This window comes from Sphingomonas sp. TX0543, assembly GCF_048565505.1.
GTDB lineage: Bacteria > Pseudomonadota > Alphaproteobacteria > Sphingomonadales > Sphingomonadaceae > Sphingomonas.
In genome coordinates this window covers 55,354-111,935 of sequence record NZ_JBLZUS010000003.1, presented here as the reverse complement: position 1 = coordinate 111,935, position 56,582 = coordinate 55,354, and the positions used below count along the sequence as shown (strand labels likewise).

The window sequence follows — 56,582 nt, the reverse complement described above, 5'->3', positions numbered from 1 at the left end:
CATTCTGCTGTGATCCGGTCTGGAGGGGAGAGCGGTTTGCCTAAGTCCAAGAAAGCACCGAGCCGAATAAAGAGCCCGGTTATCGCGGCGAAAGTTGACGCGCGCCGATCATCAGCCCGCTCTTCAAGCGGCGGCAAGTCGTTTCATGAAAAGCTGGGCAGTCTCGACTGGACAGAACTGGAATTATTCCTCGACGTGGTCGAAGCCGGGAGCCTGCGGTCCGGCGCCGTCAGGACCGGACATGCCGTCGGTACGATCCGAAGGCGGCTGCAGCGGATCGAAGACAAGCTCGGCGAGATCATCGCGCGGCGCGAACCGGCCGGATTGCAGCTTTCGCCGGTGGGCGAGAAGCTTCTGCGTATCGCGCGCGAAATGCGCCTCTCGCGGCAAAGCTCGCAATCCGGGGAGGTGCCGGCCGAGGCGCGGGAGCGCATTCGGATCGCCGTAACTGAGGGCCTTGGAACCTACTGGCTGATGCCGCGCCTGGTTGAATTCCAGCGCGCCAATCCAGGCTTGGATGTCGACCTGCACTGCGACATGCGGCGCAGCGATGTGGCCGGCGGCGAATCCGACATCGCGGTCCAACTCGAGCCGCCCGCGGACGGAACCGCGACCATCCGCACCATAGGCTGCCTCCATCTCATGCTGTTCGCCGCCGAAAGCTATCTGCAGTCCGCCGGCGTCCCGACGTCGGTCGATGAATGGCCGAACCATCGGCTCGTCTGGCAGGAAGCCGATCAGGTGGCGACCCATCTTCTGCCGTTCTTCATCGGAACGTCGGACGCGGCCGGCCTGATCGGTATCCGGACCAACAGCAGTTCCGCCCACTTCCGCGCGATCGCGACCGGCGGCGGTATCGGCATCCTGCCGACCTATGCACGGGCCATCAGTCGCCGCGTTCGTCCGCTCGACCTTCCGGTTCGCTTGCGCCGTGAGATTCTCTGCGTCGTCAATCCAGCCCGGGCCAGCTCGCCGGGCGTCCAGCTGGCCCTCACCTGGCTCGGGAGCTGTTTCGCCGGCGACATCTATCCCTGGTTCCGGGACGAATTCGTACACCCGAAAGATTTCGAGAGAGAGATCTCCATGCGCAGCGTAATGGGCCTGTTCGAGGGGTTCATCGACGGCATGGATGCCGAAGACGACGACTGAACGGCTTTGCCTACCCGGCCTCGGCGGCGCTGACCGCCGTATCCAGGTGAACGCCCTTGCAAAGCGCCACCAGTTCCTTCGCCGTTGCGGGCTCGCGCCGATCCATCGCCGCGCCGGCCGCATCCTTGAGGGCGCTCATCACCGCGCGCACCTGGTTGGCATTGATGGCGTCGGAGTGAAAGAGACCCCGAACAACCGCCCGGATGGCAAGCTCTGTGCCGCTGTCCATCTGCATTCTCCTTATGAAGCCTCAGCGCCTTGACCGGGTCTATAGCGCCGACCCGCGCTGCATTGCCGCTTTCCCGGCCCGCGCTGCCCTGATCAGGGTTTAGCGCGTGCCAAGAGTCGGTTCCAGCCGAGCTTTGCTCCGCCCGCGAAAGCCTCAATGGAAATCATGACTGCGGATTCGCACGATCTCATCTTCCTCCGCCGCCGTGCCGAAGGGCGCGGAGGCGAGGGTTCGGCCGCGCGGCGTCCATGCGGGATCGCGGGGGTCGGGGCCGCCGCCGTTCTTCGCGCCATCGCCGCGACCAGGCTGAACCGCGAAATCCACTCGGCCGATACTGCGCAACATGGCGTCGTGATCGATGATGCGATCGCAGATGATATGGATGATCTCGCCTTCCTTCTGCAGCCTGCCCCTCATGGCGATCATCGAAGCCGACATGACCTGCCGCCGGTAGATCTCGAACTTATTGGGCCAGAGAATGCCGTTCGCGATGCCGGTCTCGTCCTCGATCGTGACGAAGAGCACGCCCTTGGCGGAGCCCGGGCGCTGTCGGACCAGGATCACACCGGCCACCTCGACATTGCGCCCGTCGCGGATCGACGGGAGATCCGCGCAGCGCACAATCCGCATCGCATCCAGAGCGAGGCGCAGGAAGCTGATGGGGTGGCCCCGAAGCGAGAGCTGCGTGGTGCGATAATCCTCCACGACTTCCCGGCCCGCCGTCATCGGCTTTAAGGAAACCGCGGGCTCGAGGCCCTCCGGCGAGAAGGCCGCCTCGCGCGCGTCGGCAGCGGCGAACAGCGGCAGCGGCGCTTCGCCCAGGCCCCTCACCTTCCACAGACCCTGCCGCCGGTCCTCGGCGATCGAGAGGAAAGCATCGGCTTCCGCAAGACGCTCGATAGCCGCACGCGGTACGCCGGCGCGGCGCCAGACATCCTCGATGCTTTCGAAGGGCGCCGGCCCCCGGGCTCCGACGATCGCCGCTCCATGCACGTTGGCAAGGCCGCGCACCTGCCGAAAGCCCAGCCGCACTGCGAGGAAGCTGCCATGCGCCGGCTCCAGCGTGCAGTCCCAATGGCTGTGGTTGATCGAGACCGGCCGCACCTCGACCCCATGCTTGCGCGCGTCGGCGACGATCTGTGCCGGCGCGTAGAATCCCATGGGCTGCGCGTTGAGGAGCGCGGCGCAGAACACGTCGGGATGATGGTGTTTCATCCAGCAGCTCGCATAGGCGATCTTGGCGAAGCTCGCGGCATGGCTCTCCGGAAAGCCGTAGGAGCCGAATCCCTCGATCTGTTTGAACGTGCGTTCGGCAAAATCCTTCGGATAGCCCCGCGCGACCATCCCACCCACCAGCTTGTCGTAGAAATGGCTGACCCCGCCCGTGAGCTTGAACGTCGCCATGGCGCGGCGCAGCTGGTCGGCCTCCGCTGGCGTGAATCCCGCGCCCACGATTGCCACCTTCATGGCCTGTTCCTGGAATAATGGCACGCCCAGCGTCTTCTCGAGCACCGCGCGAAGCTCGGGCTTGGGATATTCGGGCTTCTCCTTGCCTTCACGGCGGCGGAGATAGGGATGCACCATGTCGCCCTGGATCGGGCCCGGCCGGACGATTGCGACCTCGATCACCAGATCGTAGAATTTGGCCGGCTTGATGCGAGGCAGCATCGACATCTGCGCCCGGCTCTCGATCTGGAAGACGCCCAAAGTGTCGGCCTTCTGGATCATGGCATAGACGGCGGGATCGTCCTTCTGCAGATCCGCCATGCCGATGGCGATGCCCTTGTGATCGGCCAGAAGGTTGAACGCCCGGTTCATGCAACCGAGCATGCCGAGCCCCAGGACGTCCACCTTCATGAACTTCAGGGCGTCGATATCATCTTTATCCCATTCGATGATCTGGCGGTTTTCCATCCGCGCCGGCTCGATCGGCACGAGATCGTCGAGCCGATCCTGCGTCAGCACGAAGCCGCCGGGATGCTGCGACAGATGCCGCGGCGTGCCGATGAGCTGCTGCGCCAAGTCCAGCGTCAGGCGAAGCCTGTGGTCCTTCGCGTTGAGGTTCAGGCTCGCTATCTGCTCATCGCTGATACCCTCGACCGACCAGCCCCAGACCAGGCCGGTCAGCATCTTCGTGAGATCGCGTGGCAGCCCCAGGGCCTTGCCGACCTCGGCGACCGCCCCGCGCGTGCGATAGCGTGTGACGACCGCGGTCAGAGCGGAGCGATGACGTCCATAGGTCGCGTAGATCCACTGGATGATTTCCTCACGGCGTTCATGCTCGAAATCGACGTCGATATCGGGCGGTTCCTTGCGCTCGCCGGAAACGAACCGCTCGAACAGAAGCTCGTGCTGCACAGGGTCGATCGAGGTGATGCCGAGCAGGAAACAGACGCAGCTGTTGGCGGCCGAGCCCCGCCCCTGACAGAGAATGCCCCGCCGGCGACTCTCCGCGACGATCGAATTTACCGTCAGAAAATAGGGGGCGTAACCAAGTTTATCGATCAGTGCGAGCTCATGATCGATCTGGCTCCGGTAAGCGTGCGGCACGCCACCGGGAAACATCCGCGCGGCGGCCTCTTCCGTCAGGCGCGCAAGCGCCTGCTGCGCGGTGCAGCCCGCCATCACCTCCTCATAGGGGTATTGATACTGTATCTCGCCAAGGTCGAACCGGCATTGATCGGCGATGTCCGCGCTGGCCTGGATAGCATCCGGGAAGGCCGCGAAGCGGCGTTCCATTTCTTCGGGCGGCTTCAGATTGCGATCCATGAACCGTTCCCGCCGGAAGCCGAGCGCGTCGATCGTGGCCTTCTCGCGGATCGCGGTCAGCACGTCCTGCAGCGGCCGGCGTTCGGCGGCATGATACAGGACATCTCCGGTCGCGACGCAGCGCACGCCGGCCGCGCGCGCTTGCCGATCGAGCACGTACAGGCGGCCACCGTCGCCCGGCCGGCGGCGAAACGACAATGCCAGATAGCCGCGCGCGCCGAAGGCCTGCCGCAACTCGGCGAGGTCGGCCGCGCCAACATGCTCGCCGGGCAGCAGAATGGCGATCAGGCCCTCGCCGTGCTCGACGACATCCGACCAGTCGAGAAGACAGCGACCCTTTCCGCCTCGCCCCTTGCCGATCGAGAGCAATCGCGTCAGCCGGCCCCAGGCTTGCCGATCCACCGGATAGAGCAGCAGCGCGCGCCCGTCCCTGAGGTCGGCCCGGGTGCCGGCGATCATGCGCACGCCCGTCGTCTTCTGGCCGTCCCAGCCCCGAACGACACCCGCAACGCTCCCCCAATCCGCAAGTCCAAGAGCACGATGCCCCTGGAGCGCGGCCGCGGCGAACAGCTCTTCCGGCGCGCTTGCCCCGCGCAGAAAGGAGAAGTGGCTCGTCACCTGAAGCTCGACATAGGTCGCCATCAGCCGAAAAGCCCGTGCAGGTACCAGCTGAGATCCCCCGTCGGCACATCCACGCCGTCGCCGCGGCGGAATAGCCAAAAGCGCTCGCCGCCTTCGGCTTCGACCTGGAAATAGTCTCGGACCGCCCACATCTCGCGGGCGGTCCGCCACCATTCTCCATGAATGCGTTCGGGACCGTCGCCGGCGACAACCTCATAGGCCTTGCCACGCCAGACGAAGCGGCGCGGTGGATGGTCGGGAAGCAGCGCCACCACGTGCGAGAGCATTTCGGGCCGTGCCAACAGTCGCGCCGGACGCGTCCACCGCGACCAGCCGGTCGGAATCTCGAGAGCGCCCATGCGGCGCACCGCACGCTCCGGCACGTCGCTTTCGCGCGGCGCCATGCGAAACAAGGCATCATCGCCGACGCGTCCGGCCAGTTGGTCGACCAGGGGCGCAAGGTCCGGCGTCCGCTCGCCGTCGATCAGCCCACATGGCATCGCTGCCGGCTGCAACGCCTCGACGCGCGGCGCGGCGAGCGTCATCGCCTCTATCCCCAAGCCGGGCGCGATCCGCTCGACGCGCAGGGCGAACATGCGTTTGAGGTGCTTCGCATCGCGCGTCGCGCGCGCGGTGCCGAGACCGATCCGCTGTTCGAGGCCATCGACGCACAGGCAGGTCAGCACCGCCGCGCGCAGGCCAAATCCGCGTGTCTCGAGAACGGCCGCCATATCATCGACGAGGTCGCCGATGATCTGAACAATAGCCTCTGCGGTGCCGATCGGCTCGAGCAGCCGACGCTCGACCCGAGGCATCTCGAAAGGCACGACGGGAACAAGGGGTTCTGCGACCAGACCCCGCGCCTGATCCAGCCTGGTCACGGCGGAAAGGCCGAGCCTTTTCGCCAGCGGCCCGCGCGGCATGGGATAGAGATCCACGATCCGCTCGAGACCGAACCTCGAAGCCGCGCTCAACGCGTCCGGTGTGAGACGGAGCGCGGCAAGCGGAAGTTGGGCAATGGCCGCGGTCTCCGACCCAGCAGGCACGATCGTGGTCGCCGCGTCGCTGAAGCGCGCCAACGCATGCGCCGCGCCCGGCGAGCCGGCGATCGCGATCGTCGCCGTATAGCCGAAACGCCGCAAAAAGCGCAGCAGCCGGCGGCAGAAGCGCTCCTCGCCGCCGAACAGGTGCGTGGTGCCGGTCAGGTCGAGCCAAAGGCCATCCGGGCCCGAGACACTGGCCGTCGGCGTCCAGCGCCCGACTGCATGCAGTGCCAGCCGGTCGAGCACGTCGCGATCGCGCTCCGGCTCGGCATCGCGCACGTCGAGATCAGCAGCCAGGGCCCGGGCATGGGCGGCGGCCATTCCAGGCACCAGTCCCAGTTCCAACGCCTGTAAACAGGCGGCGGTCACGACCTCCTTCTGGCCGACCCGTTCGATCAGAATGAGCGGACGGGTCCACTGACGCAGTGCGCGGGAAGAGTTTACCGCAGGACCCCGTTTCCGTTCATCCGGGGGTATCGCGCGAAATGGATGATGCGCGCCTTCGCTCCGGCGTCCGGTTTCGTGCTTGGCCGGGCGCCGGTGTCCGGGAAGAGCACTCGGCTCCTCCAGGGTTCGCCCCGAGGACCGCGCGTGACCTTGCGCCCAGCGCGCGCCGGGACGCCAGCCACCACCGCGCGGAACCGAACAGGCGCCGGGATTGTCGTCAACCACGCCGCGGAATGGCGGTTCGGCGAACGGAACGCCGCGGTCAGGCAGCTCGATGGACGGCTCCAGCCTGCCGACGCGCTCGCTCAGGCGTATCCGCTCGATCGCGAGATGAGGCAGGTAGAGCGAGGCGACCCTGTTCATCACACGCTTCAACTTCGAGAGAAAAGGGATGGCCGTTTCGCTGCCGGACCAGCTCGACTGACCAACGAGCGTGGCCTACTCCCGGATAGGGCAATCTCGCGGAAGGTGCGCAGCCGATACGCCACCGGGTCATCGCCGAGGATGGCTGATCGAAGGGACACCGGTCACGCGCCCGATGGCGCCGGTAGAGAAGCATCGGCGTTCCGCCGTCGGTAGCGGCAAGCTGAAGCCGCCGCGTCGCCGTCTGATCGGCCGCCTTTACCTCGGCCACCACACAGGCCAGCGCGCCGTCTCGCAAACCGTCCTCGGCAAGCGCCAGAACCTCGCTATCCTTGCGGCCCTGCGCATAAAGGACCTTGTCGGGTCCGAGCCCCACTTGTTCGAGGCCAGGTGCATAGAGGTCGAATTTCGACAGCGCCCATAGCACCGTGGAACCGGGCGCCCCGGCGAAGCGCGCGGCAATTCCGGCAGCGAAGAGCGTCGTGGCTGCGTCGTCGCTCAGCGCCGCGCTTGCTGCCGCGAACTCATGAAGCCCGCAGCTATCCAGGCCATGACCCGCGAGGCGCTCATCAAGCGACGTCACGCCGAATGCCAGCACAGGCCCACGCAGGCGTTCGGCCTGCGTGAGCTGCGCGCGAAGCGCAGCAAGCTGATCGGCACAAGGCCGCTGGTCGGGCGAAGCTAGGGCGGACATCAATCACTATCGACTCGTTCGTTCTCTTTATGTTCCCTTGAGTCGTCAGATTCGTCAAGGACGATCGATTTTCCCCGCTCGCATCTGGCCCCGCCACATATCTAAACCGCGCTTTTTCGGGCATGGTGCGCGCCATGCGAGCCTTCGTTCTCAAGAAATATGGCGGACCGGACGCGGCCGAAATCCGCGAAATGCCCCGTCCTTTGCCCCAGGCGCATGAAGTGCTCGTGCGCGTTCGGGCCGCGAGCCTCAACCCCGTCGACTACAAGATCCGCAAGGGCATGTTGAAGGCCGTCCAGAGGTACAAGCTGCCGGCCGTCATGGGCAACGATTTCGCCGGTGTCGTCGAGGCGCTGGGCGACGGCGTGACGCGCTTCGCGGTCGGCGACCGCGTCTTCGCCCGCGTGGCCAAGGATGCTCTAGGCGCCTTCGCCGACGATGCGGTCATTCCGGACGACCTCCTGGCTCCCATGCCCGCATCGCTCGATTTCGAGTCAGCGGCCAGCGTTCCGCTCGCGGGGCTGACCGCGCTGCAGGCTCTACGCGACGAACTTCACCTGAAGCCTGGCAGCCGCGTCTTCATTCCCGGCGGCGCGGGCGGGGTCGGGACCTTCGCCATCCAGATCGCCAAGTGGCTCGGCGCAGAAGTCATCACCACGGCCTCGCCGCGCGGCAAGGCGCTGGTCGAACGCCTCGGCGCCGACGTGGTGATCGACTATACGACGCAGGCTTTCGAAGATCATGTTCGCGGCATGGATGGCGTCTTCGACCTGCTCGGCGGGGAAACGCTCAAGAAAGTCTTCGGCGTCGTGAAGCCCGGCGGCAAAGTCGTGTCCATCGCGGGTTTGCCGGAGCCCGTGACCGCGCGCAAAGACCTCGGACGGGGCGCGCTGCTCGCCACGCTGTTCTGGTTCGCGAGCTATGGCTCGCGTGCGGAGGCCCGAAAACGCGGCGTCACCTATCGCTATCTCTTCATGCATCCCAGTGGCGCCGAACTCGCGGAGCTCGGACAGCTCATCGATGCCGGAAAGCTCGAACCCGTCATCGACCGCGTTTTTCCCTTTTCCGAGATCAAACGGGCGTTCGCCTATCTCGAAGGCGGCCACGCCAAGGGCAAGGTCGTGGTGCGCATGGATGAGCATTCCGCCTAAGCCGCTTGTCGATAAGCCGGCGCTAACCTATATGTGCAATATGCCGGGTAAGGTTCGGCATATTGTGAGGCGCAAGATGACGGCAATGACGCGTATCCAGGAATTGCTTGGAGGCGAGGCGATAACAGGGCCTCTCCACAACGAGAGGGACATCGTCCGTCTTGTCCGCCGCGGCGTGCCCACCCAGGCTGTCGATCATTTTCTCGAAGCCGCCCGGCTGTCGTTCAACCTGCTCGATCCCAAAGTCATCAACCTTCGCACCTTCAAGCGGCGCAAGCAGAACGCCCAGCCCCTGGAGCAGGATGAATCCGACAGACTCTTGCGGGTTGTGGGGATCGTTGCGGCTGCCGAGGAAGTCTTTGGCAACCGCGACAAGGCGCAGGCCTGGCTGAACCGCGAGAATCGCGCGCTCGATGGCGAAACGCCTCTGGCGATGGCCGACACCGATCGCGGCGCGCGCGCCGTGGAAGCTCTCCTCGGGCGGATCGAGCACGGCATCGCAGCGTGATTGCCTATCGGCTCTGCAAGGCCGCCCATTTTGCGCTCGACGGTGAAGGCGCACGCCTTTGGGGCGGAGGCTGGAACTCGGCCGGGCGGCCGATGGTCTATACCGCCGCGACGCCCAGCCTCGCGGTGCTGGAGGTGCTGGTGCATCTCGACCTCCCGGCCGAGCTGCTTCCGGACGACCTCCGGCTGCTGACCATCGAAATTCCCGACGACGCGCCGCTGCGCATCCTTGACGGCGATCCGGCCGACGATGACGCCTGCATCAGACAAGGTGATGCCTTTCTCGACGCGCGAGATGCACTGGCGCTGCGCGTGCGCAGCGTCGTGGTTCCGCAGGAGTGGAACATGCTGCTCAACGTCCACCATGCCGACATGGTCCGCGTGGCGGTGATTGCCAACGAGCCGTTCCGGCTAGACCCGAGGCTACTGGGCTGACCCTAGCAGGGCCAGCGTCGCAGCATCCCGCTGTCCATGAAACCAGCGATCGATCGCGGCGGCCAGGAGCGAGTTGGGCCGCACCGCCTCGAACAATGTGAGCGAGGATCGCAGCTTCACGGCGTCGAGGTCGCCGAACACGGCGACCGGATCGCTGGTGGGCAGGTCCTGCAGCGCGGCGACGCACTCGACATAACGGGGACCAAGCAGCGGATGGTCGAGATAGGCGCGCGCTTCGTCGGCGGACCGGATCGCAAAATGCCGGGCCGTCGAGCTTTGGCCCAGCCCCGCGATCTGCGGGAAAATATACCACATCCAGTGCGCCCGCTTGGCGCCCCGCTGGATCTCCGCGAGAGCCGTCTTGTAACTAAGCGTCTGGGCCTCGACGAAGCGGTCGAGCGAATTGTCATCGGGCATCAGAGCAGAGCCGCCCATGCCGGTCCGCACGCACGGATAGACTTGCCGCCGATCGCTACATTGCCCCCGGAATCGTCGAACTCATCCAAAATGGAGACAATATACAATCGAACATCATGACGCATGCCTGCTTCTTTTCCATCCTTGCCCCGCCGACTCAAGCCGGTTCTTATATTGCTCTAACGCCGGAATGAGACAGCACATGGTCGCCGGCCGAGGACAGCATGACTGTTGCGCTCGCCGCGCGCATCGTCCCGCCGCGATCGGGAGATTGGTCCATTTCCCCCGTCCTTGCGCATTTTACGCATAGTCGCCGGTTGTATTCATTAAGGCTTTCGGACTAGACTTGTCGCGCTCGCGGAGACGCGGCGGAGGCGTGGAAACCTTCTTCGAGTTAGGGCTGGTCAGGCTTCCTGGCCAAGCGCCTGCGTCCTGTCGCGGCGCCGAACGTGCCGCGCATCGCTATGCTCGTAGATTTCCCGCAGCCGGGCCGAGCCCGGGTACAAAGTCGATGCGCAGTTCGCAGGAAACACGGAGGCTGGCTTCGGATATGCCGAGAAAAGTGGTCGATGCGCATTGCAGCGATGGCAAAGTCCTGACCTACCGTATTTCTCTTCGGCCGACCAAGATGGCCTACACCGACGAGGACTATATCGGGATCGCCAAGCAATATCATGTCGAGGACGGCCTCAATCTCGAGACCGTCGAACGCTGGATCCTTCAGCCGGCCGCCGACAAGAACCCCCGACCGCCGGCACGCCAAGGTGACTGACCCGAGCTATTTGACCGCCATCAATTCGCGGCGACCGCCGCGCTGCATAATAACCTTTTGGCGACACCCATCGGCCAATGGCCCAGCAGCATATCGCAACTGGAATGAGGTCGATGGATCAAAGGCATACAATTCAACAGGCGTTCGAGACCCTATGCGCAGCTGTCGAGAAACTGGAACGGAGCGTGGCGCCTGCCGCCAATCCTCGGCTCCTCCGGGAATGCCGTCAACTGCGCCGACAGGCGAACGCCACAATGCGCGAAATCCTGCATCCGCGCGAGCGCGAGGGCATGGCCCGGCCTTCTGAATGAGACTGAGCAAAAACACGGTGACCGCCTGCAAAGTCCTAGCGTCGGTGGGCGGTGGGGGGGGCTGCCGGCAGCCGGGAAAGGTCGATGATTAGCACGCGGCTAAGGAATATTACCAATAGCGACTGCCGCGCACTTGCGCGATGGAGCGCCACAGGTGCCCGTGCGCCGGAATGGGTACCAGAGGGGTGATCAGCCGACCGTGACTTCCAACCGAGGCGTCATCCCGTCGCCCTCTCCCGTCGGCGACGACGACGCCCCGCGATCGCGTCTCGCGCGTTTCCTGCGCATACTCGGCCCCGGCCTCATCACTGGCGCGGCTGATGACGATCCCAGCGGCATCGGCACCTACAGCCAGATCGGCGCACAGTTCGGCTACGGCCTGTCCTGGACGATCGTTCTCAGCTTTCCGCTGATGGTGGCGATCCAGGAAGTCGCAGCTCAGATCGGCCGCGTCACCGGCGCCGGCATCGCGCGCAACCTGAGACGGCACTATCCCAGACCCCTGCTGCAAGGCGTCGTCGCGCTTCTGCTCATCGCCAACATCGTCAATCTCGGCGCCGATCTCAGCGCCATGGGCGCAGCCCTCGCGCTCATGGTCGGTGGCCAAGGCCCGATCTACACCCTTCTGTTCGGCATCGTCTGTATCGTGCTTGAAGTCGGGTTGAGCTATCGCCGCTACGCCGCGATCCTCAAATGGACGACAATCTCCCTCTTCACCTACGTCGCCGTCGTGGCCGTCGCGAGGGTACCATGGCCGCATGCCCTGCGCTCGCTGGTCATACCCGAGATTCAGTTCAACGCCGCCTATGCGACCGCCCTCGTCGCGGTGCTCGGCACGACCATCAGCCCCTATTTGTTCTTCTGGCAGGCCAGCCAGGAAATCGAGGAAGAGCACCGCCATCATGCCAAGCCTCTCTGCCTGACTCCGACCACCGCCGGACCAGAGCTCAAACGGATCCGCGTCGACACGTTGACCGGCATGGCTTTCAGCAACCTTATCGCGCTGGCGATCATCTTCGCGACCGCAGCCACGCTCGGGGCGAGCGGTATCCATGACATCGCGACCTCCTCGCAGGCAGCCGAAGCGCTGCGGCCGATCGCCGGGCAGTTCGCCTTCGCCATGTTCGCCCTGGGCATCATCGGCACTGGGCTGCTCGCCGTGCCGGTACTCGCCGGGTCGGCCGCGTACGCCGTCACCGAAATGGCGGGGATGGCTGGCAGCCTCGACGCCAAGCCCCTCTCGGCCCGTCTGTTCTACGGCACGATCGCTGCGACGACGCTTGCCGGCGCATCGCTCAGTCAGATCGGCATCGATCCCACCCGGGCGCTCTACTGGGCGGCCGTGGTCAACGGTGTGCTCGCCGGTCCCCTCATGGTCGTCATGATGCTGATCGTGGGCAACCCACGCGCCATGGGCCGGCTGGCGCTGACACGTGCCAAGACCTTCTGGGGCTGGGCCGCGACGATCGTGATGATCGCTGCGTCGCTGCTCTTTCTGGCCTTCGTCGCGACGGGACGCAGCTGAAGCGCCGTAGTCCGAACTGCGCGGTGACGCTTTACGGATAAAGCCAAGTCGATCTCCAGACACCGTCCTGAAATGCGAAGAGCTTGCGTTCGTGCAGGCGATGCGGCCGGTCGAGCCAGGCCTCGATCGCCGTCGCTTCAACGCGATAGCCCGACCAATGCGCGGGACGCGGCACGACCTCGCCTTCGAACCGATCCCGAGCCGCCGCGAACTCGTCGAAAAGCGTGGCACGCGACGATAGTTCATCCGACTGCCGCGAAACGACCGCGCCGATCTGGGAATCCCGCGGCCTGCTGTGAAAATACCTGTCGGCGGTCTCGCCCTCGACAGGATGTACGCTGCCTTCGATGCGGATCTGGCGCCGCAGCGACTTCCAGTGGAAGAGCAAGGCGACATTGCGGTTATCCGCCAGTTCGCGGCCCTTGCGGCTATGGCAATTGGTGTAGAACACGAAGCCGCTGCGATCATGGCCTTTCATCAGGACGGTGCGCAGCGACGGCCTCCCTTCCGCATCCACCGTTGCCAGCGCCATCGCATTGGGATCGCTTGGCTCGCGCTCACACGCCAGCGCGAACCAGTCCGCGAAGACTTCGAAGGGGTCTTCCTGGTCGATCAAGCGCGATGCGGCGTCGGCGAATATCCCGGCCGTCATAGTTCGAGATCGAGGATCGGACCGTCGAAATTCCCCCCGAGCTTGGTGGTAGCGCGCGCCAAGTCGCCCAGCGGCGCGCCGGCGATGTAGCCGTCGATGAGCCGCTGGTAATTGCTGATCAACCCCTCGCGGTCCTTGGAGAGACGGAGCACATCGAGCCCTTCAGAATGCAGGCCCTTCTGCTGGATCGGGATATTCGAATAATCCTGACGCGGGATCATCGGAAAATCCTGGCTGTCGAACGGCAGCACAGTCGGCTCACGCGGCGGCTCGGGAGCCTCGCCTTCCGGATAGTGTGTGAGCGACCAGAGCTCGAACAGGCAGGACTCCGGTCCGAGCGGGCGAATGCGGTAGCTCGACATCGAGCTGAAGTAGGTGAGCAGGAAATAATGGGGGAACAGGTACTCGACCGCCTCCAGCGGATGCTCCTGCATCGCCCTGGGCAGATCCGGTACATTTTCGCCCCGCGCTCGCAGCTTGTCGGTGATCGCCTGGGCGACCAGGCCGAACCACGTCATCATCGCGAGCTGCGGGTCTTCCGGCAGATCGACATCGGCGAGCTCGCGGGCGATCGCGACCTCCTTCTCGTGAACCAGCCCCGCCATGCCGGCGCTGAGCAGCTCCATCGAGTGGAGACATTCGGCGACGTTCTCGCGCACCGACAGGTTCGGATTGACCAGCGGCCCGAGCCCGCCGGTCTCGTTGCCGTAGCGGGAATTGTAGAGGCTGGGCTGCGCGTGCTGAAGCTGCGGATGCGTCTTCATCACATGGTAGCCTTCCATGAAGGCTTCCATCGCCACCTTCCAGTTGGCCGGCAGCACCGTGGCGAACCACCATTCGGAGCGCAGGTCGTCCATGCCGCGCGCTTCGAGCGCACCGAGCACCGGACCCATGCTATCGCGCAGCGAGGGCGCTTCGGGATTGTGGTTGATGAAGGCGCAGCCTCCCCAGGTCTCGACCCGGACGGAGCGCAGCGCGAGATCGTCCTTGGCCAGCACCTCCTCGTCGAACAGATGGCGCCCGTAGACGAAGGTGCAATCGCCATCCATGTTCCAGCGCCAGCCATGGAACGGGCAGATGAAGCCCGACCTAGCGCAATTGCCGTGTGCGCTCTGGCCCTCGGCATTGCCCTGCCCGCCGGCGATCGGCACGCCCCGATGCCGGCAGTGGTTCTGGTGCGCCTTCACCCCGTCCTTGGTGCGCACCACGATCACCGACTTGCCGACGTTCGAATATTCGATCCAGTCGCCGACATTGGGAATCTGCTCCAGCCGGCAAGCCATCTGCCAGACATTGGGCCAAAGGTGCTCGCACTCGAGCCGATAGAACTCATCGTCGTAATAGCGCGCGGCAGGGATCAGCGCCGGGTTCTCGATCCTGAGCGGGCTCTCGCCCGCCAGTCGCTCTGCGCCGTCGAAGTTCACGGGGTCCATCTCAGCCATCGGAGCACCTCTTGGGTTATCGTATCGGGATCGGCCTGATGCTCAGGCGAAGGGTTCGTCGCCCTGAAGGATCGTGCGGTGGAGAAGGCGCCCGCAGTCCGGATCGTAGGGCATGGCCCGGTGGAGCGTGCCGGTATTGTCCCACATGACCGAGTCCCCGACCTCCCATTCGTGGGAATAGTGGTAAGGCTCGCTGGTCGCGATCTCGCGAAGGCCATGGAGGATGCGCGCGCTCTCCTCGGGGTCGAGCCCGACGACATATTGCGCGGTATTGCCGAGCACGAGCGACTTGCGTCCCGACTTGTGCTTCCAGACGAGCGGCAACTCGCGCTTGCCCTGGCCGCGGCTCTGCCAGTTGGTGAGCTGCGCCAGCGTCGGTTCGGGCGTGTGGTAGAGCTGCGAGGCCCACATCGTGTGGACGACCCGCAGATCGTCGATCCGCGCCTTGGTCTCCTCTGGCAGATCATCATAGGCGGCGTAGCAGTTGGCGAATTCGGTATTGCCGCCCCAGGTGGGCAGGACCTTGCTGGTCAGGATCGAGCCGCGCACCGGCACGTCGTTCATCGTGCCGTCGACATGCCAGAACAGTGAGCCCTTCAGATATTCGACCACCTCCTGGTTGACGCTCTTGTCGAGCGAAATCGGAAAGACCGCCTTCGCTCCGAAGCCGATCTCGGTCGCGTTGCCGCCGAGCGCGTTGGTGAACTCGACCTGTTCGTCGTCGGTCAGGTGAAGCCGCTTGAACACGAGCACACCGCGCCGCTCGAGCAATTCGTTGATCTCGTCGGTCAACCGGCCGCTCAGCAGCTCCTCCTTGGTGTTGAGGATCCGGCTGCCGATCTTCGGCTTGATCTCTTCAGCGCGGAGTCGGGTAAGGGTGGTGGTGGTCATCGGGCGCTCTCCTGTTCGATTGAGCGGGCGGAAAGGGGAGTCGGGTGTTGCGCGTGGGTCACGGCAGCGGGCGCGGCGCGCCAGCGCCCATGTATTGGGCCAGGCCGCGGTGCAGGTTGGTCACTTTGCGCTCCTGCCACGGGTTGGGCAGGTTTCCGCGGAACCCGCGCGACTTGTAGCCGCGATGGACCTCGACCATGTTCGAGATGTCCTGCGCGATGACATAGGGCCACTTCTCGAGGTCCTGCTCGACATAGGTCCATTCGGTGTCGGGCTCCTCGCCCGGCGGGAAGCGATCGAGCGCGACGGCCTCGAAGATGCACTTGTCGGGATCGGTGCCGTAGGGCCGCACGCGGTAAGCGAGCGCGAAGGTCGGCCCCGGAATGAAGTTGACGTTGGGGAAGATCGACAACGCCAGGCCGGCGGCGGCGACCTGAGCGTCGGTCAGCTCTGGCCATTTCACGCCGCGCGCAGCGTCCTCGGCCACGGCCATTTCCATCCAGCGCTTGTGGACTTCGGCCGCGGGCGTGCCTTCGGGCAGTTCCTTGGGCAGGCGCTGGGCGGTTTGCACCAGCGTCTCGCTGGTGCTGGCGCCGATCGTTTCCCAATATTCGGCCTGCTGTCCGTCGTCAGAACATTCGGCACAACTCGCGGCGTAGATTAGCGGAGTGCGGACCTCGTCAGGGGGTTGATGTTAGGCGGCGAACTTGCGGTGCTGCAAGCGCCGATGTTCGATGGTCTGTCGCTTGATCCTTTCGCGCAGTTTGATGATTGCCGGTGCCCTGCCGAAGTAGGCATCGGCGGGCGTCACGTTGCTGAGGCTCTCGTGGTAACGCTGGTGGTTGTAGTGCTCGACGAAGGCCTCGATCCGGGCCTCGAGGTCGCCGGGCAGGAAGTAGTTTTCCAGCAGGATGCGGTTTTTCAGGGTCTGATGCCAGCGCTCGATCTTGCCCTGGGTCTGCGGGTGTAGCGGGGCACCGCGCACATGGCTCATCTTCTGGGCCTCGATGTATTCCGCCAGTTCGCCGGCGATGTAGCTGGGGCCATTGTCCGACAGCAGCCTTGGCTTGTGCAGCACCGTGGCGCTGTCGCAGCCCGATGCGGCCAGTGCCATGTCCAGCGTGTCGGTCACGTCCTCGGCGCGCATGTTGGTGCACAGCTTCCAGGCGATGATGTAGCGTGAGAAGTCGTCGAGCACGGTCGACAGGTACATCCAGCCCCACCCGATAATCTTGAAGTATGTGAAGTCGGTCTGCCACATCTCGTTCGGCCGGGTGGTCTTGGTGTGGAACTGATCGGCGGCCTTGATCACCACATAGGCCGGGCTGGTGATCAGGTCATGGGCCTTCAGAAGGCGGTAAACCGTGGCTTCCGACACGAAGTAACGCCTTTCGTCGGTAAAGCGCACCGCCAGCTCCCGTGGGCTCAGCTCGGACTGCTCCAGTGCCAGTTCGATGATCTGATCATGGATGTCAGGCGGGATCCGGTTCCACACGCGGCTCGGTGCCGATGGCCGATCTTCCAACGCCTCCGGTCCGCCTTCGAGGAACCGGTCGTACCAGCGGTAGAACGTCCGGCGTGCGATCCCCAGCTTGTCGAGGGTGAGCTTCGCCGGCAGATGCGACTGCTCGACGATCCGGATGATCTCGAGCTTCTCGGATGCGGGATATCTCATTCGTCGTCGCCCCCATCCGCGATCATGCTTTTTTTGAGCAGACGGTTTTCGAGCGTCAGGTCGGCCACGCATTCCTTCAGGGCACGGGCTTCGCGGCGCAGGTCCTGCACCTCGCCGCTGGTCGCGGCACGAGCCGTGTCACCCGCCAGGCGCCGCTTGCCCGCTTCCATGAACTCCTTCGACCAGGTGTAATACAGGCTCTGGGCAATGCCTTCCTTGCGGCATAGTTCGGCAATGCTGTCTTCGCCACGCAGCCCATCGAGCACAATGCGGATCTTGTCTTCGGCCGAAAAATGCCGCCGGGTCTGCCGCCGGATGTCCTTCACCACACGCTCAGCAGGGGCCTTGGCAGGCGATTTTTTCAAGGAGTGTTGGGGCTTCATCTTCGTTCCTTCGTCACTACGACGAAGCCCCAACACTCCTTAATTCACAACCTCAAATCTGTGCCATTGGCGCTGACGGGGAACAGCGCCTCGACCAGCAATTCCTCCGTTACGAGGTAAAGCAGAGCCACCATGCCGAAGCTCAGAAAGCCAACGATGACGGTTGGAGGAAATAGGGCAACCGGCGCTGCTATCCATGCACCAAACGGTAGGAGAAGGCCCAAGGCGGCCGTGATGCCCACTATCCGCCATCGCGAAACGATCGTTTCACCAAGCTCGGCCGTCACCGTCAGCCCCAGGAACATGACTTCCAGCGTCAAGGCGACGGTCAGTAGCAATCCGGCCTTTTCGCCGGCGAGAAAGGCTAGCCCCAGAACGAGGCCGTCGACAAAAATATCGATCCCCACCGCGCCAAGCATCGCCACTGGACCCTTGGCCCTGCCCTCCAGCACTTTGAGCAGCAGCATGACGCCTAGTCCGACCAATCCGCCGATAAGCGTTGCTACCGGCGACGCGCCATGTTTGATCTGCGGAAGAACCTCCGATGCCGCCGCTGCGAAGACAACACCTGCAGCGAGATGCTGCATTCCGCTTACAAATGCCGGGCCGGGGCGACGAACTACCGACAGCACCGCCCCTATGATAACGGCCGCTAGGGGGAACAGAGTGTAGAGTATCGCCCACATCACGGCTTCGCCGGTGACTCGCTGCTGTCATGTGTAGCGCGCTTTAGTGGGCGAGAGCCGCGCAAGGTCAGAAACGTGGTAAGGCTGAGGACTACGGCTATGTCATAAAGGCCGTATCCTACGGCCGCGCCGAGCGCGCCGGTTGCCCACAGGCTGGCGGCCGTGGCGGTGCCCGATGCTTTGCCGCGATGCTTCAGGATCGCGCCGCCGCCGATGAAACCCACGCCCGTAATCAAGCCTTCAAGGATCCGGGCCTGCGCAGGGGACGTCCGACCAAGGATAGCGATGCCGACCAGCACGAATCCGCAACTGGCGATTGCGACGAGCGGGAAAGTGCGGATGCCGGCGCTGCGTTCATCCTTTTCCCGGTCCCAGCCAGCTGGAAGCGCGAGTGCATAGGCCAGCCCAAGGCTCAGGATGTGGGACAGGGCTTCCCACCAAGAGGGCAGTGTCATTTCGACGATCCAATCGCGATCACGGCGGCAAGGCCGCTCAGAAGAAGGAAAGCTGCGGCCTCGTCCCAATAGGTCAGGCCGGGTCCCATGAGCCGATACCGCCGAACCAGGGCGATGAAGGCGTCGAGCGCCGAGGCGAACAGGAACAGCAAGGCGGCAACGCGCCACGGGCCTTCGCGAGACCGCAGCAAGGCGGTAGCGCTCAGCCCTGCGGTCTTCAACAGGAAGCGGTTGATGGCGTGGCGGTTGCTCGCGGCCATCGGCGCTACTGCAAGCCGATCATGGCGATGGCCGCCACGGCCATGACGGCGGTTGCTGCCCAACCGACGAAAAGCAGTTTCCCCGAGGCTGCGAACTTGCCCATCGCGCGTCGCCGGGAAACGACGAGCATCATGGCGACCATGATCGGCACCGCGACCACGCCGTTGATGACCGCGCTCCAAAATAGCGCCTTGATCGGGTCGAGGTCCGACCAGTCGATGCCGATCCCGAGCAGGGTGGCCAGCGCGATCACCGTGTAAAAGCCAACGGCCTCCCAAGGGCGCTGATCGAGCCCGCATTTCCAACCGCGAGCCTCGCCGATCGCATAGGCGGCCGATCCGGCGAGCACGGGCACCGCGAGCAGGCCGGTGCCGATGATCCCGAGGCTGAAAAGGAGGAAGGCGAAGGGGCCAGCGACCGGCTGTAGGGCCTTGGCCGCATCGGCGGCGGTGTTGATCGTCACGCTTCCGGACGCATGGAGCGTCGCGGCCGTCCCGATCATGATCGCCAGCGCGACGAGGTTGGAGACCGCCATGCCCGCGAAGGTATCGAGGCGCATCCGCCGGAACTCGCGCCGGGCTTGCCACGGCGCATCGACCAGTGGCTCTTCGTGCGGATTGCGATGGACTTCCTCGGTCTCCTGCGCACTCTGCCAGAAAAACAGATACGGGCTGATCGTGGTGCCGAAGATCGCCACGATAGTGACGATCGCGTCCTTGCCCTCGATGCGGGGGATTGTGAGGCCCTTGGCTACGCCGATCCAATCTAGCTTCACCATGAAGAGGACGGCGACATAGGCGAGCAGTGTCAGGGTCAGCCATTTGAGCAATCCGGCATAGCGTTGGTATGGGAGGAAGAGCTGTAGGAGCAGCGAAAAGACTGCAAAGCCGAAGGTGAATATGTGGGCGCTTTGGCCCGTCACCAGCTCGGCGGCGGCTCCCATCGCCGCCAGATCGGCGCCGATGTTGATCGTGTTGGCGAGAAACAGCAGCAGGACGAGGAACGTGACAAACGGCCGCCAGAGAACGTCGCCCATGTTCTTTGCGAGGCCGCAGCCCGTCACACGACCGATATGCGCGCTGATGAGTTGGACGGCCGTCATCAGCGGATAGGTCAGTACCATCGTCCACAGCAGCCCGAATCCGAACTGAGCGCCGGCTTGGGAATAGGTCGCAATGCCGCTTGGATCGTCGTCGGCGGCACCTGTGACGAGGCCGGGGCCGAGCTGCTCGAAAAGGGCGATCGAGCGAACCCGCGCCCCGAGTTTCATGCGGCGGCTCCCTGGCGGCCCGTTACCCTATCGGTTGTATCTCGGTAGGCGAGAAGCCGCAGCGCGTTGAAGACGACCAGCAGCGTCGATCCTTCGTGCATCGCAACCGCCGGCCCGATGCCGAGCCCGAGAATGGTCGCGGGCACGAGGAAGGCGACGACACCTAGGCTCACAAAGACGTTCTGGCGGATCACCCAGCGCGTGCTGCGGCTCAGACCGACCGCGAACGGCAGATGCGAGAGATCGTCGGCCATCAACGCGACATCGGCCGTTTCAAGCGCCACGTCGGACCCGGCAGCGCCCATAGCGATGCCCACCGTCGCCGTGGCCATCGCCGGGGCGTCGTTCACGCCGTCGCCGACCATGGCGACCTTGGTTTCGGCGCGGAGCTTCTTGATCGCCTCAACTTTGTCTTCGGGCATGAGATCGCCCCATGCTTCGTCGATGCCGACATCCTTGGCGATCGCTTCGGCGGCGCGCTGATGATCGCCCGAGATCATAATCATGCGCTTGATGCCGATTGCCCGGAGCTGTTCGAGAGCGGCCTTGGCCGTCTCGCGGGGCGTGTCGAGCAGGCCGATCGCGCCCATGTCCTTGCCGTCGCGGCGGACGATCATGCTCGTCTGCCCTCCCGCCCGCAGCTTTTCGATCGCCTCCGTCATTTCGGCCGACAATGGGGCGATGCCGTCGGCACCGAACATTTCGGCCTTGCCGATCAGCACTTCATCCTCGCCGACGACAGCCGAGACACCGCGGCCGGTCAGGCTCTTGAGATTGTCGGCCGAGGGGACCGCCTTGTCGCCAATATGATCGCGGCCGTCGCGGGCGATCGCCTGCGCAAGCGGATGATCGCTCAGCGATTCGACGGCCACGGCGATCGCCATCAGGTCTTCCTTGGCCACGCCTGGCGCCGGGATGACTTCCTGAATGCGCGGCTCCCCCTTGGTCAGCGTGCCTGTCTTGTCGAAGGCGATCGCATCGAGCGAGCCGAGCAGTTCAAGCGGCGCGCCGCCCTTTACGAGAACACCGCCACGGGCCGCACGCGCGACGCCGGACAGGACGGCGCTAGGAGTTGCGATGGCGAGCGCGCACGGGCTTGCTGCGACCAGCACGGCCATGGCGCGATAGAAGCTGGCGCGGAACGGCTCATCGACGACCACCCAGGCGAACAGCAGCAGGAAGGACAGCGCCAGCACCGCCGGCACAAAGAATTTCTCGAAGCGATCCGTGAACCGCTGTGTGGGCGATTTCTGCGTCTCCGCCTCGCTGACCATCTTCACCACTTTGGCGAGCGTGCTTTCGGTCGACAGCCGCGTGACCTCGATCTCGACGAGGCCGCTACCGTTGATGGTGCCGGCAAACACCCGACTCGCCGCATCGACCTTATCGGGGTTTTGGCGTGCCGCTTCGTCATCCTGCACGGGCCGCTTGTCGACGGGCATACTCTCGCCCGTGACGGGGGCCTGATTGATCGCCGTCGTGCCCTTGACGATGAAGCCGTCGGCAGCTACCCGCTCATCGGGCTTCACAATGATGATGTCGCCGAGCTTCAATTTCTCAACCGGAACCTCGCTCGTCCCGCCGTCGCCCCGGCGCACCATGGCGGTGCGCGGGGCCAGATCGGCAAGCGCCTCGATCGCTCGCTTGGCGCGCCCCATGGCGTAATGTTCGAGGGCATGGCCAAGGCTGAACAGGAACAGCAGCAGCGCGCCTTCCGCCCAAGCTCCTAGAGCGGCAGCGCCGGCAGCGGCCACCAGCATCAGCGTGTCGATCTCGAACCGCTTCAGGCGCAGATTTTCGATCGCTTCCCGCAGCGTGTAGAAGCCGCCGAAGACATAAGCGGCGATGAAGAGCGCGAGCGGCAACCAGGAGGGCGCGCCCGTCACCAGCTTCTCGATAGCAAAGCCGATGCCCAGCGCCGCGCCGCAAGCGAGCGCGAAGATCAGCTCGGTATTGGGTCCGAGAATCCCGCCATGGGCATGATCGTGATCGTCTCCGGGACCATGCCTCTCTTCCTTCGACCCATGGCCGCCGGGGCCGTGGCTGTGCCCGGAGTGATTGTGCCCGGCGTGATCGTCGGCGGCGATCCGTTTTCCGAGACCGACGTTCAGCTTGGCCAGAGCGTCGCGGATGTCCTGTTCCGTCGTTTCGCGGCGATCATATTCGACCCTGATTGATCCGCTCGTGCTGGCGTTCGCCTGTACGATGCCCTTCATGCCGCTCAGCGCTTCGCTGACGGTGCGGGCACGGCGCTCGTGGTTTATGCCCTTGGCCTGCCAGATCGCATGACCGAAACGCTCGGTGATTTCGGCACCGGCGACGCGCACCATGTCGCGCACGCGGGACAACGGCAGCTTCGCGGCGTCGAAGTGAATGCAGAGCGCCGCTGGCGTATCATCATCGACGCAGATCACATGCGCCCGCTCGACCCCATCACGCGAAACCAGCGTGGACACCAGTCGATCCAAGCAGGCGTCGGCGGCGTCGGGAAGGTCCGGAAGAAGGACCGGGATGTCGAGTTTGAGTTTGTCGTTCATGACGACTTCCTTTCGTGGGTCAGGACGCCGGCATGGGCGTGAAGGAGCATTGCGATCGGCGGCTATTGGTGAAGGTGTGCTTGCCCGTCACACGGGGCTTCGGATCGCTCGGTTTGGACCGTCGAGTGTTTGATCCGATGCTTGTCGCGGAGCATGGCTTGAACCGCTGTGCGAGTGCTGTCGCCGTCCGCGCCCGCTCGCAGGACGACATGGACGGTGCAGCTAATCTCGTCGTTGCTGGTCGACCAAACATGAAGATCGTGCAGGCCGGCGACGTCAGGCAGGCCCGCGATTTCAGACCGTATATCGCCGAGTGTCAGCCCGGCCGGGACGCCTTCGAGCAGCACGTTCGTCGTGTCGCGCAGCAAAATCCAAGTGCGCGGCAAGACCCATAGGCCGATGCCGACGGCAACGATCGGATCGATCCAAGTGAAGCCCGTAAATTTGATCGCCAGCGCGCCGAGGATCACGCCGACCGAGCCGATCATGTCAGCCCATACTTCCAGATAGGCACCCTTGACGTTGAAGCTGGCATCCTTGCCGGCGGTCAGGAGCCGCATCGAGATGAGATTCACTACCAGTCCGATAGCCGCGACGATCATCATGCCCCACGATTGCACCTCCTGCGGAGCGTTGAAGCGCTTGATGGCTTCAACGAAAACGTAAACTGCGATGCAGAACAGGAGCACGGCGTTGAATGCCGCCGCGAGGATTTCGAACCGGCGGTAGCCAAAGGTTCTTTTGTCGTCGGCGCTTTTGCGGCCGAGCTTTATCGCCATCAGCGCGATAACGAGCGCTGCAACGTCGGTCAGCATGTGCGCTGCATCGGACAGAAGGGCGAGGCTGTTGAAGACGAAGCCCCCGATGACTTCGGCCACCAAATAGGTCGCCGTCAGGCACAGCGCCCAAGTCAGCATCTTTGCGTTTGCGCCTGCGGTATGATCGTGGCTGTGGCCGGCCTCGCTCGCATGGTCGTGTTCCATCACTTCGTCTCCTGGCGTTGCGAGCGGCGATCAGCGAGCCACTTTTCCATCTGTGTAATCTCGGCCTGTTGGTCCTGAATGACCTTCTGAGCGAGCGCGAGCACCTTGGGGTCGCTGCCCTTCGCGATTTCATCGCGCGCCAGGTCGATCGCTCCTTGGTGATGGGGGATCATGGCTTGCAGAAAGTCTGTGTCGGCATCGCCGGACGACGCGTGATTCATAGCCGGTTTATGTTGCGACATATCAGCGGAAGTTTTGGACGCTTCCCTCCGGTTCTCCTCGGCCTTCGAGCAGCCGACGACGAGCGTTAGCAAGGGCACGAGCCAAAAAATGCCTTTCCTTTGCATCATTCATCTTCCCTGTTTTGAGCTTACAAGACCTTGCTGATTGCGATGATCAGTAGTCGTTGAGATTGAACAGTCGTGCCTGGCGGGACTATGCCCGACGATAGCTGGATTGATTTGCGCGCGAACGCAGATATCGAGCGGGCGCTCGTCGCCGGCGGTAAGAAACTCGCGCAGGCGTGGCATGAAGAAGGAGGAGACAAATGGCGCGACGGCACCGCTTATTGCCAAGCTATGGGTGATTATCGGTTTGTCGCCATCACCGGATAGATCGTACGGCTCGATCATTTTGAGCGCGAAGTTCACGCCGCTACTCCAGGAAAACGAGCAACGCTCTTCCAAAAGGTCGACCATCGCCTCCATGTGAAGAGACTTCGACCATCCCTTCATACGAATGAAGCATCTTGTATTGCCGAGCTTATTGGGCTCTTCGAGCCGCGACACCAAAAGGTGCTCTGAACTGACGAGAGCCGACCAGACGCGCATCCGCGATTCACGCAAGGTGATTACGATTTGAGTTCGGGTCATGGCCGTCTCTCCGGATCAGCGCCGTCAATCGGCATGGTCAACGCCAGCCCGTTTCAGATATTCCTCCGCGATCACATAGTGCGCAGCGACCGTTTCAGGTTTTGTGGCAGTCTGCGCCAACTCGAGCTCCTCTTCGGCTCGCCGTTGCCAATAGGCAGCATCCGACTCTGCGGGTCCAGCCTCACGGTCCGATTTCGCGATCGGCCTTGATTCCGACATCAACCAATCCTTTCAAATATCGAAGAGAAGGTCAGCAGTTTTGTTGTCGAGTAAAAAGCGTAAAACAGCTACCTAGTCTCCGCAGAGCAAAAGTCTCCAAAACAATACAGAGCCAATCCAGCATAGGCGAAAACTCCTGCACAGACGATGATTGAAATCGACCTTAAGTCGCTGGGTGCGATTGGCTCAAGACGAGCGGCCTTCTTAATATTTTCAAGTTCTGACCAAAGCCAACAGGCAACCGCGACAAAAAGGATCGTAAGCGCATCGTCATAGAACATGGGCACACACGCGCGCTTGTGGCGGTGGACGGCCGCTGCCAGCAAAATCAAAATTGGCGGGATGGGGGCGAACGAGATTAACAGGAGTAACCACCAGTGCCGCTGGAATTCGCGCTTTTCCCAATGGCGCCATTTGCGATCGCCCCGTGACAGTGGTGCAAACCCGCAAGCTGGTTTGGGGGCGGCCATCGGGAGAGCGGGCATGGGGCTGCTGGCGGAGCGAGTCACCGCGCGTGCTTCGAATGATTGGCGCGCCGGCGATCGCGGTGAAAGTTGCCAAAACGCGCAACCAGCGAACGGCGGTGGGTCAGAGGTTCGACCATCTCTTCCGGGCCTTCGGGATCGAGAAGCTTCGTATCCGCAAGTCACTCGCCCAAAGGCGCAAGGCCGGGCATGTCGAACGCCCGCAGTGATCTCTCATTACCCCGCAGATCCTCTATCGTGCGGATAAGCGACCCGGTCTCAGTATACGCCTCTTCGGCCGCCGAGCAGGGCACGCCGAGATGCTCGGCAATCAACCCATCACGGATCCGGGCTATTTTCTTCGAAACCGCAGCGCTGTGGCCCAGCGCCCGCGCTACGGGCCCCTCAAGCGCCATGGTCGCATCGTGCCAAGGCCCGTAGCTTGTCCCGTCAGGGTATTTTCGCCGGGAGTTCTCGTCACGATGATCGCTGGTGTCCCACCGCCTCCTTGTCATATCGATACCGCCGCTCCGGCGCGCCTGCGCCAGTAAGCTTGGTCCGGCTTATCGCCGGGGCGCGCGAGATCATCCGACATTTCAATTTCTCCGAGATTGCGCCGAGCGGGGTTGCGCCTTGTCATCGCGGCACCCCCGGCGATGTGCAGTATCCGCTACGCAGGAGCGCCGCCCAGGCGAGGTAACTGGCGATCCCGATTAGGACGAAGATGCTGATGGCCCGCGTGTCGGATGCGGGGATCAAGCGTCCGTCCGTCGACCGTCTAAAAGCGATCAAGAGCGCGGCGAGGCATCCGGCGGCTGCGACACACAGCAGCGCAAGCGCATTGCGCCAGCCCTGCGGCCCGCAATCTAAAGCATGGTCGTGAATGCTCATAGCCTGCCAGATAAGCCCCGGCGGAATTGGCATCAGCGACAGGCCGAGCATCCGAAAGATGCGTCGAGACGTTCGGCGATGGCGCTCTCGCCTCGGATTGGACCGCAAGGAGGCGGCGGCCGCGGCTCCGCAGAAGAGGGGCGCGAGCATCACTCAGTTCACTCCGTCCGAACGCCCTTGCGTTCGTTTGCAGGCAAGCGGCGGCGCGCCAGGCCGCAGGAGCGTGATCTGGTCCCCGCCCGAGATCGTCACGTTGAGGTTGTGGCCGACATAAGTTTGCCCGCTTGCTGGCGAGGTCACTCGCACCGGGACGGCGTTCGAGCCTGACTTGATGTCTAGCGTCAGGCCATCACGCAGAAAATCGACATCGAGCCGCGAACCATCGGGACAGACGTAGAAGTGCTCCCCGATGAAATTCGGCAATCGGCGATCGCCGGACACGTCGGTTTCGCCGTCGCTGGGCGACGGCGAGCAGCCGAGCAGGCCCGGCGCAAGGGCAAGGCCGGCCACGATGATGATATATCGCGCCGGCCCCCTTTTCGCTCGCCGGGCCTTCCTTGATCGTTCGCCATGGGCATATAAGGGGGCACGCCCATGGCGCGGGCCGTTCTCACACGGGCACCCGAAGGACTCATTGTGCGGCGGCCGATTCACAGCAATTCAGTCGAACAATTCGCGCAGGAAGCCCTTGCGCCGGCCATGGCCGCCGCGCTCGTAGCCGTGCTTTTCACCATGACCGCCATGGCTCCGCTGATCGCCGTTGCCGCGTTGGTCATCGAATATCCCAAGACGGTCGTTCAGCGGCCTCGCCCCGTCATCGGCGACACTGCGCTCTATGATCTTGTCGAGTTCTCCGCGATCGAGCCAAACACCGCGACACTGCGGACAATAGTCAATCTCTATGCCTTGGCGCTCGCTCATCACGAGATCGACCCGACAAGTCGGGCATAACAGCCCTTTGTGTTCTTGACCCTCTACCATGACAAACTCCTTTTACTTGGGTGTTCAACGCGGCCCTCAATCATTGGCCGCATCGCGACCTGGCGGTGGCTTGAGGTGGCGGCGGCGCTGGCGCATCGAATGCCCCGGAAGACGGGATTGCCGACGTAGGAGCGCGAGAAAGGCGGCGTCTTGCTGCCGCATAGTCCGTCGCAATCCTTTGCGCATCAATCGGCCGACCAGGGCACCGACGACGCCCCGGCACTCGAACGAATGGTGGATGCGAACACCGTTCGCGATGGGTTCGATTTCGTAACGCTCGTCGAAGGTCAGAAACCCCCGAACGCCCATCTGCCAGCCAATCAGTTGCGGTTTGACCAGCCTGTTGATGACCATTTGCGTTGTCATCCTCCGGTCGCCTTTGAACAGCAGCCAAGTGACATCCATTTGCGCGCCGCGTTCGGCCTCTCCCGCTATGCGATAGACCGGGTGCCAGCGCGCATAGCCCTTCAAATCGGAGAGCAGCGACCAGACGCGCAGCGCCGACATATTGAAATCGAGTGTGGTTTCTTCCTTCATGGCAGCCTGTCCTGTCTGGCCACGACACGGCCAAACCGGAGGCCGCGCCAAGGCGGCCTCCTTCCCGGTTTGATCGGGGATTGATGGGTGCTGGCGAGAAACCGGGGGTCTGCGTGAAACAAGCCCCCGCATTCACCGGGTCGGGGTTCATCAGACCGGGCCTTCCAGCGTCTTGTTGGCCTTGCCGCCAATGACTTCGATCGCTTCGAGGGTGATGAGCCCGATGTCAGGCACATCATCCAGATCGGAGACGAACGCGCGCAACGCATCTTCGAAATCGACGATTTCGATCACCACGGCCCGATCGCTTTCAAGCACATGGCGGCGATGGACGTGCGCGGAAGTCCCGAAGCCTATCAGCGCCTCAAGCACCGTCAGGCCTGCCATCTTTCGATCGCGCGCCAGCGAGGCCACATATTCGAAGACCTTGCGATCGCCGATATAGGCCGCTTCATCCGTATAGATGCGCAGCAGTTTCCGGACCGGTTCTCCCATCATGCTTCTCCTTTCAGGGGGGCGTGTTCCTCGCCATGCGGCGTGTTCGCCTCTTGCTCATTTTGACGATCGGTCCGCCCGAGGATGACTTTCGCGATCGCCGGCAGCACCAGCAGTGTCAGGATGGTGGCGGCGACGAGACCGCCGATCACGGTGACGGCGAGCGGCTTCTGCACCTCCGCACCGGTGCCGTGGGCGAGCGCCATCGGCACGAAGCCGATCGCGGGGACGAACCCGGTCATGATGACCGCCCGCATCTTCTCGGCCATGCCGTGGCGGATCGCCTCCGCTACCGGCAGTCGAGCTTCGATGCGTTCCCGGATAGCGGACATCACCACGAGTCCGTTCAGGACCGCCACGCCCGCAAGACAGATGAACCCGACCGCCGCCGACACCGAAAAGTTGATCCCGGTCAGCAGCAGCGTGAACACGCCGCCCGCCAGCCCAAGCGGCACCGCCAAAAACACCGACGCTGCTCTGCCGAAGCCGCCGAGTGCCATGTAGAGCAGCCCGAAGATGGCCAAGAAGCACAGCGGCACCACGATCGATAGGCGCTTTGACGCTGCGGCCAAATTCTCGAACTGACCGCCCCATTCGAGGTAATAACCGGCAGGCAACTTGACCTGTGCAATCTTCGCCTGTGCCTCCTGGACGAACGACCCAGCATCACGGCCGCCGAGATTGACCTGGACGACCACACGACGCTTGCCGTTCTCCCGGCTGATCTGATTCAGACCTTCCGTCAGCCGGATTTGAGCGACTTGCGCGAGCGGCACTTGGGCACGTGGCCGTCCCGCGACTTCGGGCAGCAGCACCGGCAGCGTACGAATGTCGTCAAGGTTCGCACGCGTCGCCTCGGGCACGCGCACTGTGACGTCGAATCGCCGATCGCCCTCGTACACGAGACCCGACTCACGGCCGCCAAGCCCTGCCGCGACCGTGTCCGCAACGTCGCGCACTGTAAGTCCGAGACGCGCGATCGCGGCTCGATCAAGCCGCACGTCAAGGGCGGGCGCGCCACCGACCTGTTCGGCCTTGACGCTGGCCGCGCCAGGGATTGTCTGGAGCACCCGGACCATCTCGTTTGCGGTCAACGCCATTTTATCGAGATCGTCGCCATAGAGCTTGATCGCGACGTCGCCGCGAACGCCCGCGATCAGCTCGTTGAAGCGAAGCTGGATAGGCTGACTCACCTCGTAGAGGTTGCCTAGCAGGCCCCCAGTCGCCTTGTGAATCTTGGCGACCACGTCGGCTTTCGTCGTGCCTTTCGCCCACTCCTCCTTCTCTTTCAAAATTACGAAGCCGTCCGAAACGTTGGGCGGCATCGGATCGCTGGCGACTTCCGCGGTGCCTGTCTTGGAAAACATCAAGGCGACTTCGGGGACTTTGGTGACGGCGTCCTCGACCTTGCGCTCCATCGCCAGCGATTGATCAAGGCTGACCGAGGGGACGCGCGTCGAGGCGAAAGCCAGATTCTTCTCGTCGAGTTGGGGGATAAACTCCGAGCCTAGCAAGCCGAACGCTGGAATGGCCGCCAGGAAGAAGGCTACCCCCCCCAGAATGAACGGCCACGGGCGTGCGATCGCCTTGTCCAGCAACGGCAGGTAGCGGTCCTTGGACTTCCGGATTAGCCACACGTCCTTTTCCGCGACCTTGCCACGGATCAGGATCGCAACCATCGCCGGCACCAGCGTGATTGCGAGCACGAACGCAGCCACGAGCGCGAGCATGATGGTGATCGCCATCGGCGAGAACGTCTTGCCCTCGGTACCGGTGAAAGTGAGCAGCGGAGCGAAGGCGAGCAAAATGATGGCTTGGCCGAAGACGGTCGGCTTGATCATCTCCTGTGCCGCCCGCATCGTCTCCTCCAAGCGCTCGCGAAGCGAGAGCAGCCGGCCTTCATGTTCCTGTCGGTGCGCGAGGCGGGCAAGGCAGTTTTCGATGATAATGACGGCACCATCGACGATCAGACCGAAGTCGAGCGCCCCCAGGCTCATCAGGTTGCCGGGCACGTTGAACGCGTTCATGCCCATCGCCATCATCAGGAACGAAAAGGGGATGACCAGCGTGGCGATTACCGCCGCGCGCCAATTGCCAAGCAGCAGGAAAAGCGACGCAGCGACCAGGATCGCGCCTTCAGTCAAGTTGCGCTGGACGGTAGCCACAGTGGCCCCAACCAACGCGGCGCGGTTTAGCACCACCTTCACCTCGATACCCGGTGGCAGCGTCTTTGCTACTTGGTCGAGTTTGGCAGTTGCCAATTCAGCCACGACGCGGCTGTTCTGGCCGATCAACATCAGCACCGTGCCGATGACAGCTTCCCGGCCGTTCATGCTCCCGGCACCCGTCCGCAAATCGCCCCCAACGCGAACGTTCGCGATCTGGCCGATGGTAATTGGCGTTCCGCCCCGTGTCGCAGCGACAGCGTTGCGGATCTCGTCGACGGTACGCACGCGGGAGTCGACGCGCACAAGATAGGCTTCGCCACCACGGTTGTAGTAATTGGCGCCGACCGCGAGATTGGCGTTCTCTAGGGATTCGCCGAGCTCACTGTATGAGATGCCGAAGCTAGCGAGTTTTGTGGGGTCCGGTTCGACCACGAAGGTCTTCGCATAGCCGCCGATGGAGTCGACGCCGGCAATGCCTTTAACCGACCGAAGCTGAGGTCCGATTATCCAATCCTGGACGGTACGCAGGTAGCTCGCTTTAGTTACGGCGTCGGTCAGCCGTTCTCCTTCAGGCGTCAGATAGCTACCGTCGGGCTGCCAGCCGGGTTGGCCTGCGACTTTCTTCGCGCCCTTGCCGTCCGGATTGGCATAACCGACCGTGTACATGACGATCTCACCCAGACCGGTCGAGACCGGTCCGATCTGCGGCTGCACGCCCTGCGGCAAACTTTTCGTCGCTTGCCGCAGGCGCTCGCCGACCTGTTGACGTGCGAAGTATAGATCAGTGCTGTCGGTGAAAATCGCACTGACTTGGCTGAAGCCGTTACGCGAGATTGAGCGTGTCGTCTCCAGGCCGGGGATACCGGCGAGCGCAATCTCTACGGGATAGGTGACGAGCTTCTCCATCTCGACCGGCGAAAGCCGCGGGTCGACCGTATTGATCTGGACCTGTTTGGTGGTGATGTCGGGCACGGCGTCGATCGGCAGCTTGGTGAGCTGCCACACGCCGAGCCCGGCGATGACGAGGAACAAGGCAAGGACCGTCCAGCGGGCGCGGACGGAGAGCGCCATAAGGTTGGCTATCATGGTCTATTCTTCCTCGCCCGCGCCCTTGCCGAGTTCGGCCTTGAGCAGGAATGCGTTCTTGGTCGCGACCTGGCTGCCGGCAGGCAGTCCGCGAACGATTTCGACACGGCCGTTACTACGCTGACCAACCGTCACGGTCTGGGCACGGAAGCCCTTTGCGGTGCGGACGAACACGACGTCGCGGCCTTCGAGCGATTGCACCGCATCTTCCGGCACCACGATACCGCTCGAAATGTCACCGCGGCTCGGCATCAGCCGCACGCGCACCGCGAGCCCTGGCTGAAGGCTGCCCGATACGTCGAGGACAGCAGTTGCCGAGCGGGTGTCGTTGGCGAGGCTAGGTGTGACGGCACGCACCCGCGCGTCCACGGTTCGGCCATCGGGCAGCTCGATGATGGCACGATCGCCGGGTGCGAGCCGCTGTGCATCGCTTGGTCCGACGGCCGCCTCGACCTGGATTTTCGAGGGGTCGGCAACGCGCATCAGTTCGGTTTCGGGCTGCACGAACGCGCCCAGGCTGACATTCTCTGACGTTACCCGCCCTGAAATGGGACTCGATACCGCGACGCCCCGGCCATCCGCCGTCACCCTGGCGGCACCCGCCGCCACGCTCGCCCGGCGTGCTTCCGCTGCCGCCGACGTAGCTCCCGCTTCTGCCTGCTCAAGATCGACCCGCGCCGACACTTTCTGGCGATACAGATATTGCTCACGCGCGAGCGCCTTCTGCGCAAGCGCGTACTTCGCGGCTGCGACCGTGCGATCGGCTGCGAACTGCGCGGCGTCCCGGCTCTCGACGATTGCCAGCGTCTCGCCAGCACGGACAGGATCACCAAGGCGTTTCAAAAGCCGGGTGACGGCACCGCCGGCGCGCGCGGTCACGATCGCTTCCCCTTGCGGCGACGCGCTTACCGTCGCTTGTGCGACGATTTCCGAACCCAGCCCGCCCGGTCGAATGGTCTCGGTAGCAATGCCCGCCTGTTCGATCGCCTGGGTGGCCATCGTCACGGTATCAGGCACCTTCTTTTCAGGTGCAGCAGCAGTGGTGGTGTTGCTCGCTGCCGCTTCGGTCGGCTTGTCGGCACCGCAACTCGAAAGCGCGAGACCGCCTAGCCCCGCCACAAGGGCAATTGCCGCAACGCCAGTCAGGGAGCGCCGCTTTTGGTTATCGTCCTGATCGATCATCGATTGTCTCCGGAAAGGGGGGCCGGCGTCGTGAGCCGGTCGAGCCGCGCCTGTGCGTCATGGTAGGCCGCAAGGGCATCGACGTAGGTCTGGCGGGTCTGTGACAAGGTGCGCTCGGCATCGAGCAACGCGATCTGATCGAACTTGCCCTGCGCCCAGCCGATCCGCGCGATGCGGGCGGCTTCCTGCGCCGCCGCGAGGCCTGGCCCGCCCGCTGCCCGCGCCGTGGCAGCGGCATTGGCTACCTCGGTCTGTGCACTGGCGATTTGCTGGCGAATATCGAGCACGGCGAGATTGCGCAGCGCGATGGCCTGGGTCTGCTCGGAGCGCGATTGCGCCACAAAGGCGTTTCCGTTGTTGAAAAACGGTAGCGGGATCGAGATGCCGACCACGGCAGCGGTATCTTTCGTAGCCTCCAACCGGCGTGCGAAGGTGCTGATGGTCAGGTCCGGCGTCCGCAGTGATCGTGCAACGCGCACCTGCGCATCTGCCGTGCGAACGTCCGCTTGCGCGGCAGCAAGCGTCAACGTCCCTTCGACGTCCACGGGGCGTGGCGGTCCGTACCCGTCGATCCGCTCGAACCACGCCCGATCGAGCGGGCCAGACACCGGCACGGCAAGCAACGTTGCAAGATTGGCCCGCGTAGCTTGCGCCTGCCGCGTCGCGCTGTCGGCCGCGACCTGCGCATTGATCCGCAGCACCTCGGCGCGCTGCTGCTCGATAGGACCGACCGCGCCGGCTTTTACGCGCTCGCTCGACACGCGGAACGCATTGTTGGCAATTCCTGCCTGCTCGGCCAGCACTTCAGAGCGGCGCTCGGCCGCAGCGGCCTCGATATAGAGCTGTGTAATCCGCAGGCGAAGATCGGCCCGTGAAATCTCAGCCTGGACCTGCGCCCTGGTGAGGCGCGCGGTCGCCAGCGCCACGCGGGCCGGGCGCTTGCCGCCTAGCTCCAAAGGAAGTGCCACACCGACGGTCGTTTCGGAACTTCGCACCCCCTTGTAGACGCCGGTGCCGCCGATATTTTCGACCTGCGCCTGCAACTCGGGATTGGGGCGCAATCCGGCGACGCGCCGAGCCGCAGTCGCGGCGTCGACGCCAGCGGTTGCGGCTGCAACCGATGGAAGAGGCGCTGGTCCGCCACCCCCGGCTGAAGCGCCTTTGGCCATAGCCGGTGATGGCGTGGATGGTATTCCGCCAGCAGCAAGAGCATTCTCGAGCGAGAACGCCTCAGCCGCTTGCGACGACGTGGTCGCCGCCGGGATACCGGGCGGCGGTGATGTCTGCGCCCCGGCCGCATTGGCGAGGGACGCCGCGACCATGATGGTCGCGATTGTACGATGCATCGATGATGTCTCCTGACGAACCTGATTAGCCCCGCGCGGCAGCAGCCGGCGGGGTCAGCGGGTCGTCAGGCTTTCGGAGGCCTCAACGCAGGGTCGGCCGTCGACATTGGCCGAATCAACCGGTCCGAAAAGACAGGGGCGAGACGAAAGTCTGGCGTGAGGGCAGTGCTTGCGACCTTCACCGGCGCAGCGATGTGATCGCCGTGGCAACCGCCATGATGGTGAGGATAGCCTTTGTCGCCATCCGCGGGCACCTGGTCAGCGTCGCCGGGTGTGTGTCCTTCGGCAATTACCTCACCGCTCGTCATGTGCGTGCTCACGCTTGCATCCGGGAGCTCCAGTGCATGCGCCATCGCCGTCGTCTCCAAAGAGAAAACCAGCGTTAGGCAAGCAAGGATGTTCAAAATGCGTCGCACAAACCATCTCGTAGCAGCAATACCGACATTAAGATAGTCTTGTGCATCGCATCCAAACACCTGTCGACTCAAACGACCACAGCTTACCCCCGCGCGCTCGGCTCGGACATAAAAGCGGCAGTCATCATGGCCTAACCCTAATCGTGCAACGCACTGCGTCGCGCGCTTTCGCCGCCGCTTTCCTGCGCCCGTCGATCGTGTCCCGGTTCGCGATCACGATCCTGTCGCCGGCGACGATCGCCCGCCAGCTCTCCGGCGCGGCAACGCTCATCAACCGCTGCCCGGCATCCCACATCGGCCGATCGGGCGTCCGTGCGGCCATCCGCTCGGGCCAATGCCAACTCTCGGGCGTGACGCGCGCGATGGGCACGGCGAGCGCTGCCCACAACGTCATGCCAACGATCAACTCCAGCGCAGATTCCCTCAAGCCATCGGTTCTGCTCGTCGTCGTGCCGGGCCGACGCCACCATGCCGGCGATCTGCCGCGTAGCCTGGTCCAGTCCGGCGCGGGCGTCGGCGATGATCTGCTGATTGTTCCGCCGCGCCTCGCGGTGCAATCCGTCCGCGATACTCTCCAAGCGCTTGCCCAGCTTCTCCGCGCCCGCACGATCGCCGGCGCGCTCCATGTTGGCCCGCGCCTCCTTCATGCCCTGCCATTGCTCCATGAACCGTCCGGCGCGCTTCTCCGGGTCGATGCAAACCTGGCGCTCCGTCTCCATCGCCTTCGCCGCGCCGACTGTGTTCCCCTCGGCCTCGTCGCGCGCGAGCCGGGGGTCACGCTCGATCGCGCTGGCAAGGTCGCGGCTCCCAAGCGGCCGCACCTGGTCGAGCGCGTCGCCGGCCTTCGCCGGCGCCTGCTCCTGGCGCGCCAGCATCGGCAATCCCTTCTCCCGCATCCGGCCTATGTCGGCCGCAGCGCGCCCATAACGTTGGAAATCGGGACGGAGGTCACGCTCCTGGTCTCGGCGCAAGTCGCAGGATTGCCGGTTCGGGCGGTGCTTGATAGTGGCAGCGGTGCTACGATGATCAGCCCCGCGCTCGTGGAGAAGCTCAGCCTGAACAATGGCGAGCGGCGCATGATTAGCGGCCTGAGCGCCAAGGCTCCAGTGCAACTTGTTCACGATATTGAAGTGACTAGCCCGCGAAACTCGACGATTGCCGTTTGCCGTGGTGGCTAATCTCGGTGCTGTTTCGGCAACGTTCGGCCGCCTAATCGACATTCTCCTCCGCGCAGATATGTTTACGGGGAGCTACATCGCTCGATTTTGAGAATGCGGCTCGCAGTCATCAGGTGTGGGGCGTTTCTGGCCGACTCCGCAAATCCATCGCGCTCGGGCGCGGGTCCAAGCAAGAGCTTTTCATTCGAGAATTCGTTGCGAGCCAAGCTCCCGTGCCTCTCATGCTCGACCTAGGCAGCTCAACCGCGCTGATGCTTTCGTCCACCTATGCCCGCGATCAAGGCTGCTGAACGGGAAGCCCGTCTCAACCGCAGCGCTAGGTGGAATCGATGGCGTTTAGAACAATGACGTTTTCACGATCCCGAACATCAACATCGAAGGGCTCGGCACATCGAACAATCCCACGCTGGTAATGAGGAACTGGCTTGGAACAAGCACGGTCGGCAATATGGGGCTACCGCTTATCGCTAAATTCGATGTGGCTTTTGATGTGACGGCCGGATTCGTATGGCTCCGCTCGCTCGATCCACGTCACCGCCTGCCGATGCTGAAGGATCCCAGCGGCCTCGGATTCGCAGCTTCTCCGACCTCGCTCACCGTTGTCCATGTGGCAGCGAACAGCCCTGCGGAAAAGGGCGGCGGGGCGGCTGGCGACCGGATCGTCACGATGAACGGGCATCCCACTGATGCGGACTATACTTACGGGGCGCTTTGGCGATTCAGGTTTGGTCCCGCGGGCACCCGATTAAAGCTCGGAATGGATGCCGGAACGACCCGCGAGCTTACGCTCGCTGAATATTTCTAGCCCGCAGGGCTAACCGTGTTCGCGACGCGCGGGTAATTGCCGACATGCTGGCCACGATCTAGTTCAGCTGCATTTATCGCCGCGCATGGCTAGAGATTATAAGTTGGAACACGAAGGCTATTAGTAGTGTAAGGCGCGTGTGCATTTTCTCAGTTTAGGAGGTAGAAATGCCAGCCGCCATCAAGCCAGCGGCACGGGGCCGTTTCGGGGCCTATCTCGGAGTCGCCATCGCGGCGACCGTTCCCGCTATCGTGCTCCGCGTGGGCGGCTGGCGTCCCGACCCGCTGCTTGATGCGGCGCTGTTCGGCATCGCGATTCTGGCGGCCGGGTTCATGTTATCGTGGGGCGCTGAAACCGCCGAGAAACGGGTGAGCCAAGGATTGATCGTCGCTGCCATCGCGCTGGTCACGGTGCTCCCCGAATATGCCGTTGACTTCTACTACGCCTATGCCGCAGGGCAAAATCCCGGTTCGAACTATGTCCACTATGCTGCCGCCAACATGACCGGCGCCAACCGCCTGCTCGTTGGACTGGCCTGGCCTCTGATGGTCGTCATCCACTGGCTCCGCACGCGCGAACGGCGAATCGATTTAGCCCCAATTAATGCTGCCGAGATCGTGTTTCTTCTGATCGGCACGGCTTGGTCGTTCACCATTCTTTTTCGCAACGCGATCGGCTGGATCGACAGCGTGGCGCTGGTTGCCATCTTCGCTGCCTATGTCTGGAGAGTGAGCTACCTTCCAAAAGCGGAAGAGGAGGAGGATGACGAGCCGGGACCCGCCGCCGCGCTCGGCACGCTGTCGCCGACGCGCCAGTGGCTGGCGATGGGTGGGCTGACGATCGTCGCTGCGATCGTCATCCTCGCGTCGGCCGAGCCGTTCGCGGAATCGATGGTCGCCTCAGGCCGGTTGATCGGGATCGACGAATTCTTGCTGATCCAATGGCTCGCGCCGCTCGCCAGCGAGGCGCCGGCGGTGACGATCGCGGTGTTGTTCGTCCTGTCGGGCCGCGCCGCCAACGGACTCGCGACGATGATCTCCGACAAGATCAACCAGTGGACGCTGCTCGTCGGTATGCTGCCGCTGGCGATGAGCCTGGGCGCGGGCGGATTGACCGCGCTGCCGCTCGATGCGCGACAGCATGAGGAATTCTTCCTCACCGCCGCACAGTCGCTGTTCGGCATCGCCTTGTTGCTGCAGTTGCGGCTTTCCCTCTGGGCCGGACTAGCGCTTGCGGCGCTGTTCGCGCTGCAGGTGGGCCTGACGCTCGCCTTTCTTGGCGATGAAGGCCGGACGATCGCCAGCCTGACATGGCTGTCCTGGGCCTATCTCGCGCTAGCCGCCGCCGTTTTGATGGCCAATGCGCGCTCGCTTGCACATCTGTTCGCGGTCGGTCTGTTCGCCAGTCACCCTGCGGTTCACTCAGGCCGTGAAGCACCAGTGTCCAATGAGCCTGCGTGAGTGTCGCATCTTCCATACGTTCAGCGAGGCGCGCCTGAATCCGGCCAACCGTGAAAGCCGACAATATGCTTAACGCTTTCGTAACGTGACGTGGCGAGGATAGCTGCGCTGATGAAAGGTATGATCATGGAGGTGAGAGCGGCTGAAGTGCTGGCGCTACGAAGCGCCATTCTCCAACGAAACGCCGCGCTGCGCGAAACCGCGAACGTCGCGCCTACCACCAGCGCGGCTCGAGGCGTCGAAGAGGCAGGCACGTCAAGGACGAGTTTCGCGTCCACACTGACCCAGGCAATCCAGAAGGTGAATAGCCTTCAGGAGCAGGAGGATGTCGCCACGGAGTCCTACGAGCGCGGCGAAACCACCGATATCGCCACGGTCGCGCTCATCCAGCAGCGCGCGTCCGTCAGCTTCGAAGCCACGCTGCAGGTTCGCAACAAGGTGTTGTCGGCTTACAAGGACATCATGAACATGGCCCTATGAACTTAGCGCGGTGAGGTGTCGAACAGGGCAGCTAGGGCGATCAGTGCCGGAACAGGCCGCCAAGAAACCCGCCACGCTGATATCCTCCGTGGTGACCACCCCCATGATGGCCTTCGCCATGGTGACCCTCGCCATATCCCCACGGTGCGGGCTGGGCATATCCCGGCGCGGGACCCGGGCCTTGGGCCGGGTAGTTTGGTCCTGCTTGCGTCGGGGGGACAGACGCCTCGTAGGCGGCGTTGCGCTCGATGATCTTGTCGAGTTCGCCGCGGTCGAGCCAGATGCCCCGGCATTGCGGGCAATAGTCGATCTCGATCCCCTGCCGGTCGGCGAGGATGAGGTCCACCCGACATACCGGGCAGAGCAGGCCCTGCGCGCGTTGCGGCGTTGGAGCGGCCGCAGGTATCACGTCTGCCATGATCATGTCCTCGTACAAAGTTCAGCAATCGCCGACCAGCGACGGATGTTCAACGCTTGGCTGCGGGATCAGTAGCCATAATAACCGTAGCCACCGCGCCGATCGAAGCGCTCGCGCCGCTCATGCCGGCGTTCGCGCCACTCTTCGCGGGCGCGGCGGTCGTTGTATCGATAGTCTCGCCGGTCGTAGTTACGATAGTCGGCACCGCGATACGAGTCGTTATAACCGTAGCCGCCTCGATCCTGATAACCGCCATAGGCCCCATAGCCGCCATAGCCCGAATTGCCGCGATACGTCTGGCCCTGGGAGTAACCGCCATAGCCGTGCCCGTCCTGGGCCATCGCCACGCCGGGAACAGCCGCAGCAAGCGCGGCGGCGGCAACGATCAGAAAACGTTTCATGGGTCTTCTCCTCGGCAGGGATGACGGATCGTCACGCCTTAAGACAGGAACTAGGCTCCCCGCGATGAATGCAGCGGGAATAGAGCCGGCAGCACCTGTTCATCCCGCCGATGCGACACAAGCATCAATGGTTCCTTCCATGGCCTCCGCCATGGCCGCTCCCCCAAAGTGTCCGCCACCGAAGTCATGATGGTGAATTGACCGCAGGCCGATCCCTACGCCGATTGATCCGTAATAGGGCTAGCCGTAATAGCCGCCCGGATGATAGGAATTGTACCCACGGCAATACGACGCGTCGGAGATGGCCGCCACGCACGTCGGCGGGACGTTCGCCGCGCTGGGGCGGCGGCCTGGGAATCGACGGGTTCGGCCACTACCGCGCCAGGCGTATTGCAGGGCACGCGGTAATATGCATATCGTGGCGGGTAGGTAGTGGTCGCGCACCCGCCCAACAATGCGGCCGGAACGGCGCTCAGGCCGGCAAGCTTCAAGGCCCGAAACGACATCACGCTTTCCCGTCGCCGAATTAGGTCCCGAACGACTTAATCAGTTTGGCAAACCAAGGATGGGGCGGTGCCAAGGTAACGATGGCTGCAGCAACATCCCATTTTCGTCGCCATGAGAAATACTTGGCCTCTTTCGCCACCGATTCCCATATGATGCGCTCTTGTTGCGTTGAACTCGACGCGGGCCGAGCGGAGGATTTCGTGAACAGGAAGCACATACCGGCACTGGCGGGGATGATGGTCGTCATGCTGGCGGCATCACCCGTGCTCGCGCGTGACGAACACCACGGCGCCGGCGTCAGCTGGAGCGGCATGCATGGCGGGGTCAGCTGGGACGGCGGGCATGCTTATTCGGGCGGAGCCTACGGCGGCTACAGCTATGTCCCGCCGCCGCCCTACCGAGCGCCGGCCTACGCTCCTCCGAGCTATCCCAACTCATCCTATTCAGGGCCGAACGATCGACCGAGCTATCGTGCGGACGAACCGCATCGGGACTCTCCAATCAGCCTGGACCCATCCGACGCCCACCGAGATTACGGCCATGACGCGCAAATCCATAGCTCCGGTCATCGCGGCGGACGTTGAATATCGCTGCGTCGAGGAAATCGCGTGAGTCCGCCTGGCGACAGAAGATCGCAGCCCCGTCCGCATCGCGCGCTGCTTCTGCACAATCCGTCCGCCCGGAGCGGCGGTCGCGCGATCGACGCCGCGAAGGCGCTGAAGGCAGCGGGCATCGAGGTTAGGCTGGTTGAATGCCGCGATCCGCGCTTGGTATCGGCGCAAATTGCGTGGCACGCGTCGGACGTCGATCGCATCGTCGTGGCGGGAGGTGACGGCACCCTCAGCAACGCGGCGGCGGGGATCATCAAGGCGGGGCTGCCGTTGGGCATCATGCCGCTCGGAACGGCGAATGATCTCGCCCGAACCCTTGGGATTCCGGACGACCTCGAAGCCGCCGCGCGTCTGATCGTCGCTGGCAAGACGCGCCGGATCGACGTGGGAGAGGTGAACGGGCATTTGTTCTTCAACGTCGCGAGCATCGGCCTGAGCGCTGATCTTGCGGCGTGCCTCAGCCCGGAACTCAAGCGACGCTGGGGCAAGCTGGGCTATTCGCTCGCTGCGGCTAAGGTGCTGGTCGCCGGCCGACGTTTTCACGCACATATCATTGGGAGAGCCGGCGATGTTCGCGTGAAAACGATGCAGGTCGCTGTCGGAAACGGTCGCCACTATGGCGGGGGTTCGATCATTCATGAAGATGCAACGATCGATGACGGGCAGCTCGACCTTTACAGCCTCGAAAGCCGACGTGTCTGGGGTCTGCTCCTGAAACTGCGCGCTTTTCGCCGCGGGCAGCACGGTGCATGGAAGGAGGTCCGAACCGCCAAACAACCCGAGTTCGTCATCCATACCCGCCGCCCGCGTGCCGTGAATGCGGACGGTGAGCTCGTCACTCAAACGCCGGCTCATTTCCGCGTCCGGCCCCAAGCCGTGGATGTTTTCGCTCCATAGGGCGCATGACAGTCGATGATGGTGGATCGGCTATGCGATTAAGACCGGCGCCGTCTCCAATCCCGCGGGATCGCGGCTTCAAGCGCATCATCGACCGTGACGATCCCCAGCATCTTGTTGCTGGCATCGACCACCGGCAGGCAGAGTAAGTTGAAATCCGCCATACGAGTCGTCACCGCGATGATATCGTCTCCCGGCGAAGCGACCACAAGATGCGAGTCGGCCGCTTCGCGGAGCGGCGTTTCGGGGGCGGACTGTAAGGCGCGGACCAAACTAAGCGAACCTCCCAAGGTGCCATCGCTACGCAGCGTGTAGATCGTCGTCAGCACTTCGGGCTGATGCGTTGTTGCCGATCGAACAGCTTGAAGGGCGTCGCCGATCGTCTTGTCCTCTGCCAGCGTCAGAAAGTCAGGTCCCATAAGTCCGCCGGCCGTGGCCTCGTGATATCCGAGGAGGGTAAGAACCTTGGTTCTCTGAGCGTCTACCAATAAGTCGAGCACCCCTTGCCGCCGCTCTTGCACAAGGTCCATGATGGCATCCGCGGCGTCGTCGGCCCGCATACGGGAGAGAAGCTCCGCAACCTCCTCATCGCTTCGTGCGTGAAGTAATTTGGCCTGCTTATTGTCGTCCAGCTCCTCGAAAACATCGGCTTCCAGTTCCGGGTCCTCATGCACATGCGCCAGCAGGGCTTCCTCTTCCCGTGACGACGCGCTCTCGATGATATCCGCGATTTGGGCAGGCTTGAGCCTGGTCACGCGGCTGGAGGCCGAACGCGCGCTCGATTCACGCTGATCGCCCATCAACAGCAGGAACGAGTGCCAGTCTCGTGCGGGATGTTCCTCATGGCGCCCCAAATGAAACCAACCGCTTTTGTGGACGTCCAGGCCGGTCACAAGCCAACCCTCCCCCGACGATGCCAGCCTGACGTCATAGGCTTTGACTAGGGCGCTCCGAGCAACATCGATGAGGCGATTGCCGAGAACATTCTCCTTCAGCAGCAACTCGCCATCGCGACGCTCGAAGGGCCGCAAATCCACTCTTGCGGTACGCAGACGGATCGCCTTGGGGTCGATGCTGCTCACGTCGCTCATCGGCACGAAGTGTCCGGCATTGCCTATGCCGATCACAAGTCCCGATAGAAGGGGGTAATCATTATCGCGAAGCCGAGTGACCACATCCGAGAGCTTGCCTAGCATCCGCCCCGCGCCATCGATTACGGCGTGCTTGAGCAAGGACGATAAAGAAAGAGCTTCATCGGTTGCTGGATGTGCTGGACTGTCACTCACCTATGAGGTTCCTCATTGCGGCTCTGCCATCGAAACGGCCGCCTTGTTGATGGTAACCGGATCATCATCCGTGTCCAACGGCAAGTTGGTAGACGCGGAAGATGACCATGATCATCGCGACCAGCAGATAGCTCCGCAGGACCGTCAGGCCGATGCGGCTGCCCAGCGGCAACTTTGGGGCTGCGAGCAAGGCGAGTGGGGGCATGCGCCATGAGAGTCGCTGCGACTTGTCGATCGTCTTGGCCGTCGTCGCGCGCGGATGGAAGTGCTGGTAGCCTAAAATTACTGCGCCAGCCAAGAGCGACAACATCGTGCCCCCCGCCAGGATGTAGAGGATCACCTTGGCGTCGAGATTGGGATAGAGGACGCCGGCGGTCAGCACGAGCGACAGAACCACCAGGACCGCGATGATCGCAGCCGTGAAGATGTTCATGCCGCGACTGTTCACCCATGGCCCAAGCACCTCCTCGTCGTTGCACAGCAGGAGGAGGAACACTGTGGCGCTCGGCAGCAGCACTCCCGCCAACACCTGCACCCCCGTCGTGAGCAGGCCCAAGGGGCTTCCGGGTATCAGGACGATGACCGCGGAACCGACCAGAATGCCGACGAATGCCGCGTAGAAGCCCTTCGCGTCGGAAATCTTACGGTGAAGCGAATGCTTCAGACCGAGCACATCGCCCAGGGCATAGGAGGTCGACAAGCCGACGGCCGCCGCGCCGATGATCGATGCGTCGATGAGCGCCACAGCGAACAGGATGCCCGCGACCTTGCCGACATACTTTTCCAGGCCGCTCGCCACGCCGCCGGCATCGGTAAAATGGCCGAACTCGCTATGGCCTGCGAAGGTCGCCGCCGTGAACGCGATGATCGCCGTCGCGCCGACAATCACGATGACGATGCCGATCCACAGATCGATGCGCTCGTAACTCATGAAGCGCGGCGTGATGCGCTTGTCGATCAGATAGGATTGCTGAAAGAACAACTGCCACGGCGCGACGGTCGTCCCGACAATGCCGATGATCAGCAGCACCACCTTCGACAGGTCCGATCCTGCGGGGATGTTGGGAATGAGCAGGCCTCGGCCGACCTGGCCGAAGGTCGGATGGACCATGAACAAAATCGGGACCAGCAGGAGCGAACCGATCACCAGAGTCAGGCACACCCGCTCGAAACGTCGGAACGACCCGGTGCTCGCAGCCGCCACGACGATCGCGGCTGCAATCAGCACCCCGGCAATCTTCGGAAGGCCGAGATAGTCGAGTCCCAGGCTGATGCCGATGAACTCGGTCACGATGGTGAGCGCGTTGAGGATGAATAGGTCGATGACGCTGAACGCTCCCCAGAACTTTCCGAATCGCTCGAGGATCAGGCGCGCGTGACCGACACCGGCGACCACTCCCAGCCTGAGCACCATTTCCTGGTTGATGTAGAGCACCGGCACCAAGAGCAGCAGCACCCAAAGAAGGCTGGTGCCATAATTCTGACCCGCCTGGGCATAGGTGCCGAAGGCGCCTGCATCGTTGTCGCCGGTCATCACGATGAGGCCGGGACCAACCACCGCGAGCAGCGTCATGAACCTGGCTTTCAGTCCGGTGCGCGGGGCCTCATCACCTAGACGAATCGTGCCGAACGCCCCCTCGATGTCCCCCACATGCGCCGCGTCCAGCGCTGCTCCGGATTGGCCTTCGTTCTCGATTTCAGGCATAGGCGATGGTCCGGATGGAAAGGAACGATGTCGATGGCGAACAACGGGCAGGCGTAGCTTGCTCGCCAGATACCGCCAGCAACAACGACAACGCCAGCTTTCTTCTGCCAAGATCGATGAAGGCCGATCGGCGGTGACGGCTGGCGTAGCGCCTAGGGGAAAAACGTCGATCAAATGTCTTTTGGGGATGCAGACAGGTAAGCGCGTTGCGATGGGCAGATATCGACGAAGCTATTTTCTTACACCCCGCTCGACATCTCTTTCTAAACGAAAGCGGCGCCAGATCGGAAGCAGTCGCAGATTGGCGTTTGCGCTCGCCATATGTGCCCTGGTGATAGGTGGGTTCATGGTGGTTTCGCATCATTGATCCACCAAAAAGTTTGGGTGCAAACACGGTCCGCCCATAGATCTGTGGCCGGTCCAGGCGCGGAGTACAGGTTGTGGTAATAAGGCGGCGCGCGCACTGGTGGGAACTGCTGCTGCCTGCGGGCCTCTGGATTTGGGCGGGGAAATCAACGCTTTCTGCGGCGCGGATCTTCATGTGGACGGGCGTAGCACCCCGACGCCTCATCTTCCGGCTGTTTCGGCTATCCGGTCGCTTGTCTCGCACCGGATTCAACGTCTGGCGCGAGCGCCGGGGGAAGTGGCGGTAGGATCACCGCTTCCCCCGGACCCGCTGGTCTGGCCGCGACGGGCTGACGTGGCGGTCCCGCCATGCTATGGTCTACGGCCCGCTCACCGGCTTTTACCATGATCGAGACGACTATGCTCCATGATCATCGATTTCCCTATCCGCCGCCGAGGCGCGCGAGCCGATTCATTAGTCGGAATTGGCTGCCCGTAACGGTGGTCGCCGCCGGCGTAGCAGTTATGACTATCGCTTTGCTGGGGTTCAGTCTGATCGCGTGGGTTGGCAGCACCCTGCTGGCTGGATTCACCATGAGCTTCACGCTCTTTGCCCTTATCCGCTCGCGTCGCCAGATGGACCGATTGAAAAAGAGTGTGGATGTAACACTGACCCATATGTCGATAAACAGGGCGAAGAACCGCAAGGCGTCACGCTCCTAAGTCAGGATGTTCACTGCCCGAGCTGCAACCAGCCCTACTGTCAATAACGATATCGTCGCTTCGGCTGCCATCAGCAGCTTACTCTGAGCACTCAGAGGCATGGTGTCCGTAGGAGAAAATGCTGTCGCATTTGTAAAGGAAACGTAGAAATAGTCAATAAACCCTGGTGACCAAGCCGGGTCCTGATCTCCTGTCCCGGTCATCTGTGGAAAGAGAAAGTCAGGCCTCTTGTCATCGTGCAACCCAAGTCTCGCTGGCCCACCACGATCGATGTTCCAAAACCATAACGCAAAAACGATTATGTTCGTAAACCATATATTCATGGCGTCGATCAAGAGAGATTGCCCGCCTTTTGCGCCACCAAGCAGCTCTCTCGTGACGGATACCAATGCGTAGGAATTGAGTATCATAACTATCGCTGTCAGCAACAAGGCGAAATGGCGGATTAGCTTTCGGTGGCGACATATGATGTGCCAATGGCCGTCGCCCTCTGCATGACGAACCCGGCCTTGCGTCCACACGGTTGCGATCGACAAGGGAACGAGCATCGCGAGTTCAAAGGCGGGGGCCAACCACTTTGGCCCAAAAATGAGGTTGTTGTTGACGAACAAGAGTTGCAGACCTGCAATCAATGCTACAGCACCGCGTGCAAGCCAGAAGTCAAATGCGTGGCTCTGAAGTGAGACTTGAGAAGGGTGCATTTATGGAATCCATCTTGAATTAGCAAGATCGAGGTCTCTTACCAGGATCACCGCGCCGAACGCTCAACATTCTGTTCTCCTTACTGGATCGATAGCGGTGCTCTTCGACGCCTTTTATATAATGGTCGGTCACATGTCGGTCTGCTCGATTAACAGCAGCGCGAGGAAGCCAACGAAGAACATTGCACTAATGTCTGTCATTTCCCCACGCTCGTAGCGCTCGGTAACCACGTCCTCAGCTTGCTGTGTATCGTTCATTGTGTTGACAATGTTGTTCAGGGTGTCTCCGAAAGTAGCCGGTGCTTCCGCCACTGGCAGCTGCTACAGACCATGGTCGCGCACTCGCGCAAACATCATCACAGCCCCATGCGCTCTCTAGTTACTAGAGGGTCAAGGCGAATATCGCTTGCTGCTTCAATCTTCATCAGGTGGCTGCCACGACTGCACGACGCCGGTTGAGAATGAACCCGCCGGCCACCGCGACGAGCATGAGCAGTTGGGCGGCCATCGACTGCACGGTCGGGAAGATGCCCAGCATCGAGACACGGATTCCGCCGGCAAGCGGGGCAATGTCGATGATGCCGGCTTCCTGAAGCGCCGCCACACCCTTGCCGGCGAGTACGATGGTGAGCAGCGCCATCAGCCACGCGCTATAGGCGAAGAACTTTGCGATTGGCAGGTCGCGACTATAGCGCAGCAAGGCCCAGGCAATGAGGCCGAGCAGCAGGACCGCCGAGCCGGCGCCAGCCAGCATGACCCCGCCATTGCCCTGGGTCCAGAGCGCGGCATAAAACAGGATGGTCTCGAACACCTCGCGATAGACGACGATGAAGGCCAAGCCGAACAGGAACCAGGCCGATTGCCGTGACAGCGCGCGCGACATTTTTTCGCGGATGTAGCGCTGCCATTGGTCCGCCTGCGCCTTGCCGTGCATCCAGATCCCCACGGAGAGCAGGACGACGGCCGCGAACAACGATCCAAACCCTTCGGTGAGCTCCCGGCTCGCGCCACTGATCCCAATCACATAGGTTGCAACCGCCCAGGTCAGGCCGCCCGCCGCCAGCGCGCCGATCCAACCGCCATGGACATAGGGCAATACTTCGGGGCGCCCGGCCTTGCGGAGGAAAGCGATCATCGCGACCACGATCAGAAGAGCTTCCAAACCTTCGCGGAGCAGGATCGTGAAGGCGCCAAGGAAGGTCGATGCGCTGCTCGCGGCGTCCGGGGACAATGCCGCATCCGCGTCATCGAACAGACCGTTCAGCACCTGCACCCGCGTGGCGATGTCGGCCAGGGGCTGGCCTTGCTGGAGCGAGGCCCGAAATTCGCCCATGGCGCTTTCGATGTGGCCCATGAGCGTCGCATCGCGCGCGGTCAGCATCGGCTCGAGCGGCTCGAACCCGTCGAGATAGGCGGAGAGCGCGAGTTCCTGCGCAGCGTGGCGGTCGCCTGCGCGATAGGCCGCGAGGCTCAGTCCCAGCTTCGCGCGCGCGACATCAAGTGAGCCGGGAGCGTGCTGAACGACCGCTTCGGGGTGGCGGCGCAGATAGGCAATGACCGCATCGGCCTTGTCGACTCCCACGTCCTTGGCGAGGGCTTCCGGGGTCAGGCCGGCCAGGGCGATTAGATCGGGAATCTGCTGGCGAAGGCCGGGATCGGCTTTCCAGAGCCGTTCGCCTTCCTTGGCAGCCGCATCGGAAAAGGCAAAATGCCCTGCATAGAAGGCGAGAGCCCAGCGATCATCGGTCGGAAGCGATGAAAAGCTCTGCATCGCGGTGCCATCGATGCCCTGATCGATCACCTGATACAGCGCGAAAGGGCTGCGCTGGCGGGCGCGGACAACATCGGTGAACGCGATCGGCGGGGTGGCGAGCTTGGCGGCGTTCGGGCCACGGCCATCGCCGGCCATACCGTGGCAGCTCGCGCAATTTTGCGCAAAGAGCGTCGCGCCGCGGGCGAAATCGGGCGCCTTGGCCGGTGCTAGCGGGACCGGATAGGCTTTGAGCAGATCGGCGGCGAGACCATGGGCAAGATCGGCAACCTGACTCGGCGAGCCCTTGGCGGCGACGACAGCCTGAAGCCGTACCGCACGATTGATGAGCTTGCTGCGCTCGGGTGTTGGCGGCAGCGTCGCGAGGCGCGCGGAGACCGACGCTGCAAACTCGGTCATTTCGCTATACTCGGACGCGCTCTTGATCTTGCCGGCGGAGACCGCGCCGCCATAGTCCACGGCCATATAGTCGAGCAGCCGCCATGCGGTCTGAACGTCAGCCGTTTCGGCTTGGGCGATGGCGCTTGCGCCCAGTGTACAGGCCGCAGCACCAAGCACCGCCAACATGCGGAGCACCCATCGGTGGAGTGAGGGTAATCGCCCGCGAATCGGAAAAAGGCGAAGGCTGTTCGAGGACGTAAACATCCGCTTCCTTTAGACCCTCTAGCAGCTAGAGGGTCAAGCAGTTTTGCGACTAGCTTGCATTAGCGGAGCTAACCGCAGGCGCAATCCTGAGTCTGCCGCCCTCCTAGCCGCCCGCCGCGGAATCCGGCGCCAGGGTTTCGATGATGCGGCATTCCGAAATCGTGCCGTGTCCACACTGGACAATCACGCTGCTTAATTCAGACCGTAGAGTATTCAGATCCCGAAGCTTTCGGTCGATCTCGGCAAGATGTTCGCGAGCGATCGTGTCCACAGCCTTGCAAGAGATGTCCTTCTGGTCAGCGAGCTTGAGAAGCTCCTGGACCTGGCCTATCGAGAAACCCAGCGCGCGTGCGCGGCGGATGAAGCTGAGCCGTGCGAGATGCTGCGCGGAGTAGGCCCGATAATTGCCCTTGGTCCGCCCCGGTGGGGCAAGCAAGCCCACACTCTCATAGTAGCGAATTGTCTCTACCTTGGTTCCGGTCGCGGTGGCGAGCTTTCCGATGCTGAGCAGCTCGACGGACATATCGTTTGACCCTCTAGTGACTTGAGGCTTTATAGAGGATGTCATGTCGAAGAGTCGAGGTGACGATATGGTCGAGCAAACCGACGCGCGCGCTACAGCGATGGGCCGCTGGCGGCGCTTCAAGGTCCGCGGGCTCGACTGCCAGAATGAGGTTCGGCTTCTCAAGGAGGTCCTCGTCCCCCTTTTCGGAGACGAGCAGCGTCTGTCGTTCCAGCCGAAGCACGGTTTCCTTGATGTCGACGTCGACTCCGGCATCGGGGTGGAGGCAGTGATCGAGGCCGTATCGACCACCGGGATGACAGCCGAATTGATCACAGCGGATGCGTTCGCCGAGGATAAAACAGAGGCCGGCGGTTGCAGCGGCTGCTCGAGCGAACCGGCGCCTGTCGAACAGATGCTTCCCGACCGTCCGGATAGCGCCATCTTCAAAATCCACGGCATGGACTGCGGTGACGAAGTCGCGGTTCTCAAGCGCGAAGTCGGGCCGGTCGTTGGGTTGGAGAACCTGTCATTTGATCTCATCAATGGCCGCATGTCCGTCGCAGGGCCTTCGGACGCCGTAGATCATGCCGGAATATTGAAGGCGGTCGAGCGCAGCGGTATGCGCGCCGAACTCTGGAAAGACGGCGAGAACAGTGCCGGTGCGCAAAGCGAGCAGCGTCGGCGCCGCATCCAGGCGGCGCTGACGATCGCCAGCGGCGTGCTGGTCGCGGCCGCCTTTGCGATCCATGTCCGCGCAAGCGGCCTCGCAGCGGTGCTGCACGAGAATCTGGCCCGAGAGGCTCATCCGCCCCTCCTCGCCATGCTCGCCTATTCCCTGGCGATCCTCGCGGCGGTTCGATACGTCGCCCCCAAGGCGGTCCTCGCGGCGCGGCGGCTCCGGCCGGACATGAACCTGCTCATGATCGTCGCGGTGGCCGGTGCTCTTGGTATCGGGCAATGGTTCGAAGCGGCGACGGTCGCGTTCTTCTTCGCCCTCGCCCTCGCGCTCGAGGCATGGAGCCTCGGACGTGCCCGCCGCGCCGTCGCCGCGCTCATGGACATCGCGCCCGACACTGCCCGGATACGGGATGCCGCAGGCGTCGAGAAGGACGTGCCGGTCGCTGACGTCGCGGTCGGCACGCAGGTGATCGTTCCGCCCGGCGGAAAGATTCCGCTCGACGGGCACGTGGTTGCGGGGACGAGCGCGGTCGATCAGGCGCCGATTACGGGCGAGAGCATCCCCGTCACCGTCGCGCAAGGCGCAACGGTCTTTGCCGGGACTATCAACGGCATGGGCGCGATCGAGATCGTAACAACCCGGCCCGCCTCCGACACGACGCTCGCGCGCATCGTGCGTATGGTCGGCGAGGCGCAGAGCAAGCGGGCGCCGACCGAGCAGTGGGTAGAACGTTTCGCGCGGATTTACACGCCGGTCGTGATGGCGCTTGCGCTAGCGGTATTCCTCGTGCCGCCGCTTCTTCTCGGGGGCAGTTGGGCCGCCTGGTTTTATCAGGCGCTGGTTCTGCTCGTCATCGCCTGCCCTTGCGCCCTGGTCATCTCGACCCCTGTCAGCATCGTCGCGGGGCTGACCGGCGCGGCCAGGCAGGGCGTGCTGGTCAAGGGAGGCGTCCATCTCGAGACGCCTGCCCGCATCACCGCGATCGCCATGGACAAGACGGGGACGCTTACGCTTGGACGTCCCAAGGTGGTCGAGCTGGTCCCGCTTGGCGGCCGGGACGAGCTTGAACTGCTCGCGGTTGCGGCGGCCATCGAAGCACGAAGCGAGCACCCCATTGCGCGAGCCATTTTGGATGCCGCGGTGGAACGCGGTGTTGACGTGATCCCCGCAAAGGCGGTGACGGCGTTGCCCGGAAAAGGAATCGTTGGCGCTGTCGACGGTCGCGAGGTCTGGGTCGGATCCCCGGGCTATCTAGGAGAGCGACTTGGAGACGGCAGAGGTGATGCGCTAGCCGTCCAACTGGCTCGCCTTGCCGCAGCCGGACTGACCGGGATCGTTGTCGGTGAGGCAAAGTCGGTCATCGGATTGATTGCAGTCGGTGACGCGGTGCGTCCCGAGGCGCGGCGGATCGTCGCGCAACTGCATGAACTTGGCGTCGCGCAGATCGTCATGCTGACCGGAGACAGTCGTGCGCCTGCCCAAGCCATCGCGCGTGACACCGGCGTGGATGAGGTTCACGCCGAACTGCTTCCCGAACAGAAGGTCGCGGCGATAGAAAGGCTGGTGGCGCAGCACGGACTTGTCGCCATGGTCGGTGACGGCGTCAACGACGCGCCGGCGATGGCGCGCTCCGGCCTCGGTGTCGCCATGGGCGCGATTGGCAGCGATGCAGCGATCGAAACGGCGGATATCGCGCTTATGCAGGACGATCTCTCCCGCCTGCCGTGGCTCATTCGGCATTCGAGGGCGACGCTCGCCGTGATCCGGCAGAACATCGGCTTCTCGCTGGCGGTAAAGCTTGTTTTCGCAGGCATGACACTGATCGGCATGGCGTCGCTCTGGGGCGCCATCGCTGCGGATGTCGGCGCTTCGCTGCTGGTCGTGCTCAACGGTATGCGCCTTGTCGGTCGCGATCAGCGGGTTCGATAATTCGGCTACCCAGGCAGCGAAGCGGCGATCTTCGCTTACCCACCACCCAATAGGACCGCACTGCTATGACCGGACAATGTGCCGCGGGCATCGACACGGGCTTCGTGACACTGGGCTATGCCAAGGTCGCCATACTGGGAGTGGTGCAAGGCATCACCGAACTTCTGCCGATTTCGTCAACAGCCCATATGCGGGTCGTCCCGGCTCTGTTGGGATGGCGGGATCCCGGCTCGGCTTTTTCAGCCGCGATGCAACTCGCCGCGCTCGCCGCCGTGATCAGCTATTTCTGGCAGGATGTACGCCGCCTGGTAGTTGGTTCGGTATCGGCAATCGGCCGTCGGCAGTTCGCCGAGCCAAATCTTCGTCTGGCGATCTGGATCGCTCTCGCGACGGTTCCGATCGTGCTGGCGGGCGCTCTGTTGTCGAACAGCCTCAATACATGCAACTCGCCCTTTCGCGCCCTGTCCGTGATTGGTTGGGCCTGTATTGCGATGGCGGTGCTGATGGGTCTCACCGAGATTCTGGCACGCCACGGCCGCAGCGTTGAGAAGGCATCGCTGGTTGACGCGCTGCTCGTCGGGCTTGCGCAGGTCGGTGCCCTCATTCCAGGCGTATCGCGCTCCGGATCAACGCTCACCGCCGCGCTCGCGCTCGGATTCAAGCGGGAGGAAGCAGCCCGATTCTCCTTCCTGTTGGGCGTTCCGGCTATCGCTCTGGCGGGATCGAAGGAGTTATGGGAGCTGCACAAGGCCCATCTCGATATGCATGGCTGGTCCGTTCTGGCGGTCGGCCTGGTTGTCGCGTCCGTTTCAGCATTCGCCGCGATCTGGGCGCTGATGCGCGTCCTTGAGCGGTTCTCCGCCTGGCCGTTCGTCATCTATCGGGGAATGCTGGGCGTTCTTCTGCTCGTTGCGACCGCCAACGCCTGGCTCGTTTGAATGGGGCGGCTTTGACAGGCCGCGTCAGAGGCGCCGCTAGCTGCGTTCAGCCCATCCGCCGACCAAAATCACCAGCTCGCAACCTCTCCAATGACGAGCAGGTCAGAATCCCATTTTACGTCTCCCGCGCTCCGCCAGTCCCGAATCTTTTTGAATTGCTCATAGCACGCCGAGTTGCTGGTACGTAGGAACGCTAAATGTCGACGCTTGATGATCAACTCCGCCACGCCGTGCGCTTGGTAGCCCTGTTCAACCTCGCCTATTTCGGGATCGAGTTCGCGGTGGCGACCAGAATCGGCTCGGTGTCGCTGTTCGCCGACAGCGTCGATTTTCTCGAGGACGCCGCGGTCAACTTCCTGATCTTCGCCGCCCTCGGCTGGGACCCGCGCCGCCGCGCCAGGGTCGGGATGGCGCTGTCGGCGATCCTGCTGGCGCCCGCGCTCGCGCTGCTCTGGACGCTCTGGCAGAAGTTCAACCTGCCGGTGCCGCCAGCGCCGGTTCCGCTGTCGCTGACCGCGCTCGGCGCGCTCGCCGTCAACCTGCTCTGCGCCTTCCGTCTCGTCACCTATCGCCATCATGGCGGCAGTCTGACGAAAGCGGCGTTCCTCTCGGCGCGCAACGACGCCTTCGCCAATATAGCGATCATCGGTGCCGCACTGGCGACGGCCCGGAGTCATTCGATCTGGCCCGACATCGTGGTCGGGCTTGCGATTGCCGCGATGAACATGGATGCGGCACGCAAGGTTTGGGAAGCGGCGCGCGATGAACATCGCACCGCCGAGCCTTGAGCTGCGGCCAGCCTCACCGCCTGAGCGCACTTAATGCGGGTGCGGATGGCGATGATGCAAGTCGGGATAATGAGTATGTTTGTGGATCATGGGCAGGTGGCGATGCCGGTGACTGTGCGGCTCGCCCGACACGATGCCGGGCGGATGGTCATGCCGGTGATGAACGTCATGGACGTGACGATGCTCATGCTCGAGCGCCTCGTGTGCGTGGCCATGGCCATGCGATTCGGTCAGGTGTAGCCAGAGCCCGATAGCCATTAAGATCCCGGCGGCTACGAGCTGCATTGTAACCGGTTCATCAAAGAGGACGATAGCCAGCAGCGCGCCGATGAAGGGCGCGGTCGAGAAATAAGCGCCTGATCGCGCCGTCCCGAGGTGCCGCAAGGCAAGCACAAACAGCACCAGGCTGACCCCATAACTGAAAAAGCCGATCAGCCCTGCACCCGCAATCACCGGCAGGGCTGGAAGCGATGCACCCAGCGTGAAAGCGAGTAGGAGATTGACGGCACCTGCCGCCAATCCCTTGAGCATTGCGATCTGCACAGGATCGGCACCACTCAGCTTGTGCGTGAGATTGTTGTCTATGCCCCAGGCGAGACAGGCGCCGGCGATCGCAAGTGTGCCGAGACCACCACCGGCGGGGCCTCCGCGCCAGGACAGCAACACCGCGCCGCCCAGAATCGCTGCCGCACCAATCAGCAAGCGTCGATCGACATTCTCTCGGAAAACCAGCCAAGCGATGGCGAGAGTGGCCAGACCTTCAAGATTGAGCAGCAGCGACGCTGTGGACGCTGGCGTCGTCACCAGTCCCGCCATCAGCAGAACCGGCGCGATTGCTCCACCGCACAGGATGACGAGCGCCAGCCAAGGCAGGTCGGACCGGAGAAGCGAAGCTTCCGCCGGGCCGCTCCCCAACGTCTTGCGAGCGGTATGAACGATCGCGAGGCCGATGCCCGAGCCTAGATAGAGCAGACTCGCCAGCAGCCAGGGGCTGACTCCGTTGCCCAGCGCCAACTTGGCCAATGGTGTGCTCGCGCCGAACAGGATGGCTGACAGAATCGCCGGCAACACGCCCGGCGCGAGCACCTTTGGATATCGACTCACACGATGAATCCTGAACTGCAAAGCCTTATCATAGCGCCGGACAGGCCGGTGCCATAATCAGCTAGTCAGGGCTGCTTGTGGATGGCGGTCACCTCACCGGCGCTGCCGGTCAATGAGACGTCGAAATCGACCTTGTCGCCGACCTTGGCAGTTTCGGTGATCGCGGGCGCTGCCTTGAACGCCATCGTCATCGCTGGCCATTTCGCTTCGGGGATCGGGCCATGATTGAGCGTGATCGTGCCCGCGGCCTTGTCGATCGCGGTGACTGTGCCGTGACCCTTGGCCTTGATCGCTGATGTCGCTGAGGGCTCCATCGCCATATTGCCCATGTCGCCGCTCATGGCTGCGGCGGGCGCCGTCTGGTTGGTCTCGGCCGCAACGGGTGTCTCTGCTTTCTTGCCGCACGCGGCGGTCAATGCGGCGAGGCCGAGGACAATAGTCAGTCGTACATAATGCATGGTCATCTCCATCTTAAAGCCGGCTACGGCGTGGCCGTCGAATCAAATTCGAGTGCTTTTGGGGAGCTTCTATTTCGTTCGAACTGCGGTCACCTCGGCGGCCATGCCCTGGGTTCGGACATCGAACCCAATCGTCTGACCCACGCTGAGACCGTGAAGCAGTGTCGGGGAGCTGGCCTTGAAGGTCATCGTCATGGCCGGCCAACTTACTGAGGGGATCGCGCCGTGGCGGATCGTCAGCGTATTGGCCTTCGTGTCGATCGCGGTGATGACACCCGTGCCTTGTCCGGTCTTCGCAGCCGGCGCCGGGTGATCCATGCCGGCCATGCCAGGCATGGCTTTCATATCGCTCATCGTTTGGGCGATTACGGGCGCGGCGCTGAGACCACCGAAGGCAAGCATTACGGTCAGATATATTCTCATGACTCACTCCTGTGCTGAGAGGTTGGGACGGTGTCGGAATGGCGGTGTTTCGGGCGACGCAGCAGCAGATAGGCGGCAGGAAGTACGAACATCGACAGCAGCGGTGCGGTCAGCATGCCGCCGATCATGGGAGCCGCGATCCGGCTCATCACCTCCGAGCCCGCGCCCGATCCGAGCAGGATCGGCAACAGGCCGGCGAGGATCACCGCGACCGTCATCGCCTTGGGCCGGACGCGGAGCAGCGCGCCTTCGCGCACCGCCGCCTCGATCTGCGCGGCATCCGGATCGGTATCGCGCTCCTCCAGTGCGTTCTTCAGATAGATCAGCATGACCACGCCGAACTCGGCCGAAACGCCGGCGAGCGCGATGAACCCGACCCCGGTCGCGACCGACTGGTTGAAGCCGAGCAGGTAGAGCGTCCAGATACCGCCGGTGAGCGCGAACGGCAAAGTCCCCATGATCAGAGCCGCCTCGTCGAACCTGCCGAAGATCATGTAGAGCAGCACGAAGATGATCAGCAGCGTCGCGGGGACGACGAGCTTGAGCTTGTCGACCGCGCGCTGGAGATATTCGAACTGGCCCGAATAGGCGATGCTGACGCCGGGCGAGAGCTTGACCTGTTTCGCCACCGCACGCTGGAGGTCGCCGACCACCGAGGCGAGATCGCGCCCGCGCACATCGACATAGACCCAGGTCGAGGGCCGGGCGTTCTCGGTCTTGAGCATCGGCGGTCCTTCGGCGATCGATATGGTCGCGACCGTGCCGAGTGTGATCTGTTGGCCCGAAGGGGTTAGGACCGGGAGAGTGCGCAAGCCTTCGAGGCTGTCGCGCAGCTCGCGCGGATAGCGTACGCTGATCGGATAGCGGGCCAACCCTTCGACGGTCTCGCCGATCGTCTCGCCGCCGATGGCGCCCGAGACGATGGATTGCACGTCGGCGATGTTGAGCCCGAACCGTGCGGCGGCAGCGCGGTCGATATCGACATCGACATAGCGTCCGCCGGTCAGTCTTTCCGCGAGTGCCGAGCTGACCCCCGGAACCGTCTTCGCCACCGTCTCGACATCATGCGCTATGCGATCGAGCTGGACGAGATCGGCGCCGGAGACCTTGACCCCGATCGGGCTCTTGATGCCGGTCGCAAGCATGTCGATGCGGTTACGGATCGGCGGCACCCACACATTGGCGAGGCCGGGGAGCTTCACCGCCCGGTCGAGTTCGTCGACAAGCTTGTCAGGCGTCATGCCCGGACGCCATTGATCGCGTGGCTTGAACTGGATGGTCGTCTCGAACATCTCCAGCGGCGCCGGATCGGTCGCCGTTTCGGCGCGCCCGGCCTTGCCAAACACGCTTTCCACTTCGGGCACCGTCTTGATCAGTCGGTCGGTCTGCTGGAGCAGCTGCGCGGCTTTAGCGGCAGATAGGCCCGGCAAAGCCGAGGGCATGTAGAGTAGGTCGCCTTCGTCCATGTTCGGCATGAACTCGCCGCCGAGCCGGGAGAGC

55 protein-coding genes and 1 pseudogene (2 of these 56 only partly in view) are annotated in these 56,582 nt (G+C 63.2%); 17 read left to right on the top strand and 39 right to left on the bottom strand.

Annotated elements, in window-relative coordinates:
- Positions 1-1,149: the 3' portion of a LysR family transcriptional regulator gene (locus ACM61V_RS18225; protein ID WP_419714372.1), read on the top strand. 36 nt of this gene lie to the left of the window's left edge; only the last 1,149 of its 1,185 coding nucleotides appear in the window; the start codon falls outside the window, past its left edge; its stop codon occupies positions 1,147-1,149.
- A gap of 10 nt (positions 1,150-1,159) precedes the next feature.
- On the opposite strand, the gene ACM61V_RS18220 is transcribed toward ACM61V_RS18225, so the two are convergent.
- The 4 genes from ACM61V_RS18220 to ACM61V_RS18205 form a co-directional block, all read right to left on the bottom strand.
- Entirely contained in the window at positions 1,160-1,378 is a 219-nt protein-coding gene (locus ACM61V_RS18220; protein WP_146163437.1) for a hypothetical protein, read from the bottom strand.
- Between the two features lie 153 nt (positions 1,379-1,531).
- Positions 1,532-4,789, bottom strand: coding sequence for an error-prone DNA polymerase (locus ACM61V_RS18215; protein ID WP_419714371.1), 3,258 nt, complete (start codon positions 4,787-4,789; stop codon positions 1,532-1,534).
- A complete protein-coding gene (locus ACM61V_RS18210) occupies positions 4,789-6,621 on the bottom strand; it encodes a DUF6504 family protein (protein WP_419714370.1) in 1,833 nt (610 codons plus the stop codon). The genes ACM61V_RS18215 and ACM61V_RS18210 overlap by 1 nt, the downstream gene beginning before the upstream one ends.
- On the bottom strand, positions 6,521-7,315 hold the full coding sequence (locus tag ACM61V_RS18205; RefSeq protein ID WP_419714369.1) for an ImuA family protein: 795 nt from the start codon (positions 7,313-7,315) through the stop codon (positions 6,521-6,523). The genes ACM61V_RS18210 and ACM61V_RS18205 overlap by 101 nt, the downstream gene beginning before the upstream one ends.
- A gap of 134 nt (positions 7,316-7,449) precedes the next feature.
- Here ACM61V_RS18205 and ACM61V_RS18200 point away from each other — a divergent pair, with 134 nt between their 5' ends.
- From ACM61V_RS18200 to ACM61V_RS18190, 3 genes are all read left to right on the top strand, one after another.
- Complete coding sequence (locus ACM61V_RS18200; RefSeq protein ID WP_419714368.1) at positions 7,450-8,466, top strand: NADP-dependent oxidoreductase; 1,017 nt, start codon at positions 7,450-7,452, stop codon at positions 8,464-8,466.
- 85 nt (positions 8,467-8,551) lie between these two features.
- Positions 8,552-8,974, top strand: coding sequence for an antitoxin Xre/MbcA/ParS toxin-binding domain-containing protein (locus ACM61V_RS18195; protein ID WP_245896856.1), 423 nt, complete (start codon positions 8,552-8,554; stop codon positions 8,972-8,974).
- Positions 8,971-9,408 carry an RES family NAD+ phosphorylase gene (locus tag ACM61V_RS18190; RefSeq protein ID WP_419714367.1) on the top strand — a complete coding sequence of 146 codons (438 nt, stop codon included), beginning with the start codon at positions 8,971-8,973 and terminating at the stop codon, positions 9,406-9,408. The genes ACM61V_RS18195 and ACM61V_RS18190 overlap by 4 nt, the downstream gene beginning before the upstream one ends.
- Here ACM61V_RS18190 and ACM61V_RS18185 read toward each other — a convergent pair.
- Positions 9,397-9,825 (bottom strand): DUF1810 domain-containing protein, encoded by a 429-nt coding sequence (locus ACM61V_RS18185; RefSeq protein WP_419714366.1) that lies wholly within the window; start codon positions 9,823-9,825, stop codon positions 9,397-9,399. The genes ACM61V_RS18190 and ACM61V_RS18185 overlap by 12 nt on opposite strands.
- A 550-nt stretch (positions 9,826-10,375) precedes the next feature.
- Between ACM61V_RS18185 and ACM61V_RS18180 the strand changes: the two genes are divergently transcribed.
- Positions 10,376-10,597, top strand: coding sequence for a hypothetical protein (locus ACM61V_RS18180; RefSeq protein WP_419714365.1), 222 nt, complete (start codon positions 10,376-10,378; stop codon positions 10,595-10,597).
- 465 nt (positions 10,598-11,062) lie between these two features.
- Complete coding sequence (locus tag ACM61V_RS18175) at positions 11,063-12,433, top strand: NRAMP family divalent metal transporter (protein WP_419714364.1); 1,371 nt, start codon at positions 11,063-11,065, stop codon at positions 12,431-12,433.
- Between the two features lie 31 nt (positions 12,434-12,464).
- Here ACM61V_RS18175 and pdxH read toward each other — a convergent pair whose 3' ends face one another.
- From pdxH to ACM61V_RS18110, 13 genes are all read right to left on the bottom strand, one after another.
- Positions 12,465-13,085 carry a pyridoxamine 5'-phosphate oxidase gene (pdxH, locus tag ACM61V_RS18170; protein ID WP_419714363.1) on the bottom strand — a complete coding sequence of 207 codons (621 nt, stop codon included), beginning with the start codon at positions 13,083-13,085 and terminating at the stop codon, positions 12,465-12,467.
- Positions 13,082-14,527 carry an aromatic ring-hydroxylating oxygenase subunit alpha gene (locus ACM61V_RS18165; RefSeq protein ID WP_419714362.1) on the bottom strand — a complete coding sequence of 482 codons (1,446 nt, stop codon included), beginning with the start codon at positions 14,525-14,527 and terminating at the stop codon, positions 13,082-13,084. The genes pdxH and ACM61V_RS18165 overlap by 4 nt, the downstream gene beginning before the upstream one ends.
- A gap of 42 nt (positions 14,528-14,569) precedes the next feature.
- Positions 14,570-15,418 (bottom strand): TauD/TfdA dioxygenase family protein, encoded by an 849-nt coding sequence (locus tag ACM61V_RS18160; RefSeq protein ID WP_419714361.1) that lies wholly within the window; start codon positions 15,416-15,418, stop codon positions 14,570-14,572.
- A gap of 58 nt (positions 15,419-15,476) precedes the next feature.
- The gene (locus ACM61V_RS18155) at positions 15,477-15,989 is read right to left on the bottom strand and encodes an SRPBCC family protein (protein WP_419714360.1); all 513 of its coding nucleotides are present in this window, start codon (positions 15,987-15,989) and stop codon (positions 15,477-15,479) included.
- Between the two features lie 123 nt (positions 15,990-16,112).
- A protein-coding gene (locus ACM61V_RS18150; protein WP_119592876.1) for an IS3 family transposase occupies positions 16,113-17,476 on the bottom strand; the annotation gives its coding sequence in 2 pieces (ribosomal slippage) (positions 16,113-17,128 and positions 17,128-17,476; 1,365 coding nt in all).
- 44 nt (positions 17,477-17,520) lie between these two features.
- Positions 17,521-18,162: a ZIP family metal transporter gene (locus tag ACM61V_RS18145; RefSeq protein WP_419714359.1), complete on the bottom strand. Its 642-nt coding sequence runs from the start codon at positions 18,160-18,162 to the stop codon at positions 17,521-17,523.
- Positions 18,162-18,617, bottom strand: coding sequence for an MgtC/SapB family protein (locus ACM61V_RS18140; RefSeq protein ID WP_419714358.1), 456 nt, complete (start codon positions 18,615-18,617; stop codon positions 18,162-18,164). Before ACM61V_RS18140 ends, ACM61V_RS18145 begins: the two co-directional genes overlap by 1 nt.
- Positions 18,614-18,877 (bottom strand): hypothetical protein, encoded by a 264-nt coding sequence (locus ACM61V_RS18135; protein ID WP_419714357.1) that lies wholly within the window; start codon positions 18,875-18,877, stop codon positions 18,614-18,616. Before ACM61V_RS18135 ends, ACM61V_RS18140 begins: the two co-directional genes overlap by 4 nt.
- A gap of 5 nt (positions 18,878-18,882) precedes the next feature.
- A complete protein-coding gene (locus ACM61V_RS18130; protein WP_419714356.1) occupies positions 18,883-20,148 on the bottom strand; it encodes an NRAMP family divalent metal transporter in 1,266 nt (421 codons plus the stop codon).
- Positions 20,145-22,685: a heavy metal translocating P-type ATPase gene (locus tag ACM61V_RS18125; RefSeq protein ID WP_419714355.1), complete on the bottom strand. Its 2,541-nt coding sequence runs from the start codon at positions 22,683-22,685 to the stop codon at positions 20,145-20,147. Before ACM61V_RS18125 ends, ACM61V_RS18130 begins: the two co-directional genes overlap by 4 nt.
- A gap of 62 nt (positions 22,686-22,747) precedes the next feature.
- A complete protein-coding gene (locus tag ACM61V_RS18120; protein ID WP_419714354.1) occupies positions 22,748-23,668 on the bottom strand; it encodes a cation diffusion facilitator family transporter in 921 nt (306 codons plus the stop codon).
- Positions 23,668-24,018 carry a DUF305 domain-containing protein gene (locus ACM61V_RS18115; protein WP_419714353.1) on the bottom strand — a complete coding sequence of 117 codons (351 nt, stop codon included), beginning with the start codon at positions 24,016-24,018 and terminating at the stop codon, positions 23,668-23,670. The genes ACM61V_RS18120 and ACM61V_RS18115 overlap by 1 nt, the downstream gene beginning before the upstream one ends.
- Positions 24,019-24,540 (bottom strand): hypothetical protein, encoded by a 522-nt coding sequence (locus ACM61V_RS18110; protein WP_419714352.1) that lies wholly within the window; start codon positions 24,538-24,540, stop codon positions 24,019-24,021.
- A 733-nt stretch (positions 24,541-25,273) separates the two neighbouring features.
- Here ACM61V_RS18110 and ACM61V_RS18105 point away from each other — a divergent pair.
- Positions 25,274-25,453, top strand: a complete 180-nt coding sequence (locus ACM61V_RS18105) for a hypothetical protein (protein WP_419714351.1) — start codon at positions 25,274-25,276, stop codon at positions 25,451-25,453.
- Between the two features lie 141 nt (positions 25,454-25,594).
- Here ACM61V_RS18105 and ACM61V_RS18100 read toward each other — a convergent pair.
- From ACM61V_RS18100 to ACM61V_RS18060, 9 genes and pseudogenes are all read right to left on the bottom strand, one after another.
- Positions 25,595-25,750, bottom strand: a pseudogene (locus ACM61V_RS18100) (phospholipase); the annotation flags it as partial.
- A 517-nt stretch (positions 25,751-26,267) separates the two neighbouring features.
- Positions 26,268-26,624, bottom strand: coding sequence for a hypothetical protein (locus ACM61V_RS18095; RefSeq protein WP_419714350.1), 357 nt, complete (start codon positions 26,622-26,624; stop codon positions 26,268-26,270).
- A gap of 150 nt (positions 26,625-26,774) precedes the next feature.
- Entirely contained in the window at positions 26,775-27,035 is a 261-nt protein-coding gene (locus ACM61V_RS18090; protein ID WP_419714349.1) for a zf-TFIIB domain-containing protein, read from the bottom strand.
- Positions 27,036-27,131: 96 nt separating this feature from the next.
- Entirely contained in the window at positions 27,132-27,632 is a 501-nt protein-coding gene (locus ACM61V_RS18085) for an SRPBCC family protein (RefSeq protein WP_419714348.1), read from the bottom strand.
- A gap of 150 nt (positions 27,633-27,782) precedes the next feature.
- Positions 27,783-28,127 (bottom strand): DUF190 domain-containing protein, encoded by a 345-nt coding sequence (locus ACM61V_RS18080; RefSeq protein WP_419714347.1) that lies wholly within the window; start codon positions 28,125-28,127, stop codon positions 27,783-27,785.
- Positions 28,127-31,381, bottom strand: coding sequence for an efflux RND transporter permease subunit (locus tag ACM61V_RS18075; protein ID WP_419714346.1), 3,255 nt, complete (start codon positions 31,379-31,381; stop codon positions 28,127-28,129). Before ACM61V_RS18075 ends, ACM61V_RS18080 begins: the two co-directional genes overlap by 1 nt.
- 3 nt (positions 31,382-31,384) lie before the next feature.
- Positions 31,385-32,563, bottom strand: coding sequence for an efflux RND transporter periplasmic adaptor subunit (locus ACM61V_RS18070; protein ID WP_419714345.1), 1,179 nt, complete (start codon positions 32,561-32,563; stop codon positions 31,385-31,387).
- Positions 32,560-33,909, bottom strand: a complete 1,350-nt coding sequence (locus ACM61V_RS18065; protein WP_419714344.1) for a TolC family protein — start codon at positions 33,907-33,909, stop codon at positions 32,560-32,562. Before ACM61V_RS18065 ends, ACM61V_RS18070 begins: the two co-directional genes overlap by 4 nt.
- A 540-nt stretch (positions 33,910-34,449) precedes the next feature.
- Entirely contained in the window at positions 34,450-34,719 is a 270-nt protein-coding gene (locus ACM61V_RS18060; RefSeq protein ID WP_419714343.1) for a DUF6118 family protein, read from the bottom strand.
- Positions 34,720-35,254: 535 nt separating this feature from the next.
- On the opposite strand from ACM61V_RS18060, the gene ACM61V_RS18055 reads away from it, so the two are divergent.
- The 4 genes from ACM61V_RS18055 (at position 35,255) to fliE (ending at position 38,248) form a co-directional block, all read left to right on the top strand.
- Positions 35,255-35,503, top strand: coding sequence for an aspartyl protease family protein (locus ACM61V_RS18055; RefSeq protein ID WP_419714575.1), 249 nt, complete (start codon positions 35,255-35,257; stop codon positions 35,501-35,503).
- A 490-nt stretch (positions 35,504-35,993) separates the two neighbouring features.
- Positions 35,994-36,308, top strand: coding sequence for a hypothetical protein (locus ACM61V_RS18050; RefSeq protein ID WP_419714342.1), 315 nt, complete (start codon positions 35,994-35,996; stop codon positions 36,306-36,308).
- Positions 36,309-36,475: 167 nt separating this feature from the next.
- The gene (locus tag ACM61V_RS18045; RefSeq protein ID WP_419714341.1) at positions 36,476-37,768 is read left to right on the top strand and encodes a sodium:proton exchanger; all 1,293 of its coding nucleotides are present in this window, start codon (positions 36,476-36,478) and stop codon (positions 37,766-37,768) included.
- A gap of 120 nt (positions 37,769-37,888) precedes the next feature.
- On the top strand, positions 37,889-38,248 hold the full coding sequence (gene fliE, locus ACM61V_RS18040; protein WP_419714340.1) for a flagellar hook-basal body complex protein FliE: 360 nt from the start codon (positions 37,889-37,891) through the stop codon (positions 38,246-38,248).
- Between the two features lie 40 nt (positions 38,249-38,288).
- Here fliE and ACM61V_RS18035 read toward each other — a convergent pair whose 3' ends face one another.
- Positions 38,289-38,666 carry a zf-TFIIB domain-containing protein gene (locus ACM61V_RS18035; RefSeq protein WP_419714339.1) on the bottom strand — a complete coding sequence of 126 codons (378 nt, stop codon included), beginning with the start codon at positions 38,664-38,666 and terminating at the stop codon, positions 38,289-38,291.
- A 68-nt stretch (positions 38,667-38,734) separates the two neighbouring features.
- The gene (locus tag ACM61V_RS18030; RefSeq protein WP_419714338.1) at positions 38,735-39,067 is read right to left on the bottom strand and encodes a hypothetical protein; all 333 of its coding nucleotides are present in this window, start codon (positions 39,065-39,067) and stop codon (positions 38,735-38,737) included.
- Between the two features lie 707 nt (positions 39,068-39,774).
- On the opposite strand from ACM61V_RS18030, the gene ACM61V_RS18025 reads away from it, so the two are divergent.
- Positions 39,775-40,158 carry a hypothetical protein gene (locus tag ACM61V_RS18025; RefSeq protein ID WP_419714337.1) on the top strand — a complete coding sequence of 128 codons (384 nt, stop codon included), beginning with the start codon at positions 39,775-39,777 and terminating at the stop codon, positions 40,156-40,158.
- A gap of 24 nt (positions 40,159-40,182) precedes the next feature.
- Positions 40,183-41,082, top strand: coding sequence for a lipid kinase (locus tag ACM61V_RS18020; protein WP_419714336.1), 900 nt, complete (start codon positions 40,183-40,185; stop codon positions 41,080-41,082).
- 38 nt (positions 41,083-41,120) lie between these two features.
- On the opposite strand, the gene ACM61V_RS18015 is transcribed toward ACM61V_RS18020, so the two are convergent.
- Positions 41,121-42,368, bottom strand: coding sequence for a magnesium transporter MgtE N-terminal domain-containing protein (locus ACM61V_RS18015; RefSeq protein WP_419714335.1), 1,248 nt, complete (start codon positions 42,366-42,368; stop codon positions 41,121-41,123).
- 64 nt (positions 42,369-42,432) lie between these two features.
- Positions 42,433-44,073, bottom strand: a complete 1,641-nt coding sequence (locus ACM61V_RS18010; protein WP_419714334.1) for an NRAMP family divalent metal transporter — start codon at positions 44,071-44,073, stop codon at positions 42,433-42,435.
- Between the two features lie 750 nt (positions 44,074-44,823).
- Here ACM61V_RS18010 and ACM61V_RS18005 point away from each other — a divergent pair.
- Positions 44,824-45,141, top strand: coding sequence for a hypothetical protein (locus ACM61V_RS18005; protein WP_419714333.1), 318 nt, complete (start codon positions 44,824-44,826; stop codon positions 45,139-45,141).
- Here the strand turns inward: ACM61V_RS18005 and ACM61V_RS18000 are convergent.
- From ACM61V_RS18000 to ACM61V_RS17985, 4 genes are all read right to left on the bottom strand, one after another.
- A complete protein-coding gene (locus ACM61V_RS18000) occupies positions 45,138-45,842 on the bottom strand; it encodes a hypothetical protein (RefSeq protein WP_419714332.1) in 705 nt (234 codons plus the stop codon). The genes ACM61V_RS18005 and ACM61V_RS18000 overlap by 4 nt on opposite strands.
- 129 nt (positions 45,843-45,971) lie before the next feature.
- Positions 45,972-46,154: a flagellar hook-basal body complex protein FliE gene (locus ACM61V_RS17995; RefSeq protein ID WP_419714331.1), complete on the bottom strand. Its 183-nt coding sequence runs from the start codon at positions 46,152-46,154 to the stop codon at positions 45,972-45,974.
- 112 nt (positions 46,155-46,266) lie between these two features.
- Positions 46,267-48,180: an FTR1 family protein gene (locus ACM61V_RS17990; RefSeq protein ID WP_419714330.1), complete on the bottom strand. Its 1,914-nt coding sequence runs from the start codon at positions 48,178-48,180 to the stop codon at positions 46,267-46,269.
- Between the two features lie 181 nt (positions 48,181-48,361).
- Positions 48,362-48,781, bottom strand: coding sequence for a MerR family transcriptional regulator (locus ACM61V_RS17985; RefSeq protein ID WP_021243431.1), 420 nt, complete (start codon positions 48,779-48,781; stop codon positions 48,362-48,364).
- Positions 48,782-48,824: 43 nt separating this feature from the next.
- Here ACM61V_RS17985 and ACM61V_RS17980 point away from each other — a divergent pair, with 43 nt between their 5' ends.
- From ACM61V_RS17980 to ACM61V_RS17970, 3 genes are all read left to right on the top strand, one after another.
- Positions 48,825-51,371: a heavy metal translocating P-type ATPase gene (locus ACM61V_RS17980; protein ID WP_419714329.1), complete on the top strand. Its 2,547-nt coding sequence runs from the start codon at positions 48,825-48,827 to the stop codon at positions 51,369-51,371.
- Between the two features lie 65 nt (positions 51,372-51,436).
- Positions 51,437-52,309, top strand: coding sequence for an undecaprenyl-diphosphate phosphatase (locus ACM61V_RS17975; RefSeq protein ID WP_419714328.1), 873 nt, complete (start codon positions 51,437-51,439; stop codon positions 52,307-52,309).
- A 197-nt stretch (positions 52,310-52,506) separates the two neighbouring features.
- Positions 52,507-53,097 carry a cation transporter gene (locus ACM61V_RS17970; protein WP_419714327.1) on the top strand — a complete coding sequence of 197 codons (591 nt, stop codon included), beginning with the start codon at positions 52,507-52,509 and terminating at the stop codon, positions 53,095-53,097.
- Positions 53,098-53,127: 30 nt separating this feature from the next.
- Here the strand turns inward: ACM61V_RS17970 and ACM61V_RS17965 are convergent, their stop codons facing one another.
- The 4 genes from ACM61V_RS17965 to ACM61V_RS17950 all read right to left on the bottom strand — a co-directional run.
- The gene (locus ACM61V_RS17965; RefSeq protein WP_419714326.1) at positions 53,128-54,201 is read right to left on the bottom strand and encodes a DMT family transporter; all 1,074 of its coding nucleotides are present in this window, start codon (positions 54,199-54,201) and stop codon (positions 53,128-53,130) included.
- 65 nt (positions 54,202-54,266) lie between these two features.
- Positions 54,267-54,659, bottom strand: coding sequence for a copper-binding protein (locus tag ACM61V_RS17960; protein ID WP_419714325.1), 393 nt, complete (start codon positions 54,657-54,659; stop codon positions 54,267-54,269).
- A 69-nt stretch (positions 54,660-54,728) separates the two neighbouring features.
- A complete protein-coding gene (locus ACM61V_RS17955; protein ID WP_419714324.1) occupies positions 54,729-55,082 on the bottom strand; it encodes a copper-binding protein in 354 nt (117 codons plus the stop codon).
- Positions 55,079-56,582, bottom strand: partial view of an efflux RND transporter permease subunit gene (locus ACM61V_RS17950; protein WP_419714323.1) — the 3' end only. Its footprint extends 1,658 nt past the window's final position; the window shows 1,504 of its 3,162 coding nt (coding positions 1,659-3,162); its start codon lies beyond the right edge, outside the window; the stop codon is at positions 55,079-55,081. Before ACM61V_RS17950 ends, ACM61V_RS17955 begins: the two co-directional genes overlap by 4 nt.

Bases quoted from the DNA above. Each gene is read 5' to 3' on its own strand.
- ACM61V_RS17990 (WP_419714330.1), bottom strand. From the start codon at position 48,180: ATGTTGGCGGTGCTTGGTGCTGCGGCCTGTACACTGGGCGCAAGCGCC.
- ACM61V_RS17955 (WP_419714324.1), bottom strand. From the start codon at position 55,082: ATGAGAATATATCTGACCGTAATGCTTGCCTTCGGTGGTCTCAGCGCC.
- ACM61V_RS17960 (WP_419714325.1), bottom strand. From the start codon at position 54,659: ATGCATTATGTACGACTGACTATTGTCCTCGGCCTCGCCGCATTGACC.
- ACM61V_RS18110 (WP_419714352.1), bottom strand. From the start codon at position 24,540: ATGACCCGAACTCAAATCGTAATCACCTTGCGTGAATCGCGGATGCGC.
- ACM61V_RS18115 (WP_419714353.1), bottom strand. From the start codon at position 24,018: ATGATGCAAAGGAAAGGCATTTTTTGGCTCGTGCCCTTGCTAACGCTC.
- ACM61V_RS17970 (WP_419714327.1), top strand. From the start codon at position 52,507: ATGTCGACGCTTGATGATCAACTCCGCCACGCCGTGCGCTTGGTAGCC.
- ACM61V_RS18200 (WP_419714368.1), top strand. From the start codon at position 7,450: ATGCGAGCCTTCGTTCTCAAGAAATATGGCGGACCGGACGCGGCCGAA.
- ACM61V_RS18160 (WP_419714361.1), bottom strand. From the start codon at position 15,418: ATGACCACCACCACCCTTACCCGACTCCGCGCTGAAGAGATCAAGCCG.
- ACM61V_RS18165 (WP_419714362.1), bottom strand. From the start codon at position 14,527: ATGGCTGAGATGGACCCCGTGAACTTCGACGGCGCAGAGCGACTGGCG.
- ACM61V_RS18070 (WP_419714345.1), bottom strand. From the start codon at position 32,563: ATGATCGATCAGGACGATAACCAAAAGCGGCGCTCCCTGACTGGCGTT.
- ACM61V_RS18090 (WP_419714349.1), bottom strand. From the start codon at position 27,035: ATGAGCGAGCGCCAAGGCATAGAGATTGACTATTGTCCGCAGTGTCGC.
- ACM61V_RS18075 (WP_419714346.1), bottom strand. From the start codon at position 31,381: ATGATAGCCAACCTTATGGCGCTCTCCGTCCGCGCCCGCTGGACGGTC.
- ACM61V_RS18065 (WP_419714344.1), bottom strand. From the start codon at position 33,909: ATGCATCGTACAATCGCGACCATCATGGTCGCGGCGTCCCTCGCCAAT.
- ACM61V_RS17975 (WP_419714328.1), top strand. From the start codon at position 51,437: ATGACCGGACAATGTGCCGCGGGCATCGACACGGGCTTCGTGACACTG.
- ACM61V_RS17985 (WP_021243431.1), bottom strand. From the start codon at position 48,781: ATGTCCGTCGAGCTGCTCAGCATCGGAAAGCTCGCCACCGCGACCGGA.
- ACM61V_RS18010 (WP_419714334.1), bottom strand. From the start codon at position 44,073: ATGCCTGAAATCGAGAACGAAGGCCAATCCGGAGCAGCGCTGGACGCG.
- ACM61V_RS18000 (WP_419714332.1), bottom strand. From the start codon at position 45,842: ATGCACCCTTCTCAAGTCTCACTTCAGAGCCACGCATTTGACTTCTGG.
- ACM61V_RS18125 (WP_419714355.1), bottom strand. From the start codon at position 22,685: ATGAACGACAAACTCAAACTCGACATCCCGGTCCTTCTTCCGGACCTT.
- ACM61V_RS18120 (WP_419714354.1), bottom strand. From the start codon at position 23,668: ATGGAACACGACCATGCGAGCGAGGCCGGCCACAGCCACGATCATACC.
- ACM61V_RS18130 (WP_419714356.1), bottom strand. From the start codon at position 20,148: ATGAAACTCGGGGCGCGGGTTCGCTCGATCGCCCTTTTCGAGCAGCTC.
- ACM61V_RS17980 (WP_419714329.1), top strand. From the start codon at position 48,825: ATGTCGAAGAGTCGAGGTGACGATATGGTCGAGCAAACCGACGCGCGC.
- ACM61V_RS18210 (WP_419714370.1), bottom strand. From the start codon at position 6,621: ATGAACAGGGTCGCCTCGCTCTACCTGCCTCATCTCGCGATCGAGCGG.
- ACM61V_RS18180 (WP_419714365.1), top strand. From the start codon at position 10,376: ATGCCGAGAAAAGTGGTCGATGCGCATTGCAGCGATGGCAAAGTCCTG.
- ACM61V_RS18220 (WP_146163437.1), bottom strand. From the start codon at position 1,378: ATGGACAGCGGCACAGAGCTTGCCATCCGGGCGGTTGTTCGGGGTCTC.
- ACM61V_RS18215 (WP_419714371.1), bottom strand. From the start codon at position 4,789: ATGGCGACCTATGTCGAGCTTCAGGTGACGAGCCACTTCTCCTTTCTG.
- ACM61V_RS18030 (WP_419714338.1), bottom strand. From the start codon at position 39,067: ATGAAACGTTTTCTGATCGTTGCCGCCGCCGCGCTTGCTGCGGCTGTT.
- ACM61V_RS18145 (WP_419714359.1), bottom strand. From the start codon at position 18,162: ATGTGGGCGATACTCTACACTCTGTTCCCCCTAGCGGCCGTTATCATA.
- ACM61V_RS18080 (WP_419714347.1), bottom strand. From the start codon at position 28,127: ATGGGAGAACCGGTCCGGAAACTGCTGCGCATCTATACGGATGAAGCG.
- ACM61V_RS18005 (WP_419714333.1), top strand. From the start codon at position 44,824: ATGATCGAGACGACTATGCTCCATGATCATCGATTTCCCTATCCGCCG.
- ACM61V_RS18045 (WP_419714341.1), top strand. From the start codon at position 36,476: ATGCCAGCCGCCATCAAGCCAGCGGCACGGGGCCGTTTCGGGGCCTAT.
- ACM61V_RS18205 (WP_419714369.1), bottom strand. From the start codon at position 7,315: ATGTCCGCCCTAGCTTCGCCCGACCAGCGGCCTTGTGCCGATCAGCTT.
- fliE (WP_419714340.1), top strand. From the start codon at position 37,889: ATGATCATGGAGGTGAGAGCGGCTGAAGTGCTGGCGCTACGAAGCGCC.
- ACM61V_RS18135 (WP_419714357.1), bottom strand. From the start codon at position 18,877: ATGGCCGCGAGCAACCGCCACGCCATCAACCGCTTCCTGTTGAAGACC.
- pdxH (WP_419714363.1), bottom strand. From the start codon at position 13,085: ATGACGGCCGGGATATTCGCCGACGCCGCATCGCGCTTGATCGACCAG.
- ACM61V_RS18185 (WP_419714366.1), bottom strand. From the start codon at position 9,825: ATGCCCGATGACAATTCGCTCGACCGCTTCGTCGAGGCCCAGACGCTT.
- ACM61V_RS18195 (WP_245896856.1), top strand. From the start codon at position 8,552: ATGACGCGTATCCAGGAATTGCTTGGAGGCGAGGCGATAACAGGGCCT.
- ACM61V_RS18060 (WP_419714343.1), bottom strand. From the start codon at position 34,719: ATGACGTTGTGGGCAGCGCTCGCCGTGCCCATCGCGCGCGTCACGCCC.
- ACM61V_RS18035 (WP_419714339.1), bottom strand. From the start codon at position 38,666: ATGGCAGACGTGATACCTGCGGCCGCTCCAACGCCGCAACGCGCGCAG.
- ACM61V_RS18085 (WP_419714348.1), bottom strand. From the start codon at position 27,632: ATGAAGGAAGAAACCACACTCGATTTCAATATGTCGGCGCTGCGCGTC.
- ACM61V_RS18140 (WP_419714358.1), bottom strand. From the start codon at position 18,617: ATGACACTGCCCTCTTGGTGGGAAGCCCTGTCCCACATCCTGAGCCTT.